The 57087-nt window shown below is 72.8% G+C and carries 49 protein-coding genes and 1 riboswitch (1 of these 50 only partly in view); of the genes, 18 read left to right on the top strand and 31 right to left on the bottom strand.

Going from position 1 to position 57087, the window contains the following annotated elements; all coding sequences use genetic code 11:
• The 3 genes from ABZ261_RS19780 to ABZ261_RS19770 form a co-directional block, all read right to left on the bottom strand.
• On the bottom strand, window positions 1–803 hold the 5' portion of the coding sequence (locus tag ABZ261_RS19780) for a methionine synthase (protein ID WP_356860826.1). 205 nt of this gene lie to the left of the window's left edge; the window shows 803 of its 1008 coding nt (coding positions 1–803); it begins with the start codon at window positions 801–803; its stop codon lies beyond the left edge, outside the window.
• Between the two features lie 74 nt (window positions 804–877).
• Window positions 878–1576, bottom strand: coding sequence for an SDR family oxidoreductase (locus ABZ261_RS19775; RefSeq protein WP_356860824.1), 699 nt, complete (start codon window positions 1574–1576; stop codon window positions 878–880).
• Window positions 1577–1583: 7 nt separating this feature from the next.
• Window positions 1584–2123 carry a TIGR00730 family Rossman fold protein gene (locus ABZ261_RS19770; protein WP_356860822.1) on the bottom strand — a complete coding sequence of 180 codons (540 nt, stop codon included), beginning with the start codon at window positions 2121–2123 and terminating at the stop codon, window positions 1584–1586.
• A 65-nt stretch (window positions 2124–2188) separates the two neighbouring features.
• Here ABZ261_RS19770 and ABZ261_RS19765 point away from each other — a divergent pair, with 65 nt between their 5' ends.
• Both ABZ261_RS19765 and ABZ261_RS19760 read left to right on the top strand, forming a co-directional pair.
• The gene (locus ABZ261_RS19765) at window positions 2189–2512 is read left to right on the top strand and encodes a DUF427 domain-containing protein (RefSeq protein ID WP_356860820.1); all 324 of its coding nucleotides are present in this window, start codon (window positions 2189–2191) and stop codon (window positions 2510–2512) included.
• 37 nt (window positions 2513–2549) lie between these two features.
• Window positions 2550–3332: an alpha/beta hydrolase gene (locus ABZ261_RS19760; protein ID WP_356860818.1), complete on the top strand. Its 783-nt coding sequence runs from the start codon at window positions 2550–2552 to the stop codon at window positions 3330–3332.
• 76 nt (window positions 3333–3408) lie between these two features.
• Here ABZ261_RS19760 and mnmA read toward each other — a convergent pair whose 3' ends face one another.
• Window positions 3409–4542: a tRNA 2-thiouridine(34) synthase MnmA gene (mnmA, locus tag ABZ261_RS19755; protein WP_356860816.1), complete on the bottom strand. Its 1134-nt coding sequence runs from the start codon at window positions 4540–4542 to the stop codon at window positions 3409–3411.
• A 101-nt stretch (window positions 4543–4643) separates the two neighbouring features.
• Between mnmA and ABZ261_RS19750 the strand changes: the two genes are divergently transcribed.
• Window positions 4644–5294: an N-acetylmuramoyl-L-alanine amidase gene (locus tag ABZ261_RS19750; protein WP_356860815.1), complete on the top strand. Its 651-nt coding sequence runs from the start codon at window positions 4644–4646 to the stop codon at window positions 5292–5294.
• A gap of 36 nt (window positions 5295–5330) precedes the next feature.
• Here the strand turns inward: ABZ261_RS19750 and ABZ261_RS19745 are convergent, their stop codons facing one another.
• The 3 genes from ABZ261_RS19745 to ABZ261_RS19735 form a co-directional block, all read right to left on the bottom strand.
• A complete protein-coding gene (locus ABZ261_RS19745) occupies window positions 5331–6500 on the bottom strand; it encodes a cysteine desulfurase family protein (RefSeq protein WP_356860813.1) in 1170 nt (389 codons plus the stop codon).
• Between the two features lie 118 nt (window positions 6501–6618).
• On the bottom strand, window positions 6619–6909 hold the full coding sequence (locus ABZ261_RS19740) for a DUF4190 domain-containing protein (protein WP_356860811.1): 291 nt from the start codon (window positions 6907–6909) through the stop codon (window positions 6619–6621).
• 124 nt (window positions 6910–7033) lie between these two features.
• Window positions 7034–7201, bottom strand: coding sequence for a hypothetical protein (locus ABZ261_RS19735; RefSeq protein ID WP_356860809.1), 168 nt, complete (start codon window positions 7199–7201; stop codon window positions 7034–7036).
• A 140-nt stretch (window positions 7202–7341) separates the two neighbouring features.
• Here ABZ261_RS19735 and ABZ261_RS19730 point away from each other — a divergent pair, with 140 nt between their 5' ends.
• Window positions 7342–7968 carry a TetR family transcriptional regulator gene (locus ABZ261_RS19730; RefSeq protein WP_356860807.1) on the top strand — a complete coding sequence of 209 codons (627 nt, stop codon included), beginning with the start codon at window positions 7342–7344 and terminating at the stop codon, window positions 7966–7968.
• 836 nt (window positions 7969–8804) lie between these two features.
• Here ABZ261_RS19730 and ABZ261_RS19725 read toward each other — a convergent pair.
• Window positions 8805–9701 carry a thioesterase family protein gene (locus tag ABZ261_RS19725; protein WP_356860805.1) on the bottom strand — a complete coding sequence of 299 codons (897 nt, stop codon included), beginning with the start codon at window positions 9699–9701 and terminating at the stop codon, window positions 8805–8807.
• A gap of 154 nt (window positions 9702–9855) precedes the next feature.
• Here ABZ261_RS19725 and ABZ261_RS19720 point away from each other — a divergent pair, with 154 nt between their 5' ends.
• Entirely contained in the window at window positions 9856–11103 is a 1248-nt protein-coding gene (locus tag ABZ261_RS19720) for an alpha/beta hydrolase-fold protein (RefSeq protein WP_356860803.1), read from the top strand.
• On the opposite strand, the gene ABZ261_RS19715 is transcribed toward ABZ261_RS19720, so the two are convergent.
• The 10 genes from ABZ261_RS19715 to ABZ261_RS19670 all read right to left on the bottom strand — a co-directional run bounded on the left by ABZ261_RS19715 (window position 11012) and on the right by ABZ261_RS19670 (window position 22657).
• Window positions 11012–11671, bottom strand: coding sequence for a trimeric intracellular cation channel family protein (locus ABZ261_RS19715; protein WP_356860801.1), 660 nt, complete (start codon window positions 11669–11671; stop codon window positions 11012–11014). The genes ABZ261_RS19720 and ABZ261_RS19715 overlap by 92 nt on opposite strands.
• Window positions 11672–11718: 47 nt before the next feature.
• A complete protein-coding gene (locus ABZ261_RS19710; protein ID WP_356860799.1) occupies window positions 11719–13110 on the bottom strand; it encodes a M1 family metallopeptidase in 1392 nt (463 codons plus the stop codon).
• Window positions 13111–13209: 99 nt separating this feature from the next.
• A complete protein-coding gene (locus ABZ261_RS19705) occupies window positions 13210–14856 on the bottom strand; it encodes a dipeptide ABC transporter ATP-binding protein (protein WP_356860797.1) in 1647 nt (548 codons plus the stop codon).
• A complete protein-coding gene (locus tag ABZ261_RS19700; protein ID WP_356860795.1) occupies window positions 14853–15947 on the bottom strand; it encodes an ABC transporter ATP-binding protein in 1095 nt (364 codons plus the stop codon). The genes ABZ261_RS19705 and ABZ261_RS19700 overlap by 4 nt, the downstream gene beginning before the upstream one ends.
• Window positions 15944–16951 (bottom strand): ABC transporter permease, encoded by a 1008-nt coding sequence (locus ABZ261_RS19695; protein ID WP_356860793.1) that lies wholly within the window; start codon window positions 16949–16951, stop codon window positions 15944–15946. Before ABZ261_RS19695 ends, ABZ261_RS19700 begins: the two co-directional genes overlap by 4 nt.
• A gap of 72 nt (window positions 16952–17023) precedes the next feature.
• The gene (locus tag ABZ261_RS19690) at window positions 17024–18796 is read right to left on the bottom strand and encodes an ABC transporter substrate-binding protein (RefSeq protein ID WP_356860791.1); all 1773 of its coding nucleotides are present in this window, start codon (window positions 18794–18796) and stop codon (window positions 17024–17026) included.
• 34 nt (window positions 18797–18830) lie between these two features.
• Entirely contained in the window at window positions 18831–19829 is a 999-nt protein-coding gene (locus ABZ261_RS19685) for an ABC transporter permease (RefSeq protein WP_356860789.1), read from the bottom strand.
• A gap of 351 nt (window positions 19830–20180) precedes the next feature.
• Window positions 20181–20981, bottom strand: coding sequence for an enhanced serine sensitivity protein SseB C-terminal domain-containing protein (locus ABZ261_RS19680; RefSeq protein WP_356860787.1), 801 nt, complete (start codon window positions 20979–20981; stop codon window positions 20181–20183).
• A gap of 136 nt (window positions 20982–21117) precedes the next feature.
• Entirely contained in the window at window positions 21118–21909 is a 792-nt protein-coding gene (locus ABZ261_RS19675; protein ID WP_356860785.1) for an enhanced serine sensitivity protein SseB, read from the bottom strand.
• A 67-nt stretch (window positions 21910–21976) separates the two neighbouring features.
• Window positions 21977–22657, bottom strand: a complete 681-nt coding sequence (locus ABZ261_RS19670) for an AAA family ATPase (protein WP_356860783.1) — start codon at window positions 22655–22657, stop codon at window positions 21977–21979.
• A gap of 179 nt (window positions 22658–22836) precedes the next feature.
• A riboswitch (glycine riboswitch) is annotated at window positions 22837–22940 on the top strand.
• A 156-nt stretch (window positions 22941–23096) separates the two neighbouring features.
• Between ABZ261_RS19670 and gcvT the strand changes: the two genes are divergently transcribed.
• The 4 genes from gcvT (at window position 23097) to ABZ261_RS19650 (ending at window position 27478) form a co-directional block, all read left to right on the top strand.
• On the top strand, window positions 23097–24224 hold the full coding sequence (gcvT, locus tag ABZ261_RS19665) for a glycine cleavage system aminomethyltransferase GcvT (protein ID WP_356860781.1): 1128 nt from the start codon (window positions 23097–23099) through the stop codon (window positions 24222–24224).
• Between the two features lie 116 nt (window positions 24225–24340).
• Window positions 24341–24718 (top strand): glycine cleavage system protein GcvH, encoded by a 378-nt coding sequence (gcvH, locus tag ABZ261_RS19660; RefSeq protein ID WP_356860779.1) that lies wholly within the window; start codon window positions 24341–24343, stop codon window positions 24716–24718.
• A gap of 14 nt (window positions 24719–24732) precedes the next feature.
• Window positions 24733–25998, top strand: coding sequence for a serine hydroxymethyltransferase (glyA, locus tag ABZ261_RS19655; RefSeq protein WP_356860777.1), 1266 nt, complete (start codon window positions 24733–24735; stop codon window positions 25996–25998).
• 112 nt (window positions 25999–26110) lie between these two features.
• Window positions 26111–27478, top strand: a complete 1368-nt coding sequence (locus ABZ261_RS19650; RefSeq protein ID WP_356860776.1) for an L-serine ammonia-lyase — start codon at window positions 26111–26113, stop codon at window positions 27476–27478.
• A 107-nt stretch (window positions 27479–27585) separates the two neighbouring features.
• On the opposite strand, the gene ABZ261_RS19645 is transcribed toward ABZ261_RS19650, so the two are convergent.
• The gene (locus ABZ261_RS19645; protein ID WP_356860774.1) at window positions 27586–29349 is read right to left on the bottom strand and encodes a M28 family peptidase; all 1764 of its coding nucleotides are present in this window, start codon (window positions 29347–29349) and stop codon (window positions 27586–27588) included.
• Window positions 29350–29732: 383 nt separating this feature from the next.
• Between ABZ261_RS19645 and ABZ261_RS19640 the strand changes: the two genes are divergently transcribed.
• The 3 genes from ABZ261_RS19640 to ABZ261_RS19630 all read left to right on the top strand — a co-directional run bounded on the left by ABZ261_RS19640 (window position 29733) and on the right by ABZ261_RS19630 (window position 32484).
• On the top strand, window positions 29733–30740 hold the full coding sequence (locus tag ABZ261_RS19640) for a LuxR C-terminal-related transcriptional regulator (protein ID WP_356860772.1): 1008 nt from the start codon (window positions 29733–29735) through the stop codon (window positions 30738–30740).
• A 119-nt stretch (window positions 30741–30859) separates the two neighbouring features.
• Complete coding sequence (locus tag ABZ261_RS19635) at window positions 30860–31891, top strand: phosphatidylinositol-specific phospholipase C domain-containing protein (RefSeq protein WP_356860770.1); 1032 nt, start codon at window positions 30860–30862, stop codon at window positions 31889–31891.
• Window positions 31892–31926: 35 nt separating this feature from the next.
• The gene (locus ABZ261_RS19630; protein ID WP_356860768.1) at window positions 31927–32484 is read left to right on the top strand and encodes a glycoside hydrolase family 25 protein; all 558 of its coding nucleotides are present in this window, start codon (window positions 31927–31929) and stop codon (window positions 32482–32484) included.
• A 7-nt stretch (window positions 32485–32491) separates the two neighbouring features.
• On the opposite strand, the gene ABZ261_RS19625 is transcribed toward ABZ261_RS19630, so the two are convergent.
• From ABZ261_RS19625 to ABZ261_RS19615, 3 genes are all read right to left on the bottom strand, one after another.
• The gene (locus tag ABZ261_RS19625; protein WP_356860766.1) at window positions 32492–33151 is read right to left on the bottom strand and encodes an NAD(P)-binding domain-containing protein; all 660 of its coding nucleotides are present in this window, start codon (window positions 33149–33151) and stop codon (window positions 32492–32494) included.
• Window positions 33152–33329: 178 nt separating this feature from the next.
• Complete coding sequence (locus tag ABZ261_RS19620; protein ID WP_356860764.1) at window positions 33330–33542, bottom strand: EF-hand domain-containing protein; 213 nt, start codon at window positions 33540–33542, stop codon at window positions 33330–33332.
• 59 nt (window positions 33543–33601) lie between these two features.
• Entirely contained in the window at window positions 33602–34513 is a 912-nt protein-coding gene (locus tag ABZ261_RS19615) for a MerR family transcriptional regulator (RefSeq protein ID WP_356860762.1), read from the bottom strand.
• Between the two features lie 48 nt (window positions 34514–34561).
• On the opposite strand from ABZ261_RS19615, the gene ABZ261_RS19610 reads away from it, so the two are divergent.
• Window positions 34562–35218: a GNAT family N-acetyltransferase gene (locus ABZ261_RS19610; RefSeq protein ID WP_356860760.1), complete on the top strand. Its 657-nt coding sequence runs from the start codon at window positions 34562–34564 to the stop codon at window positions 35216–35218.
• A 34-nt stretch (window positions 35219–35252) separates the two neighbouring features.
• Here ABZ261_RS19610 and ABZ261_RS19605 read toward each other — a convergent pair whose 3' ends face one another.
• The 6 genes from ABZ261_RS19605 to ABZ261_RS19580 form a co-directional block, all read right to left on the bottom strand.
• Entirely contained in the window at window positions 35253–36443 is a 1191-nt protein-coding gene (locus tag ABZ261_RS19605; protein ID WP_356860758.1) for a beta-propeller fold lactonase family protein, read from the bottom strand.
• The gene (locus ABZ261_RS19600) at window positions 36443–37240 is read right to left on the bottom strand and encodes a polysaccharide deacetylase family protein (protein WP_356860756.1); all 798 of its coding nucleotides are present in this window, start codon (window positions 37238–37240) and stop codon (window positions 36443–36445) included. The genes ABZ261_RS19605 and ABZ261_RS19600 overlap by 1 nt, the downstream gene beginning before the upstream one ends.
• Window positions 37241–37630: 390 nt before the next feature.
• A complete protein-coding gene (locus ABZ261_RS19595; RefSeq protein ID WP_356860754.1) occupies window positions 37631–38239 on the bottom strand; it encodes an ATP-binding protein in 609 nt (202 codons plus the stop codon).
• A 148-nt stretch (window positions 38240–38387) separates the two neighbouring features.
• On the bottom strand, window positions 38388–39155 hold the full coding sequence (locus tag ABZ261_RS19590; protein WP_356860752.1) for an enoyl-CoA hydratase-related protein: 768 nt from the start codon (window positions 39153–39155) through the stop codon (window positions 38388–38390).
• Window positions 39156–39235: 80 nt separating this feature from the next.
• Window positions 39236–40459: an Ig-like domain-containing protein gene (locus ABZ261_RS19585; protein ID WP_356860904.1), complete on the bottom strand. Its 1224-nt coding sequence runs from the start codon at window positions 40457–40459 to the stop codon at window positions 39236–39238.
• Window positions 40460–40623: 164 nt separating this feature from the next.
• Complete coding sequence (locus tag ABZ261_RS19580; protein WP_356860750.1) at window positions 40624–41847, bottom strand: Ig-like domain-containing protein; 1224 nt, start codon at window positions 41845–41847, stop codon at window positions 40624–40626.
• 206 nt (window positions 41848–42053) lie between these two features.
• Between ABZ261_RS19580 and glgX the strand changes: the two genes are divergently transcribed.
• Window positions 42054–44249, top strand: a complete 2196-nt coding sequence (glgX, locus tag ABZ261_RS19575; protein WP_356860748.1) for a glycogen debranching protein GlgX — start codon at window positions 42054–42056, stop codon at window positions 44247–44249.
• A gap of 60 nt (window positions 44250–44309) precedes the next feature.
• Here the strand turns inward: glgX and ABZ261_RS19570 are convergent, their stop codons facing one another.
• Both ABZ261_RS19570 and ABZ261_RS19565 read right to left on the bottom strand, forming a co-directional pair.
• The gene (locus ABZ261_RS19570) at window positions 44310–46163 is read right to left on the bottom strand and encodes an ABC transporter ATP-binding protein (protein ID WP_356860746.1); all 1854 of its coding nucleotides are present in this window, start codon (window positions 46161–46163) and stop codon (window positions 44310–44312) included.
• Window positions 46160–47947, bottom strand: coding sequence for an ABC transporter ATP-binding protein (locus tag ABZ261_RS19565; protein WP_356860744.1), 1788 nt, complete (start codon window positions 47945–47947; stop codon window positions 46160–46162). Before ABZ261_RS19565 ends, ABZ261_RS19570 begins: the two co-directional genes overlap by 4 nt.
• Window positions 47948–48382: 435 nt before the next feature.
• Here ABZ261_RS19565 and ABZ261_RS19560 point away from each other — a divergent pair, with 435 nt between their 5' ends.
• The 3 genes from ABZ261_RS19560 (at window position 48383) to ABZ261_RS19550 (ending at window position 52906) form a co-directional block, all read left to right on the top strand.
• The gene (locus ABZ261_RS19560; protein ID WP_356860742.1) at window positions 48383–50419 is read left to right on the top strand and encodes a M4 family metallopeptidase; all 2037 of its coding nucleotides are present in this window, start codon (window positions 48383–48385) and stop codon (window positions 50417–50419) included.
• 247 nt (window positions 50420–50666) lie between these two features.
• A complete protein-coding gene (locus ABZ261_RS19555; protein ID WP_356860740.1) occupies window positions 50667–52322 on the top strand; it encodes a M4 family metallopeptidase in 1656 nt (551 codons plus the stop codon).
• A 71-nt stretch (window positions 52323–52393) separates the two neighbouring features.
• Window positions 52394–52906, top strand: a complete 513-nt coding sequence (locus tag ABZ261_RS19550; protein ID WP_356860738.1) for a DUF1990 domain-containing protein — start codon at window positions 52394–52396, stop codon at window positions 52904–52906.
• A 93-nt stretch (window positions 52907–52999) separates the two neighbouring features.
• Here the strand turns inward: ABZ261_RS19550 and ABZ261_RS19545 are convergent, their stop codons facing one another.
• Window positions 53000–55618: a glycosyltransferase family 1 protein gene (locus ABZ261_RS19545; protein ID WP_356860737.1), complete on the bottom strand. Its 2619-nt coding sequence runs from the start codon at window positions 55616–55618 to the stop codon at window positions 53000–53002.
• A 333-nt stretch (window positions 55619–55951) separates the two neighbouring features.
• On the opposite strand from ABZ261_RS19545, the gene ABZ261_RS19540 reads away from it, so the two are divergent.
• Window positions 55952–57087, top strand: a 1136-nt coding sequence (locus ABZ261_RS19540) for a maltotransferase domain-containing protein (protein ID WP_356860735.1), incomplete at its 3' end; no start/stop codon positions are given.

The following is a 57087-nucleotide window of genomic DNA, read 5'->3' as shown; positions in this document are numbered from 1 at the left end:
GTGCCCGGCACGACACCGGCGAACAGCCGGGTGCCTCCCTCGACGGCCTCACCGATCGCCTCGTCGTCACGCTCGGTGAGCAGCGCGGCGTCGAAGGAGACCGCCGCCGCTCCGGCCCGCCGCAGCAGCGCGAACGGCACGTCCGGGGCGCAGGAGTGCACGACGACCGGTCCGCCGCCGTGCGCCCCGACGACCTCCCGGAGCGCGGCCTCCACGACCTGCCGGTCCACGGCCCGGTGGGTGCGGTAGCCGCTGGCGGTGCGGACCCGGCCGCGCAGCACGGCGGTGAGGGACGGCTCGTCCAGCTGCAGCACGATCCGGGCGCCGGGGACGCGGCGGGCGACCTCGGCGAGGTGCAGCCGCAGCCCCTCGGCGAGCGAGGCGGCGAGGTCCCGGCAGGCGCCGGGGTCCGACAGGGCGGCCTCGCCGTTCCTCAGCTCCAGGGCGGCGGCCAGCGTCCAGGGCCCGACGGCCTGCACCTTCAGGTCGCCCTCGTAGCCCTGGGTGAACTCCTCCAGCGCGTCCAGGTCCTCGACCAGCCAGGACCGCGCCCGCCTGGTGTCCCGGCCCGGCCGGTCGCCGATCCGCCATCCGCTGGGCTCCACGCGCGCGTACAGCTCGACCAGCATCCCGGCGGTACGGCCGATCATGTCGGCGCCCGGTCCGCGCGCGGGCAGCTCGGCCAGGAACGGGAAGTCCTCGAAACTGCCGGTGACGGTCTTGGCGGCCTCCCGCGCGTCGGCACCGGGCATCGATCCGACGCCGGTGGCTCCGGGGAAGCTGAACTGGCTGTTTTCGCTCACCCCGGCAGGGTACGTAACGCCGGCCGGCGCCCGAACCGGGGCCGCCCGCCGTGAGGGCCGCCCCGGCGCCCGCGTCACCGCCCGGGCCGTACCGTCAGGTCGTTGACCTCGGCGTCCCTCGGCAGGTCCAGGGCCATCAGGACGGTCGTGGCGACCGACTCGGGGTCGATCCACCGGGAGGCGTCGTACTCCTTGCCCTCCTGCTGGTGCACCTTGGCCTGCATGGGGCTCGCGGTGCGGCCGGGGTAGACCGAGGTGACCCGGACCCCGTTGGCGTGCTCCTCCTCGCGCAGGGCGTCGGCCAGGGCCTTCAGGCCGTGCTTGGAGGCGGCGTACGCCGACCAGCCCGCGTGGGCGTTCAGGCCGGCGCCGGAGTTGACGAACACGACGTGGCCGCGGGCCGCGCGCAGCTGCGGCAGGAAGTGCCGGGTCAGCTCGGCCGGGGCGACGAGGTTGACGTTGAGCTGGTGGCGCCAGGACTTCGGGGTCAGGTCGCCCACCTCGCCGAGGTCGACCACCCCGGCGATGTGCAGCAGGGAGTCCACGCGGTCCGGGAGGGCCTGGTGGGAGAACGCCCAGGACAGCTTGTCCGGGTCCGCGAGGTCGCCGACCAGGGTGCGGGCGCCGGGGAAACCGGCCGCGAGCTCCTTCGCGCGCCCGGCGTCGCGCGCGTGCAGCACGAGGTCGTCCCCGCGCGCGTGCAGCCGGCGGGCCACGGCCGCGCCGATGCCGGAGCCGGCTCCGGTGATCACATGAGTAGCCATGCCCGCCATGCTCGCATCAGCGGACGCCCGTCTGCTCCTCCAGGTGGGCGAGGGCCCCGACCGGCTCGTCGGCGAAGAAGACCAGCTCGGACAGCGGGCGGGGCAGGAACCCCTCGGCCTCCATGCGGCGGAACTGCTCGCGCAGGCCGTCGTAGAAGCCGGCCGTGTTCAGCAGCACGACCGGCTTCTCGGTGCGGCCGTGCTTCTTCAGCTCCAGGATCTCGGTGGCCTCGTCCAGGGTGCCGGTGCCGCCCACCATGATCACCACGGCGTCCGCCTTCTCCAGCAGCAGCTTCTTCCGCTCGGCGAGGTCGGCGGCGACGACCATCTCGTCGGCGCCGGGCCGCGCCTTGTTCGCGAGGAACTCGACGGAGACGCCCAGCAGCCGGCCGCCCGCCTCCTGCACGCCGTCGGCGACGACCTTCATCAGACCCACGTCGGAGCCGCCCCACACCAGGGTGTGGCCGGCCTTGCCGAGCAGTTCCGCGAACTCGCGCGCGGGGCGCGTGTACCGCTCGTCGAGGTCGGCGGCGGACAGGAAGACGCAGATGTTCATGGCCCCCACCGTACGGCCCCGCGCCGGGCGGGAAGAAGCACGGCCGTCCGGGCGCTGGAACCGGTATGACCCAAGGACACACGATCACGATCCACAAGAGCGAGCGGCACGTGCGCGTGGTGCACGGCGACCAGGTGCTCGCGGAGTCCGACCGGCCCCTGGAGCTGCGCGAGACGGGCTGCCCGGTCCGGTACTACATCCCCGCCGAGGACGTGCGGCTGGACCTGCTCACCCCCTCCGACACGCGCACCGTGTGCCCCTGCAAGGGCACCGCGTCCTACTGGTCGCTGCCGGACGCGCCCGATCTCGTCTGGGCGTACCCGGACCCGAAGCCCGGCGTGGCGGAGATCAGGGACCACTACTGTTTCTACGACGCCGACGTGTCGTGACCGATGAGTCCCGCGCCGTGCGGCAGTCTGCACGGCCATGGACAACAGGACGACTTCCCGCGACGGCACTTCTCTCGCGTACCAGGTCGGCGGCCACGGGCCCACGGTGATCCTGGTCAGCGGTGCGATGTCCACCGGCGGCACCCTGGCGCCCCTCGCCCACCGCCTCGCGGACCGCTGCACGACCGTGGTGTACGACCGCCGGGGCCGCGGCGAGAGCGGGGACACCGAGCCGTACGAGGTCGCCCGCGAGGTCGAGGACCTGGCGGCGCTGCTGGACGCGGTGGGCGGCGACGCGGCGCTGTTCGGGGTCTCCTCCGGCGGCGCGCTGGTCCTGCGGGCGGCGGCGAGCGGGCTGCCGGTGAGCCGGGCGGCGGTGTACGAGGTGCCGTTCGCCGACCACCTGGAGGGCGGCGCCGCGCGGGAGGCCGTCTACAAGCAGCAGCTCGCCGCGGCGCTCGCGCAGGGCCGGCGCGGTGACGCGGTGGAGCTGTTCCTGCGGCTGACCGGTCTGGGCGAGGAGATGATCCAGCGCGCCCGCCAGTCCCCCATGTGGGCCGGCCTGGAGGCGGTGGCGCCGAGCCTCGCCCACGACGACGCGGTCATGGGCGACGGCCTGCTGCCCCGCTCGCTGCTCGCCGGGATCGCGGTGCCGGTGCTGTCCGTCGCGGGCGGGGCGAGCCCGGAGTGGATGCGCGCGGCCTCCCGCGAGATCGCGGAGACGGTGCCGCAGGGCACGCACCGGGTCCTGGAGGGGCAGACCCACATGGTGGAACCGGATGTGCTGGGTCCGGTGCTGGCGGAGTTCTTCGCCGGGTAGCGCCCCCGCCCCGGCGCGTGAGGAGGGCCCCCGGCAGGGGCGCCCCCGGACGGTTCGGCACGGCCTCCCGGCGGTCTCAGTGCGCCGCAGCCGCCGTCGCGCGCGTGGTGGACGCGATCGTCGCCGAGCCGACCACGCGTGTGCCGTCGTACAGGACGATCGCCTGGCCGGGGGCGACCCCGCGGACCGGCTCGGCGAACGTCACCCGCAGCTCGCCGTCGACCAGCTCGGCGGTCACCGCGGTCTCGTCGCCGTGGGCGCGCAGCTGGGCGGTGTACGCGCCGGGGCCTGCGGGGGCCGCGCCGCACCAGCGGGGCCGGATCGCGGTGAGGGCGGTGACGTCCAGGGCGGCGGCCGGGCCGACGGTGACCGTGTTGGTGACCGGGGAGATGTCGAGGACGTAGCGCGGCTTGCCGTCGGGGGCGGGGGTGCCGATCCTGAGCCCCTTGCGCTGGCCGATGGTGAAGCCGTACGCGCCCTCGTGCGTGCCCAGCTTGGCGCCGGACTCGTCGACGATGTCGCCCTCGGCCCTGCCGAGCCGCCGGGCCAGGAAGCCCTGGGTGTCGCCGTCGGCGATGAAGCAGATGTCGTGCGAGTCGGGCTTCTTGGCGACGGCCAGGCCCCGCCGCTCGGCCTCCGCGCGGATCTCCTCCTTGGTGGTGACCGTGTCGCCGAGGGGGAACATCGCGTGGGCGAGCTGCCTCTCGTCCAGAACGCCGAGGACGTACGACTGGTCCTTCGCCATGTCGGAGGCGCGGTGCAGTTCGCGGGAGCCGTCCTCCTTCACGACCACCTTGGCGTAGTGGCCGGTGCAGACGGCGTCGAAGCCGAGGGCCAGCGCCTTGTCCAGCAGCGCCGCGAACTTGATCTTCTCGTTGCAGCGCAGGCACGGGTTGGGGGTGCGGCCGGCCTCGTACTCGGCGACGAAGTCCTCGACGACGTCCTCGCGGAAGCGGTCGGCGAGGTCCCAGACGTAGAAGGGGATGCCGATGACGTCGGCGGCGCGGCGGGCGTCGCGCGAGTCCTCGATGGTGCAGCAGCCCCGAGCGCCGGTGCGGAAGGACTGGGGGTTCGCGGAGAGCGCGAGATGGACGCCGGTGACGTCGTGGCCTGCTTCCGCGGCGCGCGCGGCGGCGACGGCGGAGTCGACTCCGCCGGACATGGCGGCGAGGACGCGGAGGGGGCGGGTGCGCTGCGGGGTGTCAGTCATAGCCCTTCCAGAGTACGGGGCGCGGGAACCGGGTCCGCCGGGCATCCGTTGGAGACCGCAGGGGGCGGCGTGATCGAACGAGGACGCGGACGGGGGCGGCGATGGGCGCGCAGAGAGACGACACGGACCGGCGGCTGGGGCGGCGGGCCCTGCTGGCCGGCGGGGCGGCGGCGGCCGTGGGCTCGGCCGTGCTGGCCCGTGAGGAGCTGTCGCGGCTGTGGTGGCGGCTGCCCGGGGTGGAGCGGCCCCGCGCGGCGGGCGCGGTGGACTTCCGCGGCGCGCGCTGGGTGGCGGCGTCGCCGGCCAACTACCGGCGGGCGGACCGGCCGGACGACTATCCGGTGGACCGGGTCGTCGTCCATGTCACCCAGGGCGGCTACGGGTCGGCGGTGGACGCCTTCCGGGACCCTGCGCACGGCGCGGCCGCGCACTACATCGTGCGCCGGGACGGCCGGGTCACCCAGCTGATCCGGGAGCTGGACGTCGCCTTCCACGCGGGCGACCGGCAGTACAACGAGCGCAGCGTCGGCATCGAGCACGAGGGGTTCGTGGAGCGGGCCGACTCCTTCACCGACGCCATGTACGCGTCCTCGGCGCGGCTTACGGCGGCGGTGTGCGCCCGGTACGGGATACCGGTGGACCGCGAGCACATCATCGGGCACGTGGAGGTGCCGGGCACGGACCACACGGACCCCGGGCCGCACTGGGACTGGGACCGCTATCTGCGCCTGGTCCGCCGGGCGCGCGCCTGAGCCCCGGGGCCGCCCGCCGGGGTGATCCGCAGGGGCTCAGGTCAGCCCGGCCGCGCGGGCCCGTTCGACCGCGGGGCCGATCGCCTCGGCCACCGCCTCGACGTCCGCCTCGGTGGAGGTGTGGCCGAGGGAGAAGCGCAGGGTGCCGCGGGCCAGGTCCGGGTCGGTGCCGGTGGCGAGCAGGACGTGGCTGGGCTGGGCGACGCCGGCGGTGCAGGCGGAGCCGGTGGAGCACTCGATGCCCTGGGCGTCCAGCAGGAGCAGCAGGGAGTCGCCCTCGCAGCCGGGGAAGGTGAAGTGCGCGTTGGCCGGCAGGCGGCCCCCGGGCGCCGGGTCGCCGCCGAGGATCGCGTCGGGCACGGCGGCGACGACGGCGTCGACCAGCTGGTCGCGCAGGGCGCCGATCTCGCGGGCGAACCACTCCCGCTGCTCGGCGGCGAGCCGTCCGGCCACGGCGAAGGAGGCGACGGCCGGGACGTCGAGCGTGCCGGAACGGACGTGGCGCTCCTGGCCGCCGCCGTGCAGGACCGGCACGGGGGTGTGCTCGCGGCCGAGGACCAGGGCGCCGATGCCGTACGGACCGCCGATCTTGTGGCCGGAGACGGTCATGGCGGCGAGGCCGGAGGCGCCGAAGTCGACCGGGACCTGGCCGAGGGCCTGGACCGCGTCGGCGTGCAGGGGGACGCCGAACTGGGCTGCCGTGTCGGCCAGTTCGCGGATCGGCATGATGGTGCCGATCTCGTTGTTGGCCCACATGACGGTGGCCAGGGCGACGTCGGCGGGGTTGCGGGCGATGGCCTCGCGCAGCGCTTCGGGGTGGACCCGGCCGTAGGAGTCGACGGGCAGGTACTCGACCGTCGCGCCCTCGTGCTCGCCGAGCCAGTGCACCGCGTCCAGCACCGCGTGGTGCTCCACCGGACTGGCCAGGACGCGGGTGCGGGCCGGGGCGGCTTCGCGGCGGGACCAGTACAGGCCCTTGACGGCCAGGTTGTCGGCCTCGGTGCCGCCCGAGGTGAAGACGACCTCGCTCGGTCGGGCGCCCAGCGCCTCGGCGAGGATCTCGCGGGACTCCTCGACCGTGCGGCGGGCCCGGCGGCCGGAGGCGTGCAGGGAGGACGCGTTGCCGGTGATGCTCAGGTGGGCGGTCAGCGCCTCCGCCGCCTCCGGGAGCATCGGGGTCGTGGCGGCGTGGTCGAGGTAAGCCATGGTGGGGCCGATTCTACGGGGCCCACGCGGCGGGCCCCGGCCGTGCGCCGGCCCGGGCTGCTCCGGACGGCCGTCGCGGCGGCCGGCGTGCCGCCGTCGTCAGGTGCTCGGGCGCCGGTCACAGGCTCCACGAGATGGTGCCGGACATCTCCATGACGGTCACCAGGACCACCAGGTCGGCGACGCCCAGGGCCATGCCCAGCCAGGCCCGGCCCCGGCGGGTGGTACCGCGCCGGAGGGCGACCGCGGCGAGGACGACGGCGACCGGGCCGAGGAAGAGGTTGAGGACGAGCAGGCCGAGCAGGCCGAGGATGAAGGACGCCACGGCCATGCCGTCGGCGTCGCGGACGCGCGGCCGGGCGGTGGCGCGGGCGGTGCCGCGGGCGGTGGCCGGTGCGGTGAGGTGCATGGGTCTCAGCTCCTGGGGGTCTGATGCTCCTGGGGTCGTGGTGCTCCTGGGGTCCTGATGGTCCGGTGCTCCTGGGGGTCGGGGGCTCCTGGGGGTCCCCGCGGTCCCCGCGGTGCTCGCGTCGTCAGTCGGCCGAGGTGCGCCGGCGGCGTCCGTGGCGCTCGCGGAGGGCGAAGACGCCGAGCCAGGCGGCGATGACGGCGGCCATGACGGCGGTGACCGTCGGCGGGACATGGGCCGCGGTGCCCAGTACGACACCGAACAGCATGAGTGCGGCGACGAGGAACAGCATGGGATCGGATCTCCCCTCCGGGTTGCCTCGTGTTCGGCCGGTGCACTTCGGTGAACACTTGTAGCTACAGTTGTTCACCGAAATCCAGTGTAGTACGCCCTCCGCTTTCCCCTTCGAGAGAACAGTTGTTGACTGCTGGCATGAGTCACACCCTCGGCATCCGGCAGGCCCAGAAGCAGAAGACCCGGCAGGCGCTCCTGGACGCGGCGCTCGCCCTGCTGGAGGAGCAGAGCCTGAGCAGCCTGGGCCTGCGCGAGGTCACGCGGGCCGTCGGCGTCGCCCCGACCGCCTTCTACCGGCACTTCCGCTCCACCGCCGACCTCGGCGTGGCCCTGGTGGACGAGGCGCTGGGCAGCCTGCACCCGATGGTGCGGACGACGGTGTCCGCCACGGGCGACAGCGAGGAACGCATCGCGCGCGCCGTCGAGTTGATCGCCCGTCACGTGGACGAGTACCCCGCGCACGTCCGCTTCATCGCCCGCGAACGGCATGGCGGGGTCCAGCCGGTCCGCGCGGCCATCCGGGCCCAGCTGCAGCGGTTCGCCGAGGAGGTGAGGACCGAACTGGCCCGGGACCCGGAGGCGGCCGGCTGGAGCGACGACGACCTGCTCATGCTGGCGCAGCTCTACGTCGACCAGATGCTCGTCACCGCCTCCCTGTTCCTCGAGGCGCTGGAGGCGCCGCAGGAGGAGCGGGAGCGGGTGAGGCGGCTCGCCACGCGCCAGTTGCGGCTCATCGGCATCGGCCGCAGCCACTGGCTGGACTGAGCCGACCGCTCCGGCGGCCGCCGCCGGAGCACCGGGCCGCGGGCCGCGGGGAGCCGGTCCGTCGGGCTCGGCCGCCGCCCGCCGGGGCGTCGGGTTCGGCGGCCGGCCGCCCGAGCGCGGTGCGCCTCGACGGCCCGGCGCCCGCCCGCGACCCGGCGTCTCCGCCCCGCCCGACGCGTCTGCGCCGCTCAGGATCACTTGGCGGCCCGGCACAGCGGTTCGCGCAGTTCCCCGCGCCCCCAGGCAGGCCACCCGGGCCTGCGACGACCAGCCCGGCCGGACCCGGGCGTCTCCGCCCTACCCGACGCGTCTGCGCCGCTCAGGATCACTTCGCGGCCCGGCACAGCGGTACACGCAGTTCCCCGCACCCCGGGCAGGCCCACCGGACCTGCGCCCACCAGCCCGGCCGGCCCCGGGCGTCCCCCCGCCCACGGCACGCCCCCTCCGCACCGCCCGGCACCCCTACACCCCCGGCACGCTCCGCCACGGGATCACTTCGCGGCCCGGCACAGCGGTACACGCAGTTCCCCGCGCCCCCAGGCAGGCCCACCGGACCTGCGCCCACCAGCCCGGCCGGGCCCAGGCGTCTCCGCCCCACCCGACGCGTCTGCGCCGCCCAGGGATCACTTCGCGGCCCGGCACAGCGATTCGCGCAGTTCCCCGCGCCCCCAGGCAGGCCCACCGGACCTGCGCCCACCAGCCCGGCCGGGCCCAAGCGTCCCCCCGCACGGCACGCCCCCACCGCACCGCCCGGCACCCCACACCCCCCGGCACGCTCCCCCACCCAGGGATCGCTTCGCGGCCCGGCGGTGCGGTTCGCGCAGTTCCCCGTGCCTTCAGTCGAGTCTGGCGCGGGCCAGCTGGCGGGACTGCGCGACCAGGCGGTCGGCGCTGTCCCAGACCTCGGCGTCCTCCTCCAGGAAGCCGCCGGCCAGGTTGCGGGTGGTGATCGACACCCGCAGCGGGCCGGGGGCCGGGCGGCAGCGGACGTGGACGGTCAGTTCCACGGTGGGGACCCAGCCCCTCAGTCCCATCTCGAAGGCGGTGGGCGGGAGGGCGTCCACGGTCAGGAGCAGCGAGAGCGGGTCGGCGTCGCGGCCGTCGGCGAGGCCGAACCAACCGCGCATCTCGCCCCTGCCGGAGGGGGCGCCCAGCGCCCAGCCGAGGGTGGCGGGGTCCAGCTTCAGCTTCAGGCGGTCGGTGATCGCCGAGCTGCCGGGGACGGGGGCGGGCGCGTCGTCGGGGCCGAAACACCGGTCCATGGGCGGGATCGCCGGCGGAACGGCCGTCGTGCGGACGTCGTCGGGGAGGGCGGCGAGGTCGCCGTAGGAGGCGAGGACACGGATGCGTTCGACCTCGTCGCCCTCGTCGTCGTACTGGAAGAGCGAGGCCTGGCCGGTGGACAGGGTGCGGCCGGTGCGCACGGTCTCGGTGCGGACGACCGCGGGGCCCGGCCGGGAGGCGGTCAGGTAGTGGGCGGTCACGGTGAAGGGGTCCGGGTGCGGGAGCGTGTCCGCGAGAGCCCGGCCGAGCACGGCCAGCAGATAGCCGCCGTTGACCGCTTCGGCGATGGTCCAGCCGGCCGAGAGGCCGGCGGCGTAGACGCCGGGCTCGCGCCGGGTCACCGCGGTGTCGCGGTCGAACTCGCTGTCGCCGATCACGGCCCGCGACGGGGGTCCCCCCGCCGGGGCGGCGCCGGGAGCGGAGGAGGGGGCGGAAGCTGCTTCTGGCATGGAGGAACGGTACAACAGCAAACTACTAAGCGGTAGCTTTTCGCATCGCTCCGCGGCAGCTCCGCGCGGGCCCCCCGGTGAGATCCCGGCGACATTCCGGTGTGTGCCCCGCCACGTCCACAACCCCGGGCCTCCGTTCTCCCTCTTACGGGACATGAGCCTCACCGGGACTGCCTTCCTCTACACGGCCGTCGTGCTGTCCGTGGTCGCCCTCGTGCTGCCGCTCGTCCTGTGGTCGCGGATGCGCGGGCCCAGGCCCCTGCGGGCCGCGGCCCGGGTCCTCATGCTGCTGTTCGCCCAGGGCACGGCCGTCATGCTGGTCTTCGTGCTGGTCAACAACCAGAACAACCTGTACGACAGCTGGGCCGACCTGCTGGGCACCGGCGACCACGTCCAGCAGGCCGCCGACCTGGGCCGGGACGGCACCGGCGGGATCGCCGTGACACGCCTGCCCAAGGTCAGGCAGACGTTCACGCCGGCCGGCGGTCCCGGCATGCGCGCGGCCGGCGGAGTGCGCGTCACCCAGCTCGAGGGCCGCGTCTCCGGGGTGGACGCCGAGGTCTACGTCTGGCTGCCGCCGCAGTACGACGACCCGGCCTACCGGCACAGGAGGTTCCCGGTGGTCGAGGTGCTGCCGGGCTACCCCGGTTCCGCGAAGGCCTGGTTCGGGGCGATGCGGGCCCACGAGCAGCTGCTGCCGCTGATGGAGCGCGGCCGGGTGGCGCCGTTCATCCTGGTCGCCCCGCGCACCAGCCTGCTGGCCGGCGTGGACACCGGCTGCGCCAACATCCCGGGCCGGGTCAACGCCGACACCTGGCTCAGCGTCGACGTGCCGAAGATGGTCAGGGACAACTTCCGCGCCCTGCCCGCCCCGCAGGGCTGGGCGGTGGCCGGCTACTCGGCCGGCGCCCACTGCGCGGTCAAGCTGGCCGTGGCCCACCCCGACCGGTACCGGGCCGCGGTGAGCCTGTCCGGTTACAACGACCCGATCGGCGTCCGCGACTCGCTCGCCGCCCGAAGCCCGGCCCTGCGCGCCGCGAACAACCCGTACGTGCTGCTGAAGAAGGCGGCCGTGCCGCCGCGGGTCGCGCTGTACCTCTCCGGCGAGGCGGGGGACGGCTACCAGGCGGGCCTGGCCCTCCAGGCCGTCGCCAAGGCGCCCACCACCGTGCGCGTGGTGTTCCTGCCGCGCAGCGCGGGCGGTCACACGATGGCGCTGTGGCGGCCCCAGGTCACCACCGTCTTCCGCTGGCTGACCGTGCAGATGGGCCAGAGCCCCGCCAGGGGCGGGGAGGGGTCCCCGGCCGGCTCTACTCCTCGGTCACCGTCGACCGGCGGTTCCACGCACGCGGCGCTCGCCAGTGGAACCGCATCGCGAGCAGGCGCAGCACGAAAGCCGTGACGACCGCGACGGCGCTGGTGAACGGGGTGAGGGTGGAGTAGCGGATGCACAGCACGACCATCGTGGCGCCGACCATCGCCGGGACCGCGTACAGATCGCGGTCCCAGCGCAGCAGCGAGGGCACCTCGTTGGCCAGCACGTCCCGCAGCACGCCGCCGCCGACGGCGGTGGCGAGGCCCAGCGTCGCCGACGCGGTCAGCCCGAGGCCGTAGCTGTACGCCTTCGTGGTGCCGCTGACGCAGAACAGGCCCAGGCCGGCCGCGTCGAAGACGAGCACCGCGGTCTGGATGCGCTCCACGTGCGGGTGCAGGAAGAACACGACGAGCGCGGCGAGCAGCGGGGTGACGAAGTACCCGAGGTCCGTGAAGGCGGCCGGGGGCACCGCTCCGATGATCAGGTCGCGGATGAGGCCGCCGCCCAGCGCGGTCACCTCGGCGAGGACGGCGATGCCGAACACGTCGAAGTTCTTCCGGACCGCCAGCAGCGCGCCGGAGATCGCGAACACGAAGATGCCGATCAGCTCGAGCGTGTGCTGGACGGAGGGACTGAAGAGTTGCTGCAGCTGCACCCTTCCATTCTTACCTGCCGGACGGCCTGCGCCTTACAAAGGCAGGCTCACAGGGCGGGCTTCCCTGGGGTGAACAGCCAGCGGGTGAAGAGGTCGTCCAGATCGCGGCCGCTGACGCGCTCGGCCAGGCGCAGGAAGTCGGCCGTGTCCGCGTTGCCGTACCGGTGGCGTTCGGTCCAGGCGGGCAGCAGCCGGAAGAAGGCCCGGTCGCCGATCCGCTCCCGCAGCATCTGGAGCGTCATCGCGCCGCGCTGGTAGACGGCGGAGGAGAACATCGTGTCCCGCTGCGGATCGGCCACCACGATCCGCCAGAACGGGTCGTCGGCGGCACGGGCGCCGTAGGCGGCGAGGAAGGAGTCGTGGGCGGTGCGGGTGCCCCGGTGCTCGGCCCACAGCCACTGGGCGTAGGTGGCGAAGCCCTCGTTCAGCCAGATGTCCTTCCAGCGCGCCACGCTCACCGAGTCGCCGAACCACTGGTGCGCCAGCTCGTGCACGATGGTCGACTCGTCGCGCACGGCCGAGTAGGCGGGCTTGCTCTGCACCTCCAGCGAAAACCCGGCCTGGGGCATGTCGTCCACGATCGCCCCGGTCTCCTCGAAGGGGTAGGGCCCGAAGACCTTCGACCAGTAGTCGGTGGCGGCGGCCGTGACGGCGTACACGTCGGGCCCGCCGGCGTCCTTCAGCACGGGGTCGACGGCGACGTAGACGGGGATGCCGCCGGGGGTGCGCCCGGTGCGCACGTCGAACCGGCCGACGGTGGCGGTGGCGAGGTAGGTGGCCATCGGCCGTGACTCCTGCCAGTGGGTGTACGTCGAGCCGCCCTTGTCGTACGTGGAGACCAGCCGGCCGTTGGAGACGGCGGTCAGGCCACGCGGCGCCTTGATCCGGATGTCGTAGGTGGCCTTGTCGGAGGGGTGGTCGCTGGACGGGAACCAGGTCGAGGCGGCGTTGGGCTCGCAGGCGACGAAGACGCCGTCGGCCGTCTTCATCCAGCCGTACTCGGAGCCGAAGACGATGGGCCCGCCGAGGGGCCGTGGTGTGCCGCCGTAGGTGACGGTCACCGTGAACCGGCGCCCGGCGCGCAGTTCACGGCGCGGGGTGACGGTGACCTCGTCGCCGTCCCGTGTGAACGCGGCACGCCTGCCGTCCACCTCGACCCGTGTGATCCGGAGCCGCTGGAGGTCGAGGTCGAAGGAGGAGAGGGTGCGGGTCGCGCGGGCGGTGAGGGTCGTACGGCCGTCGAGGCGGCCGGTGCCCGGGTCGTAGGCGACGCTCAGGTCGTAGTGGCGGGCGTCGAAGCCGCCGTTGCCGAGCCGGGGGAAGTAGGGGTCGCCGATGCCGGGTGCGCCGGGGGTCGGGGCGCCGGAGGCGGCGACGGCGAGGAAGGAGGCCGCCGCGGTGGCGACGGCCCCCAGACGTGCCGAACGGGAGAGTGCCATGGTCGTCCCTTTCGCGCGTGTGCCGGTCGGTGGACGGACACGGACGACTCTGCACTCTCCCGTTCAGGCATGTACATGACTTTGCCCAGTCGTCATGTGCTACGTGTCGGTCGGCTCCGGGGACTCGGTCCCGGCCCGGCGTGCCGTCTCCTCGGCGAGCGCCTCCGGCTCCCCGGACGGGGTCTCGGCGGCGGCGCCGGTGGAGGCGGTGGGCTCCTCGGCGGGGGCGTCGGCCGCGGGCGCGGCCTTCCCGGCCGAGGTCTTCGCGCCGGGCCCGGTCTTCTCGCCGGAGGCCTCCGCCGCCGCGGCAGCCGCCGACTCCCCGGCAGCCACCGCCTCCTCGGCGGCCGGCTTCCCGTCGGCGGCCGGTTCCTTCACGTCGGCGGCCGGCTTCCCGTCGGCGGCCGGCTTCTCGGCCACCGGCTTCTCGGCAGCAGGCTTCTCGGCAGCAGGCTTCTCAGCCACGGGCTTCTCAGCCGTCGGCTCGACGGCCGCCGGCTTCTCGGCAGCCGCCTTCTCGACCACGGGCGCCTTCTCGGCCGCCGGCTTGTCCGTGGTCGGCGGCTTCTCGGCCGTGGTGTCGGAGGCGAGCGCCGCCGACGTCCGGGCCGACTCCGCGAGCACGGTCTCCGGGACCAGCTCGGACGCCTCCTTCGCCGCCGAGAGCAGGACCGTGTCCTGCGGGGCCTGGTCGGCGAAGTCCTCCGGGTGGTGGCAGGCCACGCGCTGCCCCGGCCTCAGCTCCAGGAGCTGCGGCTCGGTCGTCTTGCAGATCTGCGTCGCCTTCCAGCAGCGGGTGTGGAAGCGGCAGCCGGACGGCGGGGCGATGGGCGAGGGCACGTCGCCGCGCAGCAGGATGCGCTCGCTCTTCACGCCGCGCCGCTTGGTGTCCGGCACCGGCACCGCCGACATCAGCGCCTTGGTGTACGGGTGCATCGGCGTCTCGTACAGCGAGGTGCGGTCGGCGAGTTCGACGATCTTGCCGAGGTACATCACCGCGATCCGGTCCGAGACGTGCCGGACGACCGAGAGGTCGTGCGCGATGATCACGTAGGTGAGGCCGAGCTCCTGCTGGAGGTCGTCCATCAGGTTCACGACCTGCGCCTGGATCGACACGTCCAGCGCGGACACCGGCTCGTCCGCGACGACCAGCTTCGGCTTCAGGGCGAGCGCGCGGGCGATGCCGATGCGCTGGCGCTGACCGCCGGAGAACTCGTGCGGGTAGCGGTTGTAGTGCTCGGGGCTGAGGCCGACCAGCTCCAGGAGCCGCTGGACCTCCTTCTTCACCCCGCCCTCCGGCTCCACGCCCTGGAGCCGGAAGGGCGCCGAGACGATGGAGCCGATGGTGTGCCGCGGGTTCAGGGAGCCGTACGGGTCCTGGAAGATCATCTGGATGTCGCGGCGCAGCGGGCGCATCTGCCCGGTGCTGAGCCGCGTGATGTCCCGGCCCTCGAACGTGATCTTCCCGCCGGTCGGGTCCTGGAGCCGGGTGATGACCCGGCCCATGGTGGACTTGCCGCAGCCCGACTCGCCGACCACGCCCAGGGTCTCGCCCTTGCGCACCTCGAAGTCGATGCCGTCGACGGCCTTCACGGCGCCGACCTGCCGCTGCAGGATGCCCTTCTTGATCGGGAAGTGCTTGGTCAGGCCCTCGACCCTGAGCAGCACCTCACGCTCTTCGGAAGCCGACGCCTGCTTCGGGACCGCGGCCTCGGCGACGGTGTCCGTCTTCTTGGTCTCACTCACAGCTTCGGCGCAATCTCTTCGGTCCAGATCCGCTGGCGGTCCTCGGCCGACAGGTGGCAGGCGGACCAGTGGCCGGTGCTCACCTGTGCCAGCTCGGGGCGCACCGTGCGGGTGACGTTGCCCTTGGGGACGTCCGCGTACGGGCAGCGCGGGTGGAAGGCGCAGCCCGAGGGGATGTTGATGAGGCTCGGCGGCTGGCCCTTGACCGGGATGAGCCGTTCGGAGGTCTCGCGGTCGATGCGGGGCATCGAGCCGAGCAGGCCCCAGGTGTAGGGGTGCTGCGGCTGCTCGAAGACCTCGCCGGCCGGGCCGCGCTCCACGCACCGGCCGCCGTACATCACCAGGACGTCGTCGGCGATCTCGGCGACCACGCCGAGGTCGTGGGTGATCATTATGACCGCGGAGCCGAACTCCTTCTGCAGGTCCCGGATCAGGTCGAGGATCTGCGCCTGGACGGTCACGTCGAGGGCGGTGGTCGGCTCGTCGGCGATGAGCAGCTCGGGGTTGTTCACCAGCGCCATGGCGATCATGGCGCGCTGGCGCATACCGCCGGAGAACTCGTGCGGGTAGCCGTCGACGCGCTTGGCGGGCTCGGGGATGCCGACGCGGTCGAGCATCTCGATGGCCCGGGTGCGGGCCGCCTTCTTGCTGACGTCGTGGTGGACCCGGTAGGCCTCGACGATCTGGTCGCCGACCTTGTAGTACGGGTGCATCGCGGACAGCGGGTCCTGGAAGATCATCGCCATCTCCCGGCCGCGGAGCTTGCGCACCTCGTCGGGGGCGGCGGAGACCAGTTCCTTGCCGTCGAGCCAGATCTCGCCCGACATCTGCACGTTCTTGCCGCGCGCGCCGAGCCGGTGCAGGCCCATGATGGCCAGCGAGGTGACCGACTTGCCGGAGCCGGACTCGCCCACGATGGCGAGGGTTCTGCCCTTCTCCAGCGAGAAGCTCAGCCCGTCGACGGACTTGACCAGTCCGTCGTCGGTCGGGAAGTGCACCTTGAGGTCGCGGACCTCGAGGAATGCCTCGGGCGCCTTGCCGGAGGAGGCGGGCTCGCCCACTGCGGCGCCCGTCTTGGAGAGTTCGGTCACGAGAGCCTCACCCGCGGGTCGGCGGCGGCGTAGAGCACGTCCACCAGGAGATTTGCGATCACGACGAAGAAGGCGGCGAGCAGGGTCACGCCGAGGATGGGGGGCAGGTCGTTGTCACTGATGGCCTTCACCGCGTACTCGCCGACGCCGTGCAGGGAGAACACGTACTCGGTGATCAGGGCGCCGCCCAGCAGCAGACCGAGGTCCATGCCGAACACGGTGATGATGGGGGTGAGCGCCGCGCGCAGCCCGTGCCGGACCACCACGTTGCGCTCGCGCAGGCCCTTGGCACGGGCCGTGCGGATGAAGTCCTCGTTCATCGTCTCCAGCATCCCCGAGCGGGTGAGCCGCGCGTAGATGGCGGAGTACAGCAGTGCCAGCGAACACCAGGCGGGGAAGAGGGTGTTGGCCCACTGCGCCGGGTTCTCGGTGATCGGGACGTACGTGGTGCCGAAGATCGGCCACTGGTAGGTGAACAGCAGGAGCGCCAGGTTGCCCGTGAAGAACATGGGCAGCGAGACACCGGCGAGCGCGACGCCCATGAAGGTGCGGTCGAAGACGGAACGGGGCTTGAGCGCGGAGACGACACCGATCGCCACGCCCGACACCACCCAGAGCACGGCGGCGCCCGCGGCGAGCGAGGCCGTCACCGGCATCCGGCCCGTGAGCTGGGGCCAGACCGCCTCGTGGGTCTTGAAGGAGTAGCCGAAGCAGGGCGCGTCGCAGTGCACCGTGCTGGGGCCGATGTTGTAGTCGGCGCCGGCCACGATCCCCTTGATGAAGTGCCAGTACTGGACGTAGACCGGCTGGTCCAGACCGAGGTTGTGCTTGACCGCCACGATGTCCGCCTTGGACGGACTCTTGCCGATGTACTGCTGCGCCAACTGGTCCGCTGTCTGGCCGGCGAGCCGTGGCAGCAGGAAGAAGATGGCAAAGGTGACCGCGGAGACGACGAGCAGCAGGATCACTGCTGCGAACGTCCGGCGGAGGATGTACGAGATCACGGGGACCGGCGCTGGTGCCCGCGGGCCTTGCGGCCCGCGGGCACCAATGCCTTCACCTGCCTTCCGGGGCTGCTACTTCGACGCGACGCCGATGTTGAGGTAGTCGTACTGACCGCTGAAGGCCGCCGTGGAAACCAGGTTGGTGTAGTTCTGCGGGCGGCCCAGCAGGACCTTGAAGTAGGTCAGCGGGACGAGCACGGCGTCGTCCATGGTCTTCTTGTCGATCTGGGTGTAGAGGCTGTTGCGCTCGGTGGTGTCCTGAGTGCCGATCGCCTTGCCCAGCAGACCGTTGACGTCCTTGTTGTCGTACTGCGACAGGTTGGTGTTGCCGGACTGGCTGATCGCCTTGCCGTTCAGGATCTGCTGCAGGAAGCCGTAGCCGGAGGGCCAGTCGGCGCCCCACTGCATCATGATCAGACCGAGGTTCTGCTTCTCGGTGAACTTCGGCACACCCGCGTAGTCGGTGAAGTACTTGCCGGACGGGTACTGCTTGAGGGTGGCGTTGATGCCGACCTTCTTCAGCGAGTTGATGATCGCCGTGGCGGCGTCGATCTCCTGCGGACGGTCCGAACGGGCCGTGATGTTCGTGGAGATGGACGACTTGCCGCAGGCCTTCAGCTGCGCCTTGGCCTTCGCGACGTCACCCTTGCCGCCCTTGGTGGCGTAGACGTCCGACTTCTCGTAGCCGGGGATGTCCGGCGGCAGGACGGTGGAGGCGACGTCACCGCGGATCGGGCCGCCCTCGGCGGTCTGCACCGAGACCTTGTCGATCGCGTACTGCACGGCCTTGCGGCACTCGACCTTGTCGAACGGCTTGACCTTGGTGTTGATCGCCAGGTAGACGAGACGGCCGCCGTAGGTGTTGTCCGTGTTGGCCTTCTTGGCCGCGTCGGTGAGCACCTTCGCCTGGGTGGAGGCCTGGACGCCCGTGCCGGCCAGGTCGATCGCGTCGCCCGCGAGCACGTCCTGGTCGATCTTCTCCGGGTTGACCTTCAGGTTGACGACGATCTTGTCCGGCAGCTGCTTGCGCAGCGGGTCCGTCTTCGGGTCCCAGTTCTCGTTGCGCACCAGCACGGCCTGCTTGCCGTCCTCGTAGCTCTGGAACTTGTACGAGCCCGAGGAGACGATGTGCTTGACGTAGTCGACGCCCTTGTCCTTCGCCCGGGGCACCGGCGCGGTCTGCGGGGCGGCGACCAGGTAGTCGAACTCCTGGAAGGCCTGCTTCAGGTGGAAGACGATCGTGGTGTCGTCCGGCGTCTGGATGGAGGACAGGCCCTTGGTGCTCTTGTCCTTGTACGGGCCCTTGTACTTGTCGCCGTCGGCCAGGAACTGCTGGAAGTAGTTCGGGCCGAGGGAGAGCACGTCACGCGCGAAGTTGGAACGCTCGACGGCGTACTTGACGTCCTTCGAGGTGATCGGCGTGCCGTCCTCGTACTTCAGGCCGGAACGCAGCTTGTACGTCCAGGTCTTGCCGCCGTCGCTCGGGACGCCCTTGCTCGCCGCGAGGTCGGGGACGAGGGTGTTGCCCTCGTCGCCGGGGCCCGGCTTGAACGTCATGAGCGGGCGGGCCCACAGCCGGCTGAGGTTGTACATGTACGCGTAGTACGTGTTGCCCGGGTCGAACGAGTCCGGGACGTCGGACATCTCGTAGGTGACCGTGCCGCCCTTCTTGTCCGACACGTTCACGACGCCCTTGGTCGCGGCGTTGGCCCCGGCCGACTTGGTGCCGTTCTTGTCCTTGTTGTCATCGGCCTTGCTGCAGCCTGAAAGAACCAGGCTGACGGAGCCGATGGCCGCGATCGCGGCCAGCGCTGACCTTCGCATGATGGGCGCTTTCCCCTCCATTGTTGGAAACTTTTCGTGCTCTCGGCGGCAGGCGTCAGCGGCTGCGCGGGTCGAGAGCATCGCGGAGACCGTCACCGAGCAGGTTGAACGCCAGGACGGTCACGAAGATGGCCAGACCCGGGACGATCATGTACTGGGGGTCGACCTGGTAGTAGGTGACCGCCTCGCGCAGCATGCCGCCCCAGGACGCCTGCGGGGGCTGGATGCCGACGCCGAGGAAGCTCAGGGACGCCTCGAACAGGATGTTGGTCGGGATGAGCAGCGTCGAGTAGACGATGATCGGGCCGACCAGGTTGGGCATGAGCTCCCGGAACAGGATGTACGGGGCCTTGGCGCCCATGCCGCGGGAGGCGTCCACGAACTCGCGCTCGCGCAGGGCGAGGGTCTGGCCTCGCACGATCCGCCCCAGGTACGGCCAGTTGAAGAAGCCGATGACGAAGATGAGCACGCACAGGTGGAGCGGCAGCCCGTTGAGGCCGAAGGCGCCGCCCTGCAGGGTGGCGGAGATGGCGATCGCGAAGAGCAGGAGGGGGAAGGCGAGGAAGGTGTCCATCAGCCGGCTGATGACCGAGTCGACCCGCCCGCCGTAGTAGCCGGCCACGACGCCCATGACCGCGCCGATCACGTTGGACAGGATGGTGGCGCCGAAGGCCACCACCAGCGACACCCAGGAGCCCTCCAGGACGCGGGTGGCGATGTCACGGCCGAACTTCGGGTCCACGCCGAGCGGGTGGTCGGCGCTCATGCCGCCCCAACTGCCCTTCGGGAGCGAGGTGTCGGGGGTGATGAGGTCCTGGTGGAAGGCGTTGGGGTCGAGCCCGAGGACGGCCTGGATGGGACGCGAGAGGATCGCGACGAGGATCAGCAGGATCACGATGACGCCGCCCGCGACGGCGACCCTGTCCTTCTTGAAACGGGTCCAGGCGATCTGACCCAGAGAACGACCCTCGATCTGCCCCTTCCCGGCACCCTCCAGCACAGCTTCCGGCTGTGCCTCGGCTGCCGCCCCGGTGGTCTCGATCGGTGCGGTCACGGTGAGCGACCCCTCTCGCCGGTGGTGACCGGCCTGCGCCTGCCGCGGTTTGCGGCTTTGTCGACTTGCCATCGATCAGGAGGTCTCGACCTCCTGTCTGAGTCGCGAGTCTTCAGCGTCGTCGCGATCACCCGCCAGAGCTGACGGCGAAAGTATGCGCAACCGTGATGCAGTCCAGGGGATTCCGTTATCCGAACAGTGGGTAACGCCCCCCGGACGTGGTCTAGTTGGGACAGAACGGTGATTCCGCGCGGTTCGGGACGTAGGGCAGATGTCTACGCGCGCAGAAGTGCGCCGACTGTGCGCATGCTGCGCGGATTCCTCGAAGGGTCTGGCGCCCGGGCCGGCCGGTCAGTAAGAGCCGTGCACCGGCGGGTAGCCGTAGCCGACGGACGGCGGGACCGGCTGCGGCGGCGCGGCGGGGGCGTGCGCCTCGCGGTCGTAGAAGGGACGCGCGTTGGCCCGCATCCACATCACCACCGGGTCGTGTTCGTCGCTCATCGCGACCGTGGACACCGGCAGCCCCTCCGGGACCGCGCCGACGGACTGCTGCATCATCGCGCGCACCGAGTCGACCGCGGCGGGCGAGGCGTCGTACACGTCCAGGCCGATGGCGAGGTAGGGCGCCCCGAGCGCGGGCTGCACCCAGGCGCGGCGCAGCGAGCGCAGGGCCGGGGTGCGGTGGGCGTTCTGCGTGAGCAGGGCGTAGAAGTGCGGGATCTCGATGGCGGGCTCCGACAGGCGCAGCGGGCCGGCGGGCTGGCGGTCCAGGCCGGTGGCGATGCGGCGCAGGTCCAGCCAGGGGATGCCGACGCCGCCGCCGGGCGCGTGCGGGTTGAGCCAGAGGCCGTAGTGGTCCGGGTACAGGGTGCGGGCCACGTCCAGGGCGTCGGCCACTTCGTACGAGCGGTTCCAGCCGCTGGCCGACAGCTCCTGGGCGGAGGTGACGCAGGGGGCGTAGTGGAAGCCGCCGACCTCCATGTTCCCGTACTGGGCGTCCGGGGCGCCGGCCTGGCCGTGCCACAGGAGCATCCAGACCTGGCCGGAGGACGGGGTGGCGAGGGCGCGCAGCAGGGCCTCGTAGGCGTCGTAGCGTCCGGGCGTGACCTGGCGCAGCATGTGCTCGACGCTGCCGCTTGGGCTCGCGCTCACCTGTCTTACCGCCCCTTCGCTTCGTGCCCCGCGTTCGGACACAGCTTATGCGCCCGGGAGCGCGGGGCCTCGTGTCCGTGCCCGGGTGCGGGTTCGTGGTGGGTTTCCGCGCGGTTCCCCGCGCCCCCGGGCCCGTTCAGAGGCCGTACTGGTAGAAGGGGCGCACGTTCGTCTTCATCCAGCCGACCACCGGGTCCTCCACCACGTCCAGCAGGACCAGGTTGACCGGCCACCGCACCGGGACCTTGCCGAGGGCGCGGCCCAGGGCGTCCAGGGGGCGGGCGCGCAGGTCGCCCTCCCACTGGGAGAGTTCGACGCCGACGAAGAGCACCGGGTCGGCGGTCTCGACGGCGGCCAGGCAGCGGCGGGCGGTGAGGACCACGCCGGTGCCTTCGAACTCGGCCGAGGCGGCGGACAGGAAGTCGACCGGATCGTCCTGCCAGTCGGGCTCGAAGAGGCGGACCCGGCCGCCGGAGCCGGGCCCGTCGAGCGGGGTGCGGCCCGCCCGGCACAGCTCGGCCACGGCCTCGGGCGGCAGCGGGACGCCGACCACGCCGCCCGGGTTCACGGCCAGGCCCGCCTGCGGCGGCAGGCCGCGGGCGAACTCCGCGGCCGGGGCGACGGTGCAGGCCATGTGGGAGCCGGCCACCTGGCGGAACTGCTCCTCGGAGCTGAACACCGGGACGTACGCCTGTCCCTCGATGTCCATCGTCGGCAGGTCCAGCGCCGTGCTGTCCGGACCGCCGCCGTTGGGCAGCGGGACCCACAGCAGGCTGCGGCCGAGGACCTCGAGGATCCGGCCGCCCGCCGAGGGGACGCCGAGCGAGGCCGACAGCACCTCCTCCAGCTCGTTGCCGGGCCAACCGCCGTGCGGGTGGGGGTGCGCCTGTGCGGGGAAGTCCGCGGGAAAGTCCGCCGGGAAGTCCATGTGCCTACCGCCTGCTGGAAACCACTGGTGTGAGCATGAAGGCTAGCGGGTGGCCGCGCCACGGCGGCTACCCGTCGAAATCCAGGCGGCGCAGGGTGTCCGCGGCGGCCCGGTCGAGCAGGACCGCCGAGCCGCAGCCCGCGGGCAGCTCGCCCCGCTCCACCGCGCCGAGCAGCCGGGCGGTCGCGCGGCGGTGGCGGCGGAAGGCGTAGCGGGAGACGCCCCGGCCGCGCTCGCGCTGGCCCTCGCGCGCGGTCTCGGGGTCGACGTCGAGCAGCAGCAGGTGCAGCCCGCCGCCGCGGCGGCGGGCCTCGCGGGCGAGCCAGGCGCGCACCCAGGGCTGGGTGCCGCAGTCGTGGACGACGACGCCCTCGCCGGTGCGCAGGGCGCGGCGCAGGCCGGTGTAGTGCGCGAGCCGGACCGCGGGGCGGTACAGCGCGTAGGGCAGGAAGCGGGGCAGGCGGGCGGCGAAGCGGTCGCGGGTGTCCTGGGAGTCGACGCGGCGGCCGGGGACGGCGCGCTGCATCAGGGTGGACTTGCCGCTGCCGGGCAGGCCGGTGACGACGACCACGTCCCGCGGCGCGAAGACCAGGGCGCGCGGGCTGCGTCCGGCGCGGTGGCGCAGGTCGCGCACGACCGGGACCGTGCGCGCGGCGCCGCGCGCACGGGCGGGGGCGGAGGGGCGCCCCGGCACCGCGGGGCCGGCGGCGGTGGCGGTGGCGGTGACGTACGCCGAGGTCCTGTTCACCGTGATGGTCCTCCCCTGTGGGCTCGGTGTTCCGCATGCCCGTTGCAGTTAAAGGGAAGGTAATGGCCGCGGGTCGGCGGATCGTGCGCGTACTGCCACAGCCCGGTCACAGAAGCGGGCTCTGGAGGCTCCGGGAGGCGGCGTGCAATGATGTGCCCGCCAACTGCATACCGGCCGCTTGAATCCGCGCGGGAGAGTCCCCAGGTCCCCCAGGGCCGCCTGGGGCGCCGAAGGAGCAAGTCCCTCCCTTGAATCTCTCAGGCCCCGTTACCGCGCGGGCGAGGCACATCTGAAAAGCGGGCCGCTGCGACAGTGGCTCCACCCAAGGTGCAAGCCGTGATCGTCCCTGTGGCGGTCGTGGCGAACCTCTCAGGTTCCGATGACAGATGGGGAGGAACGTTCCTCGCCCGTCCTGTCTGCCTGGGGAGACGACCGACCGATGAGCAGTACCGAACCCACCGAGCTGCGCCGCACCGCGCTCGACGCCGTGCACCGTGCGCTGGGCGCGACGATGACCGACTTCGCCGGCTGGGACATGCCCCTGCGCTACGGCTCCGAGCGCGACGAGCACCTCGCGGTGCGGAACCGGGCCGGCCTGTTCGACCTCTCCCACATGGGGGAGATCACCGTGACCGGCGCGGACGCCGCCGCCTTCCTGAATCACGCCCTGGTCGGCGACATCGCCTCCGTCGGCGTGGGCCGCGCCCGCTACACCATGATCTGCCAGGCCGACGGCGGCATCCTGGACGACCTGATCGTCTACCGGCTGGCCGACACCGAGTACCTGGTGGTGGCCAACGCCTCCAACGCCCAGGTGGTGCTGGACGCGCTGACCGAGCGCGCCGCCGGCTTCGACGCCGAGGTCCGCGACGACCGGGACGCGTACGCGCTGATCGCCGTGCAGGGTCCGCAGTCCCCCGGGATCCTGAAGTCCCTCACCGACGCCGACCTGGACGGTCTGAAGTACTACGCCGGGCTGCCCGGCACGGTCGCCGGGGTCCCGGCGCTGATCGCCCGCACCGGCTACACCGGCGAGGACGGCTTCGAGCTGTTCGTCAGGCCGGAGCACGCCGCCGCGCTGTGGCAGGCGCTGACCGAGGCCGGCGAGGGCGCCGGTCTGGTCCCGTGCGGCCTGTCCTGCCGCGACACGCTGCGCCTGGAGGCGGGCATGCCGCTGTACGGGCACGAGCTGACCACGTCCCTCACCCCCTTCGACGCAGGTCTGGGGCGCGTGGTGAAGTTCGGCAAGGAGGGTGACTTCGTCGGGCGCGAGGCGCTCGCCGAGGCCGCCGCCCGGGCCGAGCAGAACCCGCCGCGCGTCCTCGTCGGCCTGGTCGCCGAGGGCCGCCGGGTGCCGCGCGCCGGGTACTCCGTGGTCGCGGGCGGCGAGGTGATCGGCGAGGTCACCTCCGGCGCACCCTCCCCCACCCTGGGCAAGCCGATCGCCATGGCCTACGTCGACGCGGCGTACGCCGCGCCGGGCACCGAGGGCGTCGGCGTGGACATCCGCGGTACCCACGAGCCGTACCAGGTCGTGGCGCTGCCGTTCTACCGGCGCCAGAAATAGACACGGGGCGCGGACCGTCCGCGTGACGTGACCCCGCGCACCCTCGCCCTGCCCGTCGGCAGGGCCGGCAGTCCCCCCTTCACCAGCACTCCCGCGCGTACAGGAGAATTCAGGCCATGAGCAACCCCCAGCAGCTGCGCTACAGCAAGGAGCACGAGTGGCTGTCGGCCGCCGAGGACGGCGTCGCGACGGTCGGCATCACCGAGTTCGCGGCCAACGCGCTCGGTGACGTCGTCTACGCCCAGCTCCCCGAGGTCGGCTCCACCGTCGAGGCGGGCGAGACCTGCGGTGAGCTGGAGTCCACGAAGTCGGTCTCCGACCTGTACTCGCCGGTCTCCGGTGAGGTCACCGAGATCAACGAGGACGTCGTCAACGACCCGTCGCTGGTGAACAGCGCTCCCTTCGAGGGCGGCTGGCTGTTCAAGGTGCGCGTCACCGAGGAGCCGGCCGACCTGCTCTCCGCCGACGAGTACGCCGCCCACACCGCCGGCTGAGGAGTCGTAGCCGTATGACTGTCCTGAACACGCCCCTGCACGAGCTGGACCCGGAGATCGCCGCCGCGGTCGACGCCGAGCTGGACCGCCAGCAGTCGACCCTGGAGATGATCGCGTCCGAGAACTTCGCGCCGCTCGCGGTGATGGAGGCGCAGGGCTCGGTCCTCACCAACAAGTACGCCGAGGGCTACCCGGGCCGCCGCTACTACGGCGGCTGCGAGCACGTCGACGTCGCCGAGCAGATCGCCATCGACCGGGTCAAGGAGCTGTTCGGCGCCGAGTACGCCAATGTGCAGCCCCACTCCGGCGCCTCCGCGAACCAGGCGGCCCTGTTCGCGCTGGCCCAGCCCGGGGACACCGTCCTGGGCCTGGACCTGGCGCACGGCGGCCACCTGACCCACGGGATGCGGCTGAACTTCTCCGGCAAGCAGTTCGACGTGGTCGCCTACCACGTGGACGCCGCCACCGGTCTGGTCGACATGGCCGAGGTCGAGCGGCTCGCCGAGGAGCACCGCCCGAAGGTGATCATCGCGGGCTGGTCGGCGTACCCGCGGCAGCTCGACTTCGCCGAGTTCCGCCGGATCGCCGACAAGGCCGGCGCCTACCTGTGGGTCGACATGGCGCACTTCGCGGGCCTGGTCGCGGCCGGTCTGCACCCGAACCCGGTCGCGTACGCGGACGTGGTCACCTCCACCACCCACAAGACCCTCGGCGGTCCGCGCGGCGGCATCATCCTCGCGAAGAAGGAATTCGCGAAGAAGCTGAACTCGTCCGTCTTCCCGGGCTTCCAGGGCGGCCCCCTGGAGCACGTGATCGCGGCGAAGGCGGTCTCCTTCAAGGTCGCCGCCTCCGAGGAGTTCAAGGAGCGCCAGCGCCGTACGGTGGAGGGCGCCCGCATCCTCGCCGAGCGGCTGACCGCTGCCGACGCCCGCGAGGCCGGGATCAACGTGCTCTCCGGCGGCACGGACGTGCACCTGGTCCTGGTGGACCTGCGCGCCTCCGAGCTGGACGGGCAGCAGGCCGAGGACCGTCTCCACGAGGTCGGCATCACCGTCAACCGCAACGCGGTCCCGGACGACCCGCGCCCGCCGATGGTCACCTCCGGCCTGCGGATCGGCACGCCCGCCCTGGCGACCCGCGGTTTCACGGCCGAGGACTTCACCGAGGTCGCCGACGTGATCGCCGAGGCGCTCAAGCCGTCGTACGACGCCGAGGCGCTGAAGGCCCGGGTGAAGGCCCTGGCCGGGAAGCACCCGCTGTACCCGTCCCTGAGCAGGTAAGTCACCTTTCGCCGGGCACCGCGCACACTGGAAGAGCGACGTGCGCGGTGCCCGCCCCCCTGTACCGCCCCTTTCGCACCACCCGAGCACCACCCGCATTGAGGAGTCATCCGTGGCCATCTCGGTCTTCGACCTGTTCTCGATCGGCATCGGCCCGTCCAGCTCCCACACGGTCGGCCCGATGCGCGCGGCGCGCATGTTCGCCCGCAGGCTGCGCAACGAGGGTCTGCTGGAGAAGACCGCGACCGTGCGCTGCGAGCTGTACGGCTCGCTCGGCGCGACCGGGCACGGCCACGGCACCCCGAAGGCGGTGCTGCTCGGCCTGGAGGGCGCCTCCCCGCGCACGGTGGACGTGGAGACGGCCGACGAGCGGGTGGAGAAGATCAAGCAGGCCGGCCGCATCACGCTGCTCGGCGAGCACGAGATCCCGTTCTCCTTCGACGACGACCTGGTCCTGCACCGCCGCAAGGCACTGCCGTACCACGCCAACGGCATGACGGTGTGGGCGTACGACGCGGCCGGCGCGGAGCTGCTGTCCAAGACGTACTACTCGGTCGGCGGCGGCTTCGTGGTGGACGAGGACGCGGTGGGCGCTGACCGGATCAAGCTGGACGACACGGTCCTGAAGTACCCCTTCCGCACGGGCGACGAGCTGCTGCGCCTGACCAGGGAGACCGGCCTGTCGATCTCCTCCCTGATGCTGGAGAACGAGCGGGCCTGGCGCACCGAGGAGGAGATCCGCGCCGGTCTGCTGGAGATCTGGCGGGTGATGCGCGAGTGCGTGCAGCGCGGACTGTCCCGCGAGGGCATCCTGCCGGGCGGGCTGAAGGTGCGCCGCCGCGCGGCCGTCTCGGCCCGCCAGCTGCGCGCCGAGGGCGACCCGCTGGCGCACGCCATGGAGTGGCTCACGCTCTACGCGATGGCGGTGAACGAGGAGAACGCGGCGGGCGGCCGGGTCGTCACCGCCCCGACGAACGGCGCGGCCGGCATCATCCCGGCGGTCCTGCACTACTACATCGACTTCGTCCCGGGCGCCGACGAGGACGGCGTGGTCCGCTTCCTCCTGGCCGCCGGCGCGATCGGCATGCTCTTCAAGGAGAACGCCTCCATCTCCGGCGCCGAGGTCGGCTGCCAGGGCGAGGTCGGCTCCGCCTGCTCGATGGCGGCGGGCGCCCTCGCCGAGGTGCTCGGCGGCTCCCCGGAGCAGGTGGAGAACGCGGCCGAGATCGGCATGGAGCACAACCTGGGCCTGACCTGCGACCCGGTCGGCGGCCTGGTGCAGATCCCGTGCATCGAGCGCAACGGCATGGCCGCGGTGAAGGCGGTCACGGCCGCGAAGATGGCGATGCGCGGAGACGGCTCCCACAAGGTGTCCCTGGACAAGGTCATCAAGACGATGAAGGACACCGGCGCGGACATGAGCGTCAAGTACAAGGAGACGGCCCGCGGCGGGCTGGCGGTCAACATCATCGAGTGCTAGACCGGGCCGGCCCGCGTCGGCGACCGTGGAACGGGGAGGCGGATCCGGCGGATGCGCCTCCCCGTCGCCGTGCGGCCGTGCGCGGTCAGCCGGCGGTCAGCCGGTGGTCAGCCGGTGGTCAGGGTGGCGTCGTCCACGACGAAGCCGGTCTGCAGGCTGGAGTCCTCGGTGGCGGTGAAGCTCAGCGTGATCTGCCGGCCGAGGTACTGGCTCAGGTCCAGGGTGCGTTCGGTGTAGCCGGCGCCCGCGTGGACGTTGGAGTACGTCTGCTTCACCGTGCCGTCCACCTTGACCTGGAAGGTGTCGTACGCGGTCGAGCCCGACTCGGCGGTGTCGACGTGCAGCCAGTACCTGAGGGTGGCCTTCGTGCAGCCGGACGGGACGGTCACGGTCTGGGCGAGGGTGTCGGTGGCCGCGTAGCCGTAGCCCGCCAGCCACGCGTACCGGGTGCCGGAGTGCGCGGCCTGGCCGCTGAACGAGCCGATCGCCCCGGTGTCGCCCGTCCACGGCGAGGTGCCGCTCTCGAAGCCGCCGTTGGAGATCACCTGGGTGGCGGTGCAGCCGCCCGCGCCCTCGACGGTCAGGGTGTACGGCGCGGTGTGCGTGGTGGAGCCCGTGCCGGTGATCGTCAGGGTGTAGGCGCCGGGCGGGGCGGAGGCCCCGACGGTGATCGTCGCCGTGGACGAGGCGCCGGAGGTCACCGAGGCCGGGCTGAAGGAGACCGTGACGCCGGAGGGGGCGCCGGAGGCCGACAGGTTCACCGTCTGCGCCGAGCCGCTGGTGGTGGCCGTGGAGACGGTGGTGGTCAGCGAGGCGCCCGGGGCGGCTCTGCCCGTGGTCGGGCTCGCCGAGAGCGAGAAGTCGTCGGCCGGGGCGCCGTCGGAGACCGCCTGCCTCCACAGCGTGTAGGCGACGCCGTCCGCGCTGCGGTTCAGTCCGGTGGCGTTGATGTTGGCGGTGGTGTCGCAGGAGGAGTGGTAGCAGCCGTCGTAGGCGGCGTTCGCCGTGCCGCCCCACTTGGCCGCCTGCGCCGAGGTCTTGCGGGCGCTCGCGCCCATGGCGTACCCGGAGGTCGGGATGCCGTAGCTCTCGAAGGAGTAGTCGTCGGAGCGGCCGGCGCCCTCGGTGTTCTCCTCGGGCTGGAGGCCGAGCGAGTCCCAGTACGCCTTCATCGGCACGGCGGCGGCGGAGTTGATGTGGTTGATGAAGTAGCCGCCGTTGGGCGAGGCGACCATGTCGAAGTTGTAGTACGCCTTGATCGCCGAGCGCTGCGCCGAGGTCAGCGAACGGACGTAGAAGTCGGAGCCGTTGAGGCCCTGCTCCTCGTCGGTCCACCAGCCGAAGCGGACGCGCGCCGCCATCGACGGGTCGGCCGCGGCGAGTCGCAGCGCGACCTCCAGCAGGGTGGCGCTGCCGGAGCCGTTGTCATTGATGCCCGGTCCGGCGGAGACGCTGTCCAGGTGCGAGCCGAACATGTACACCTTCGACGCGTCGCCGCGGGGCCACTCGGCGATCAGGTTGGGTCCGGCGCCGCTGGTGCAGCCGGAGGTGCAGGGCTGCTCGGTGACCGTGTAACCGGCCGCCTGGAGCTTGCCCTTCACATAGGCGACCGAGTCGCGGTAGCCCTGGCCGGTCGATCTGCGGGTGCCGCCGTTGCGGCCGGCTATGGCGTTCAGTTCGGTGAGGTGCGCCTGGACTTTGGTGACGTCGATGTCGGGGGCGGCCGCGGTGCGTGCGGGGGCGGGGGCGGGGACCGAGGCCGTCGCCGTGCGGGGGACCGCGGGGCCGGAACGGGCGCTCGCGGGCGCCGCGGCGAGGCACGCGGCGGCCGTGGCCAGCGAGAGGCCTGCCAGGGCGAATCTTCGTAGCACCGTGTCTCCTTGTGGGGTGTGTGGGGTGCGGGGTGCGGGGTGTGGGGGAACGGGAGCGGGCGGCGCGATGCGGGTGGTCGCGCCGGACCGCCCATCAGGAGCATGCGCATGCCAATCCCAGGTCAAGCGTGGCGCTGTGGGACCGGCCGGATCAGGAGCGTGCGCCCGGCTCCTCCGACGCGACTGCCCCAGCGCGGACGCGCCGGGGCAGTCGCGCCGGAGGAGCCGGGGAGCGGGACGGGCGGCGAAGAGGCTAACCGGCGGGGCGGCCCGTCCGCCCCTGTCCGAAACCGGCACGTCCGCTCCCGGCCAGGCCGGCCGCAGCGCACCGGCCGGGGCGACGCGTCTGGCCCCGCGCGCCGGGCGGCCCGTATCGTGCGCGCATGCATGCGGCGCAGGAGCCTGAGCGCGGCCGGCGGCCGGCCGGGGCCGAGGCGAGGGAGGCCTATCTGGCCCTGGTGGAGCGGATCGCCTCGTCCGAGGCGAGGGACGGCGCCGCCGCGCGGGAGGAACTCGGTGCGCTGCCCGCCGAGTTGCTCCGCTGGCTGACGGACCGGCGGCTGCTGGACGCCGGCGGGGAGCGGCTGCGCCCGCCGGAACGGGCACTGCGGCACATCGTGATGGAGCACCGGCGGCGGCTGCACGAGACGGTCGCGGAACTCGGCCGTGACGCGCAGGCGATGGAGGACGTCCTGTCCCTGCTGACGGCCCCTCGGCTCGACGCCCGGGAGGCCGTGGAGACGGAGTACTTCACCGACCGGGAGCGCACCCGGGAGCGGCTGCAGGAACTGGACGCGCTCAGCCGGGAGGAGTTCCTGGCGATGCGCAACTCCTTCCCCGACGCGCGGGTGCTGGAGGCCAGTCTCGCCGGGGACCTCCGGATGGCGGCCGACGGGATACGGATGCGCGTACTGACCTCCCAGCAGGCCCTGCGCGCACAGGCGGCGGCCCGGTATCTCGACGCGCTGGCCGACGCCGGGGCCGAGGTGCGCGTCGCGGCGACGGTGCCGCTCCACATGAACATCGTCGACCGCGCGGTCGTCGTCGTCGGGTCGGGCCCGGGACCGCAGGGCGAGGGCGGTGACGTCATCCTGCACAGCACACCCGTCGCACAGTGCTTCGTCAGGGTCTTCACCCACGCCTGGGACCTCGCACGGCCGCACGCCGAGCGGCGGGCCGGGCGCGGGAGCGCCGGGTGCGGACTGTCCGCCCAGGAGCGCGAGGTGCTGACGCTGATGGCCACCGGCGCCAAGGACGAGACCATCGCCCGCCGGCTGGCCTGCTCGGACCGGACCCTGCGCCGTCTGATGAACCAGATCATGGAGAAGCTCGGCGCCTCCAGCCGGTTCGAGGCCGGCGTGACCGCCGCCCGCCTGGGGCTGGTGAACTGAGGCCGCGTCCGCCGGACACGCGTTCCTCACGGGGACGATGTTCCTCCCGGGGCTACCGCATGGTAACCACGCGGCTCTACGCTGCCGCCAACTCGGCCATCGATTGAGGGAGTTGGCGTATGCGCGGGATGAGACGGCTGGCGGCGTCCGCGGCGGCCGCGGCTGTGCTGGCGATGGCGCCGGGCAACGCCCATGCGGCGTCGCCGAAGTTCTCCGCCACGACGGCCATCGGCACGCACAACGCCTACGAGAAGGCGAAGTACCCCTACTTCGCCAGGGCGTTGGACTCGGGCGCCGCTCTGCTGGAGCTGGACGTGTACGCGGACGGCCTCAGCCGCCGCTGGCGGGTCAGCCACAGCAACCCGCTGGGCAACGACAACAACTGCGAGGCGGCGAAGACCCCGGACGAACTGTACGGCAAGAGCCGCGACCAGGACCTCGGCGGCTGCCTGGACGACATGGCCGCCTGGAACCGGCTCCACCCCGACCACCCGCCCATCGTGGTCAAGGTCGAGCTGAAGGCCGGCTTCAACGACACCAGGGGCCTCGGACCGGACGAGTTCGACACGCTCGTGCGGCAGAAGCTCGGCGGCAGCGTCTACACGCCGGCGGACCTGCTGGGCGGCACGTACCCCACCCTGGACGCGGCGGCGAGGGCCGACGCCTGGGCGACCCGCGACGCGCTGAAGGGCAAGTTCGTCTTCGAGCTGATCCCCGGCACGGTGGAGCAGTCCAACCCGTTCGACGGCTACTGGACCGACGAGGAGTACGGCGACCACCTGCGCGACCTGCAGGCGGCCGGGAACGTCGCCACCGCCCAGGCCTTCCCCGCCGTCCTCGGCGCCGCGGGCGGCGATCCGCGCACCAGCCGCTACGACGCCTCCATCCGGCCCTGGTTCGTGTTCTTCGACGGAGACGCCGCCGCCTACACCGGCGGCGGCTACGACACCTCGTTCTACTCCGCGAACCACTACATCCTGATCATGACGGCCGCGCACAGCGTGTCCCCGGCCATCTCCGCCACCGATCCGACGGACGCGGAGGTCGCCTCCCGGCTCGCCCTGCTGGCCGGGAACCACGCCAGCCTCATCACCTCCGACTGGTCGGCCGAGCCCCCGTCCGTGCTCGGTGCGGTGACGAACCGGAGTTGAGGTTCCGGCCCCCTCGCAGGGGGCACAACACCTGCATGCTGCATGGCATCGACGTGAGCGCCTACCAGTCCGCCACCTACGCGACGGACGGCCTCTCCTTCGTCTTCGTCAAGGCGACGGAGGGCCGTTCGTACGTCAACCCCCGGCTCGCCGCCCAGACGAAACACGGGCGCGACGCCGGACTGGTCGTCGGGTTCTACCACTTCCTGTGGCCCGGCGACATCACCGAACAGGCGGAGTACTTCCTCCGCCACGCCCCCGACCGTCCCGGCGACCTGCTCGCCGTCGACTGGGAGACCACCGGCGACGGCACGCACGCGAGCAACGCCGAGAAGGACCGCTTCATCCGGAAAGTGAAGGAGCTGCGGCCCGACAACCGGGTGATCCTCTACGCCAACAGGAACTACTGGCTGAACGTCGACACGACCTCCTACGCCGGCGACGGCCTGTGGATCGCCGACTACGTCACGGCCGGCGAACCGCGCATCAAGGCCGCGTGGCGCTTCCACCAGTACACCAGCCAGCCCCACGACAAGGACGTGGCGAACTTCGCGAGCAGAGCCGCCCTGAAGAAGTGGGCCGGCGGCGCCTGAGCGCGACTCAGGCCCGGAAGTCCGCCGGCCGCTCCGGGGAGGCCTCCGCCAAGGCCCTGCGCACCGCCTCCACGCCCGCGCGCAGGCCGTACACCGGCGTGCCGGGCTGCTGGCGCCAGGAGTCGTCGATGCCGCCCGCGTCGACCGTGTCGAAGCCCAGCTCGTCGATCAGGTCGCGGACGACCCGCTTGGCCGCCTCGTCGTCGCCGGCCACCGGCAGGGCGATCCGCTCCGGGTCGCCCGCGGGGCGGTGGCGGTCCAGGAGGTCCTGGGCGTAGGTGCCGTTGAAGGCCTTGACGACGGGGTGGCCGAGGTGCCGTTCGGTCCAGCGGCTCTCGGTGACGCCCTCGTCCTCGACGGCCGCGATCCTGCCGTCCCGCTGCGGGTAGTAGTTGCCGGTGTCGATCACCGCGACGTTCTCGGCCGCGCCGTCCAGCAGGCCGGAGGGAAGGTGCGGGACGGCCTTGAGCGGGACGGTGACGACCACGACCTCGGCGCCCTTGGCCGCGTCCTCGGCCCGGACCGCGGTCGCTCCGGTCTCGTCGGCCAGTTCCTTGAGCGTCTGCGGACCCCGCGAGTTGGCGACGGAGACGTCGTGGCCGAGGGCGGTGAGCCGCCGGGTGAGGTTGCCGCCGATGTTGCCCGCGCCGATGATGCCGATCTTCATGACTGGCCCTTCCGGTGTTCGGATGCATGTGCATGCGTCCTCGTGCCGGTCACAACCCCGGAGGGCGGGGACCTATTCCGCCGGCGGGCGATCGGGTGACGGCCGCGGGGCGCGCCCCCGCCGGGCCCGGACACCGGGGCGCCCGGACCGGGCCGGGCGGGCGCCCCGCCGCCACCGGTCACTTGTCCAGGTAGGCCCAGAACTCGTCGAACGACAGCAGCTTGTCGCCGTCGAGGTCGCGGCTGTTGATGATGGCCTCCGCCACCGACTCGGTCACGTTCCAGTCGCCCTGCCGGGCGAGGGCGGACTTGAACTCCGCCGGGGTGATGTAACCGTCACCGTCCGCGTCGATCCGCTGGAACTGCTTGCGTGCTTCCTCGATGTCCGCCACCGATCCGCCCCTTTTGCTCGTGTTTCTCATGCCGTGCTGGCGTACTGACGCTGGTCAGATTAACGGCCCGTGTGCGCACGCAGTGCGGCGACCACCCAGGCGAAGTCCTCGGCGTGCGGAGGCATGGGCTGCCGGTTCACCAGGGCGAGCAGCTCCCGGTAGCGGGCGACGCGCTCGTCGAAGCCGGCCGTCATGCGCTCCAGCACGTCGACCCGGTCGGCGTCGCCGAACAGCTCGCTGAGCACCTCCTCGGCCGCGGGTCCGGCGGGGTCGACGCCGCGCTCGCGGACCGGGGCCACCAGCTCCACGAGCCGCTTGACGAACCACAGCGACCGCCCGCTCGGCTCGCCGGGCCGCCGGCCGGCCGCGTTGTACTCGACGGCCCGGCGCATCTGCGCCCGGAACTCCGGGTCCTGCAGCATCTCGGCCAGCTCCACCCAGGCGTCCACCTCCTCGGGCGTGGGATCCTCCGCCAGACGGACGGCGGTACGCTGCATCCGTTCACGGACCTCCGGGTCCACGGCGTCGAGCCCGTGCAGCGTCTCCGCCACGAACTCCTCCATGATCCGCTGCCGTTCCGCGGCCGACAGCCGCGCCAGCTTGTTCATCAAGGTCGTCTCCTCTGCGGTCGAACCGCGTCGCGCCACGGTGGACAGCACCGCGCGGGTCACCCTCAGCGACCGGATCCGCGCGTCGATCGCGGTCACATGCGTGGCCGCGATCTGGGCCACGGTCCGTTCCCCGGCCAGCACCCCGCGCACGTCCGCGAGGCCCAGGCCCAGTTCGCGCAGGGTGCGGATCAGCTCCAGGCGGGCCACCCCGCCGGCGTCGTAGAGCCGGTAGCCGCCGGACGACCGGGCCACGGGGGTGAGCACCCCCTGGTCGGACCAGTAGCGGATGGTGCGCACGGTCAGTCCGGTGGCGCGGGCCAGCTCGCCGATGGTGAGGAGTCCGGTGCCGTCTTCGATCATGTCTGCGAGTCTGGGCCTTCCAGTGGGTGGAGACTCAAGGAGCGGGCCTTGGAGACGTTGCGGGACATTCTCGACGCTGCGGCGGCCGGCGTCTTCCCGCCGGCGGACGGCGGCACGACGGTCGTGGCGCAGCCCTCGCCGCGGGACGCCGGGGTGCTGTCCTTCACGGCGCACTCGGTGGTCTTCACCGACGAGGACCCGAAGTGGGTGCACGAGACGCTGCGCGGCCTGGACTGCGATCCCCTGGCGGCCGCGATGAACCCGCGCTTCCTGACCGCCCTGCTGGACCGGACCGGGCGCCGGACCGAGACCGTCGACGCGGTACTGGTGGGCGACCCGCTGCCGGGGGAACCGCCGCTCGCGCTGACGGAGATCGCGGACGCCGGCCACCCCCGGATCCGGTACGCCCGCGGACGCCGGGACGAGGTGCGGGCCTGGGCGGCCGGCGGCGGGGTGCTGGTCATGGGGCGCGGGGTCGCCGGACGGCTGGAGGTGTCGGTGGAGGTGGCCGAGGACGCCCGGCACCGGGGGCTCGGGCGGCTGCTGGCGGCCGCCGCCCGGCGGCTGGCCGCCGAGCCGCTGTGGGCGCAGGTCGCACCGGGGAACGCCCGCAGTCTGCGGGCGTTCCTGGCGGCCGGTTACCGTCCGGTGGGCGCGGAGGCGCTGCTGCTGCGGCCCGCCGGCTGGCCGGCATCCGCGTGCTGACGGCTGGCGGCCGACGAGGGGCGGCTGAGGGCTGTCAGCGGAAGATGCCGGTGTGGCCGAGGGAGTAGCGGCCGGGCTGCGGGTAGACGGCGAGGCCGTGCGGTCCGCTGCCGACCTTGATGCGGGCCAGTTCGGCCCCGGTGCGGGTGTCGATGGCGTACACCTCGGAGTGGTAGCGGCCGGACAGCCACAGGACCTTGCCGTCGGCCGAGACGCCGCCCATGTCGGGGCTGCCGCCGCCGGGCAGATGCCACTTCTTGACGAGCCGGTTGCGGGTGAAGTCGAAGACGGAGACGGAGCCCTCGCCCCGGTTGGAGATGTACATCTGGCGGGAGTCGCGGCTGATGTAGAGGCCGTGGCAGCCCTTGCCGGTGGCGAGGAACCGGGGGCGGTCGAAGGTGTCGCCGTCCAGGATCCACAGGCCGTGGGCCATCATGTCCGCGATGTAGAACAGCTTGCCGTCCGGGGAGATCTTCACGTCCTGCGGCATGGCCCCGTGGAGCGGCAGCTTCTGCTGGGCGACCACCTTCATCTTCGCCGTGTCGACCTTGAGCAGTTCGCCGCTGAACTCGCAGGAGACGATGAAGTAGCGGCCGTCGACGGAGAAGTCGGCGTGGTTGACGCCGTAGCAGTCGACGGGGACGGACTTGACGGTCTTCATGCTGTGCGCGTCGCGGAAGACGAGCCGGCGGTCCATGGAGGCCATGACGACCGCGTACTTGCCGTCGGGCGTGAAGTACAGGTTGTACGGGTCGTGCACGTCGACCGGCTCGCCCGCCTCGCCGGTCCGCGGATCGATGGGGGTGAGGGTGTTGCCGAGGTCGTTGTTGACCCAGAGCGTCTTCAGGTCCCAGGACGGCACGACGTGCTGGGGCTGCCGGCCGACCCGGACGGTCCTGACGACCCGGTAGGTCGCGGGGTCGATGACGCTGACGGTGTCGGAGTTGGTGTTGGGGACGTAGATCCGGGAGGGGAAGTCCTTGACCACGGGCGAGAGCCGGTTCGGCCGGTCGGCGGCGTACAGGTCGGCCGGGTCCTCGACCGGCGGCATGCCGGGCAGCACGTTCACCCGCGGCTGCTTCCTCGCCTGCGGACGGACCGACGCCTCGCTGCCGAGGGGCGTCTTCCCGGGGTGCGGGGTCCCGCCGCCGCACGCGGACAGCAGGGTCAGGGCGGTGACGGCGGCACCGGCGGCCAGCAGGCGGGCGGCTTTCGTGGTTCGCATCAGCTCAGCAGCTCCGTGGTGGTGACCGCGCGCAGTCCGCGGCGGCCGAGTTCGGTCAGGACGTCGGGGAGGGCGGCGACCGTGTCCGGGAAGCCGAAGTGCAGGCTCACCACCGACCCGTTCCGCACACCGGCGAGGACCGTGCGGGTGACGGCGGCGGCCCCGGGGCGGGTGTGGTCGAGCGAGTCGACGTCGTACGACAGCACGTGCGGGTAGCCCGCGGCGCGGGCCAGCCGGGTGACCAGCGGGGAGGCGGCGGGGGCGCGGGAGGGGCGGAACCAGGCGCCGATGGAGCCGGTGAGCCGCTTCAGCCGGTCGGCGCAGTCGGTGATCTCCCTGCGCGCCGCGGACTCGGACAACGCGTTGACGGCGATGTGCCGCTGGGTGTGGTTGCCGAGGTCGTGGCCGCCGTCCAGGATGCGGCGGGCGAGGTCCGGGTGCTCCTCCAGCCAGTCGCCGACGGCCAGCACGGTGAGCCGGGCGCCCTGCCTCTCGGCCGCGGTGAGCAGGGCGCGGGCGAGCGCGGGGTCGCCCTGGCCGTGAAAGGTGAGGGCCACCTGGGGGCGGGTGCGCGGGCCGTGGGTGATCTGGGCGGGCAGGCCGGGGTAGGCGCGCGGGGCGGGGGCCGCGGGGGCGCGGACCGCGGGGGGCCGGGCGGAGCCGGGGGACGCGGAGGCGGTGGCGCCGGGCGGAGCGGCCGGGCCGGCGCCGCATCCGGAGGCGAGCGCGGCGCCGGCGGCGAGTCCCGCGCCGGTGCGCAGCGCCCCGCGGCGATTGGTGGAGGTCACCTGCACCATTTAAGGGGTGATGGGCGGGAAAAGGGGAGATTGGGCGATTCCGGAGTCGCGCTCGGGTCGCCCCGCACGGCACGGGCCGCGCTCCGGCCGCCGCCCGCACACGCCCGGCCGGCGCCGCCGGACGGGTGACCACCACGGCGGCCCCACCGACGCCGCACCCACGCCGGGGCCTGCGCCGGGTTCTCCGCCGCCTTCTCCGCCCGGGCCGGAGCGAAGCCCGCACCCGAGCCGGCGCCGCGGCCGACGCCACCCGCGCGCCGCGGACCCGCCCGTGGAACCGGCCGCGGGGCCGCCGGGGGCAACCGCCCGGCACCCGTCGAAGGCTCCGGACGTCAGGGACGCGCGTTCCACCGAGCGGCGTCCGCCGAGATGTGGCCGTGGCCGATGCAGCTAGCGCTCCGCGACCCGGAGTTCGAACCAGGTCGTCTTGCCGCGTGGCAGCAGGTCGGCGCCCCACCGGTCGGACAGTTCGTCCACGAGGAACAGCCCGCGCCCGCTGATGTCGAGTTCCTGGACCGGCATCAGGCAGGGCAGTCCGCGCGAGGGGTCGCGGACCTCCACCCGGATCCAGCCGGTGCGGCGCCGCATCCGCAGGCCGAAGACGCGGGCGCCGGTGTGCCGCACCGCGTTGCCGACGAGTTCGGACACGAGCAGGACGACGTCCTCGGCCAGCTTGGGGGTGAGCCGCCAGGTGCGCAGGACGACGACCTGGGCGAGGCGGCGGGCGGTGGCCGCGGACTCCGGGCGGGACGGAAGCGGTACTTCCGCCTCCGCGGGGTTGCCGAACAGTTCGAGCGCCTTGAGCGCCTGTTCGTCCTCGACCGCGGGCGACCAGCGTGCCGCGGCTGCACGGCTGCCTCCCCGCGGCTGCTCGATGCCCTCCAGCCCCGCCATACCCCCATGATGGCCGCCCGAGGCCGTCCTGGTGGCCGTTCCGGCGGAATACGCCCCCCGTACGCCCCCGCGCCGCATCACCCGCCTGGCATATGCGGTCGGCATGACAACGACGGTCGCACATCGCTGACCTGCGCGGACGGCCGTTCGCGGGGAAGGGCCGGAATCCCCCGGCAGGGCGGCTCACGGGTGCGGCGAGGCTCCGGTGAACCGCCCCAACGGGGGACCCGGCAAGGACGGCAGGGCGCCGGCGTCAGAGGAATCTGGCCTTGCCCGGCCCCTCCTCCACGAAGCTGCGCATGCCCCGCTCGCGGTCCTCGGTGGCGAACAGACCCGCGAACCAGTTCCGTTCGACGGCGAGCCCGGTGTCGATGTCGGTCTCCAGACCGGTGTCGACGGCCTCCTTGGCCGCGCGCAGCGCGATCGACGGGCCCTGGGCGAGCTTCGCGGCCCAGGCGTGCGCCTGCTCGTACACCTCGGCGGCCGGGACGACCCGGTCCACCAGGCCGATCGCGAGGGCCTCGTCGGCCTTGACCTGACGGCCGGTGAAGATGAGGTCCTTGGCCCTGGAGGGCCCGATCAGCCGGGGCAGCCGCTGGGTGCCGCCGGCGCCGGGGATCAGGCCGAGCAGGATCTCGGGCTGGCCGAGCTTGGCGTTGTCCGCCGCGATGCGGTAGTCGGCGCACAGGGCCAGCTCGCAGCCGCCGCCGAGCGCGTAGCCGGTGACGGCGGCGACGACGGGCTTGGGGATGCGGGCCACGGCGGTGAAGGAGTCCTGCAGGGCACGGGCGCGCAGCACCATGGCCGCGTGGTCCATGTTCTGCATCTCCTTGATGTCCGCGCCCGCCGCGAACACCCGCTCACCGCCGTAGATGACCACGGCGCGCACGTCGTCGCGGCGCGTGGCCTCCTCGGCGAGTTCCTTGAGCCGGTCCTGGGTGGCGATGTCCAGCGCGTTCATCGGCGGCCGGTCCAGACGCAGGGTGCCGACGCCTTCGGCGACTTCCAGAGTGACGGTCATGTGCGTCAGGTTAACCAGCATTAACGGCGACGGGCCCGGTGCCGTAGGTCACAGCACCGGGCCCTGGGGTCGGCGGGGGCTCACTTCTTCCAGTCGGCCCAGGACATGTTCCAGCCGTTGAGGCCGTTGTCGGGAGCGACCGTGCGGTCGTGGGAGTGCTTGACGACGACCACGTCGCCGACCATCGAGTGGTTGAAGAACCAGGCCGCCGGGACGGAGCCGTCGTAGCCGCCGCGGACGTCGCGCAGGCCCACGCACCCGTGGCTGGCGTTGTAGTTGCCGAAGGCGCCGCCGCCCCAGTAGTTGCCGTGGATGAAGGTGCCGGAGGTGGTGAGGCGGATGGCGTGCGGGACGTCCTTGATGTCGTACTCGCCGCCGTACCCGACCGTCTCGCCGTTCATGCGCGTCACGGTGAGCTTCTCGCTCATGACCATCTGGCCGTTCCAGGTGTCGTAGCCGGGCTTGCCGGTGGTGACCGGGATGGTCCTGACGACCTTGCCGTCGCGGGTGACCTTCATCGTGTGCTTGCGGGCGTCCACGACGGACACCTGGTTGCGGCCGATGGTGAACTTCACGGTCCTGCGCTGCGTGCCGTAGACGCCGTCGCGGCCCTCGACGCCGTTCAGGTCGAGGTCCACGGTGACCTTGGTGCCGGCCTTCCAGTACTTCTCGGGGCGGAAGTCCAGGCGGTCGTTGCCGAACCAGTGGCCCTCGACCTCGACGGGCGGCTCCGTCCGGACGCGGATGGCCTTCTCGACGTCCCCGGGGTGGGTGATGCCCCGGCTGAAGCGGACCGAGAACGGCATGCCCACGCCGACGGTGGAGCCGTCCTCGGGGGTGAAGGAGCCGACGAAGGTGTTCTTCGGCTTCAGGGTGGTGAACGTGGCGTCCTCGGCCGTCTCGCGGCCCTCGGAGTCCTCGGCGACCGCGTGCACGGTGTACTTCGTGGCCGCGGCCAGATGCCTCGACGGCCTCCAGGACGCGCCGCCCGCGGTGATGGCCCCGTCGACCACGGCGCCCTTGCCGTCCTTGACGGTCACCTCGGTGAGCTTTCCCTTGGCGGCGCTGACCTTGAGCGCGCCGCTGGTGTCGACGCCGGAGGCGCCCGACTCCGGTGCGATGCTGACGGCGGCGGCGGACCGCCCGCCCTTCCGGCCGCCCTGGCCCTGCCCGGATCCGGGACCGGTTCCGGAGTCCTCGCCCCCGCCGCACGCGGCGAGCGACAGCACCAGGGCGCCGGCTATGAGCGCCGCTCCTCCACGGCCTCGCCGTCCCCGAGCCGACGCCCCCGCCACAGGCCGCATGTTCACGCGCATCTCCCCTCCACCGGGCCTGACCAGGCCCGGTCCCCACCACATCGGTGCGCGCATATTAACTGCCAGGTTTTCCGCTGGGTGTCAGGCGAATGTCACCGTTGCGTCGCAACTTCCGCCCGGCACCCGCACCGCGGACCCCACCCCTCACCTGGTCACTTCACCGCACTGCCCGCTTTCCACTCCTTCCAGCCCATGTTCCACCCTCCGAGCCCGTTGTCCGGTGCGACCGTCCTGTCCTTGCTGTGCACCACCTCGACGACGTCTCCGACGAGGGTGCGGTCGAAGAACCAGCCCGCGGGGGTGTCCGAGCCGCCGCCCTTGACGTCGGTGAGGCCCACGCAGCCGTGGCTGACGTTGGTCTGCCCGGGAGCGTCGGGGGCCCAGTAGTTGCCGTGCAGGAAGGTGCCGGAGTCGGTGAGCTTCATGGCGTGCGGGACGTCAGGGATGTCGTACTCGCCGCCGAAGCCGACCGTGCGGCTGTTCATGCGGGTGACCTCCAGCATGTCCATCACCACCATCTTCCCGTTGTACGTCGGGTGCTTGGGGGCGCCCGCGGTGATGGGCACGGTGGCGAGGAGCCGTCCGTCGCGCCGCACCTGCATGGTGTGGGCCGCCGCGTCGACCAGGGAGACCTGGCTGCGGCCGACGGTGAAGGCGAAGGTCTTGTCCTGCAGCCCGTAGACGCCGCGGGCGCCCTCGACGTCGCGCAGGCCGAGGTGCACGGTGACCTCGGTGCCGGGCTTCCAGTAGCGCTCGGGGCGGAAGTCGAGGCGGTCCTTGCCGAACCAGTGCGGGCGGATCTCGACCGGGGGCCGGGCGGTGACGCGGACGGCGCGCTCGACCGCGGCGCGGTGGGCGATCTCCCGGCTGAAGGAGATCGAGACGATCATGCCGGTGCCGACGGTGGCGCGGTTCTCGGGGGTGACGTAGCCGATGAACCGCTGGTCGGGGACCCAGGTGGTGAAGGTGGTGTGCCGGGCCGCGCGGCGGCCGCGGGAGTCCACCGCGACCGCGTCCACGGTGTACTTCGCGGCGAGCGCCAGCCGGTCCTCGTCGGGCCGCCAGGTCAGCCCGTCCTCGCTGATGCGCCCGGGGACCGTCGTGGTCTGCGCGTCCTGCGACCGGTGCACGGTCACCTTCTCCAGGCGTCCGCCGGGCGCCCGCACCCGCAGCCGCTCACCGGGGCGGACCGCCGTGCCGCCGTCGCCGGGAGTGACCCGGATGACGTCCTCGGCCGCCGGGGGTCTGCCCGGCGGACCGCCCCCGCCCAGCGGGTCGCGGCCGTCCGAGGAGCAGCCCGCGAGCAGCCCCGTCCATGTCAGTGCGGCGGCCAGTGCGGCCCCCGCGCGCCGTGCGCGTCCTTGTACGTGCCTCACGCGGGGCTCAACGACCGGGCCCGCTCCCGGGAAACGTGAGTGCGAGCCGCACGCTGGGCAGAACAGAGGGGAGGACGACACGTCGGGGGCCGCCCGTCAGGGGGCGCCCCCAGCCCGCGCCGGAGCCTCGGGCGAGCCGCTGAGAAGAGGGGCCGACAGTGACGAGCGCAGCCGAGCAGCGGGCACCGGCCGGGGAGCCGGCCGCCGTGAGCGGGCGACCGGCGGCGGGGAACGGCCCCCGGCGGGCCGTACCGCCCGTCCCGGCCGTGTGGCCGGGTGCGCCGACCCCGCTGGGCGCCCGGTTCCGGGTCGGCCCGGACGGGGTCGCCGGCACCAACTTCGCCCTGTGGGCGGCCGGGGCGGAGGGGGTGCGGGTGTGCCTGTTCGACGAGGCGGGCCGGGAGACGCAGATCCCGCTGACCGAGCTGACGCACGAGATCTGGCACGGCTTCGTGCCCGGCGTGCTGCCCGGGCAGCGGTACGGCTACCGCGTCGACGGCCGCTGGGACCCGTGGACCGGCGCCCGCTGGAACCCGGCCAAACTGCTGCTCGACCCGTACGCACGCGCGGTGGACGGCGAGTTCGGCCTTCCGCCGGAGGTGTACGGGCACGTCCGGGACTGGCCGGAGCAGCAGGTCGCGGACACCGTGCGCGACGAGCGGGACTCCGCCCCGCACGTCCCGAAGGGCGTCGTCGTGCACGACGACGACGACTGGTCCGACGACCGGCGCCCCAAGACGCCGTGGGCGGACTCGGTGATCTACGAGCTGCACGTGCGCGGCTTCACCCGACGGCACCCCGGCGTGCCGAGGGAACTGCGCGGCACCTACGCCGGGCTGGCGCACCCGGCCGCGATCGAGCACCTGGTGAAGCTGGGCGTCACGGCCGTCGAACTGCTCCCCGTCCACCAGTTCGCGCACGAGGACCACCTGCTGCGCCGGGGCATGAGGAACTACTGGGGCTACAACTCCATCGGCTACTTCGCCCCGCACGCCGCCTACGCGGCCTCCGGCACCACGGGACAGCAGGTCGGCGAGTTCAAGCGGATGGTGCGCGCGCTGCACGCGGCCGGCATCGAGGTCATCCTCGACGTGGTCTACAACCACACCGCGGAGGCCGGCGAGCTGGGGCCCACCCTGTCCCTGAAGGGCATCGACAACCGCGGCTACTACCGGCTCCAGGACGACGCCCGCCGGTACGCCGACTACACCGGCTGCGGCAACACCCTGCACGTCGTCCGGCCCCAGGTGCTGCGCCTGATCACCGACTCGCTGCGCTACTGGGTGACCGAGATGGGCGTGGACGGCTTCCGCTTCGACCTCGCGGCGGCGCTGGCCCGCTCGATGCACGACGTCGACATGCTCTCCCCGTTCCTCGCGGTCATCGCCCAGGACCCGGTGCTGCGCCGGGTGAAGCTGATAGCGGAGCCGTGGGACATCGGCTCCGGCGGTTACCAGGTGGGCGCGTTCCCGCCCCTGTGGACCGAGTGGAACGACCGCTACCGCAACGCCGTCCGGGACTTCTGGCGGCACGCCCTGCCCGACGTGCGCGAGATGGGCTACCGCCTGTCCGGCTCCAGCGACCTGTACGCCTGGGGCGGCCGGCGCCCGTACGCCTCGGTGAACTTCGTCACCGCGCACGACGGCTTCACGCTGCGCGACCTGGTGTCGTACGGGACCAAGCACAACGAGGCCAACGGCGAGAACAACCGCGACGGCACGGACGACAACCGGTCCTGGAACTGCGGCGCGGAGGGCGAGACCGACGACGCGCGGATACGGGCCCTGCGGCGCCGGCAGCTGCGGAACCTGCTGACCACGCTGCTGCTGTCCACCGGCGTGCCCATGCTGGTGGCGGGCGACGAGCTGGGGCGCACCCAGCGCGGCAACAACAACGCCTACTGCCAGGACAACGAGATCAGCTGGCTGGACTGGTCGCTGCTGGAGGACCCCGGCTGGCGGGCGCTGTACGAGCTGACCGCGCGGCTGATCGCGCTGCGCCACCGGCATCCGGTGCTGCGCCGGCGGGCCTTCTTCTCCGGCCGGGCGCAGACCGCGGACGGGCTGCGGGACCTGGCCTGGTTCACGCCGCGGGGCGCGGAGATGACCGAGGGCGACTGGTACGCGCCCGCGGCCACGCTCGGCATGTACCTCTCCGGGCGGGACATCCCGGGCCGGGACGAACGGGGCGCGCCGGTGGTGGACGACAGCTTCCTCGCGGTGCTGCACGCCGGCGACCGGCCGACGGCGTTCGACCTGCCCGGACCGCCGTGGGCCGAGCGGTACGAGGTGGTCGTGGACACCTCGCTTGAGGAGCAGGCCGAGGCGCCGGCCACGGTCCACCGGGCGGGCACGCGGATCACGGTGCCGGAACGCGCGGTGCTCCTGCTGAAGGTCGCCTGAGCCCGCCTTGGCCGGGTGCGGGGACCCGGCCGGGCCGCGGGGTCCCCGTCGCATGGGCGGTCAGGCCAGGCTGTCCCGCCATGCCCGGTGCAGATCGGCGAACCGGCCGCTGCCGGTGACGAGTTCGTCCGGGCGGCCGTCCTCGACGATCCGGCCGTGCTCCATCACCAGCACCCGGTCCGCGATCTCCACGGTGGACAGCCGGTGCGCGATCACCACGGCGGTGCGGCCCCGCAGCACCGTCGACATCGCCCGCTGCACCGCCCGCTCCCCCGGGACGTCCAGCGAACTGGTCGCCTCGTCCAGGATCAGCACCGCCGGGTCGGCGAGCAGTGCCCGCGCGAAGGCGACCAGTTGGCGCTGGCCGGCGGAGATGCGCCCGCCGCGCTTGCGGACGTCGGTGTCGTAGCCGTCGGGCAGCGCGCTGATGAACTCGTGCGCGCCGATGGCCTTCGCGACCCGCTCGATCTCCTGGCGGCCGGCGTCGGGCCGGCCGATGGCGATGTTGTCGGCGACCGTGCCGGAGAACAGGAACGCCTCCTGCGTCACCATGACCACCCCGCGCCGCAGGTCGGGCGCCGACAGCTCGCGCAGGTCCACCCCGTCCAGCAGCACCCGCCCCTCGGTGGGGTCGTAGAAGCGGGCGAGGAGCTTGGCGAGGGTCGACTTGCCCGCGCCGGTGGAGCCGACGACCGCGACCGTCTGCCCGGCCGGCAGGGTCAGGTCGAGGCGGGGCAGCACCTCGCCGCCGGTGCGGTAGCCGAACCGGACCCCGTCGAAGACGACCTCCCGGCCCGGCAGGTCCCCCTTCGCCGGCGGGAGCGGGCGGGGCTGCGCCGGCTCCGGCACGGACGGCGTCTGCGCCAGCAGCCCGGCGATCTTCTCCAGGGAGGCGGCGGCCGACTGGTAGGAGTTCAGGAACATGCCGAGCCGGTCGATCGGGTCGTACAGCCGGCGCAGGTACAGCACCGCCGCCGCCAGCACGCCCAGTTCCAGCGAGCCGGACGCCACCCGGTGGGCGCCCCAGAGCACGATCGCCGCGACCGCGGTGTTGGCCACCAGCCGGGAGCCGACCACGTAGCGGGCCATCTCCAGCAGCGCGTCCCCGTTCACGCGCTCGTGCCGCCGGTTCAGCACGGCGAACTCGGCGTCGTTGGCGGCCTCGCGGCGAAAGGCGCGCACCGGGCGGATGCCGTTCATCGTCTCCACGAACTTCACGATCACCGCCGCGATGGCCGTGGACCGCGCCCGGTACACCCGCCCCGCGCGCCGCCGGTAGAGCCGGACGAGCAGGTACAGCGGTACGAAGGAGGCCACCGCGAGCGCGCCGAGGCCGGGGTCCAGCCAGAGCAGCAGCGCCGAGATGCAGACGAAGGACAGCAGGACGGTCACCAGCTCCTGCAGTCCGTCGTCGAGGAGTTCGCGCAGGGACTCGACGTCCGTGGTGGACCGGGAGATCAGCCGGCCGGAGGTGTAGCGCTCGTGGAAGTCGACGCTCAGCGCCTGCGCGTGGCGGAAGATCCGTGCCCGGAGATCCAGCAGCACGTCCTGGCTGACCCGCGCGCAGTTCCGGACGAACGCGAACTGCAGCACGCCGGAGAGCAGCGCGCACAGCAGGTAGCCGGCGGCGACCGCGGCCAGCGGGCCGTGCCGGTGGCCGCGGAACGCCGGCACGGCCTCGTCGATGGTGTACGCCACCAGCAGCGGGCCCGTCTGCACGGCCGCCTGCTGGAGCAGCAGCAGGACCGCGGTGAGCACGGTCCGCGCCTTCCGCGGCGCGAGCAGCGAGCGCAGCAGGGCGGCCGTGGCGCCGGGCGGGGAGGGCAGGACGTCCCGGTCGAAGGCGTCGCCGGAGTCCGGGGAGCCGTGGTCGCCGCTGCCCGTGGCGGGGGCCGAGGCGGTCGTGGTCGTCACCGGTGGTCCTCCTGTTCCCCGGACATCAGGCGGGCGTACTCGGCGTTGCCGCGCAGCAGTTCGTGATGGGTGCCGACGGCGGCGATGCGGCCGCCCGAGAGGAGGGCGACCCGGTCGGCCAGCAGCACCGTGGACGGGCGGTGGGCCACGATCAGCGCGGTGGTGCCGGCGAGGACCTGCCGCAGCGCTGCCTCCACGGCGGCCTCCGTGTGCACGTCCAGGGCGGACAGCGGGTCGTCCAGCACCAGGAACTCCGGCCGCCCGACCACCGCGCGGGCCAGGGCCAGGCGCTGCCGCTGGCCGCCGGACAGGCTCAGCCCCTGCTCGCCGACGCGGGTGTCGGTGCCCTGCGGGAGGGCGTGCGCGAAGTCGGCCTGGGCGATGGCGAGCGCCCGGTCGAGCTCCGCCTTCCCGGCGCCGTCGGGGGCGCCCATGAGCACGTTCTCGCCGACGCCGGCGGAGAACAGCGTCGGCTCCTCGAAGGCGACGGCCACCTTGGTGCGCAGCTCCTCGCGGGACATCGCGGTGATGTCGACGCCGTCCAGGGTGATGCGGCCCGAGGTGACCTCGTGCAGACGGGGGACGAGGGCGGTGAGGGTGGTCTTGCCGCTCCCGGTGGCCCCGACGAGGGCCATCGACTCGCCGGCGCGGACGTGCAGGTCGACGCCGTCGAGGAGCGGCGGGGAGCCGGGGGGCGCGTCGGGGTAGCGGAAGGAGACGTTCTCGAACCGCAGCCCGGATGCGGGCCGGGGCGCGGCGGGGGCGGCGCGGGCGGGCGCCGGGGTGTCGTCCTCCGGCTCCTCGTCCATCACCTCGAAGTACCGCTCCGTGGCCGTGGCGGCCTCCTGGCTCATGGCGAGCAGGAAGCCGATCGAGTCGACCGGCCACCGCAGGGCGAGCGCGGTGCTCAGGAACGCGACCAGGGTCCCGGCGCTCAGCTCGCCGGAGGCGACCCGCACCGCGCCCAGCACCAGCGCCGCCCCGATCGCCGCCTCCGGCAGCGTCACGATGACGCCGAGGATGACCGCCAGCAGCCGCGCCTTGCGCAGCTCGGTGCCGCGCAGGGCGGCGGACAGCCGGCGGAAGGTCCGCGCCTGGCTGCGGTGCCGGCCGAAGCCCTTGATGACGCGGATGCCGAGCACGCTCTCCTCGACCACCGTGGTCAGGTCCCCGACCTGGTCCTGGGCGCGGCGGGCCACGTCCGCGTACCGCCGCTCGAAGACCAGGCAGGTCCACATCACCGGGAGGGCGGGGCCGAGGACGACCAGGCCCAGGATCCAGTCCTGCATGAGCATGATCACCAGGCCGACGAGGATCGTCACCGCGTTGACGAGCAGGAACGTCAGCGGGAAGGCGAGGAACATGCGCACCAGCATCAGGTCGGTCGTGCCGCGGGAGAGCAGCTGGCCGGAGGCCCAGCGGTCGTGGAAGGACACGGGCAGGCGCTGCAGGCGACGGTAGAGGTCCGCGCGCATCCGCGCCTCGACGTGCGACAGCGGGCGGGCGACCAGCCAGCGGCGCAGCCCGAACAGGGCCGCCTCGGCGAGGCCGAGCAGCAGCAGGTACAGCGCGCCGAGCCGGACGCCCGCCGGGTCCCGGTCGGCGACGGGCCCGTCGACCAGCCACTTCAGCACGAGCGGGATCACCAGTCCGGTGCAGGAGGCGACGATCGCCACGGCGGCTGCGGTGAACAGCCGCAGGCGCACGGGACGGACGTACGGCCACAGGCGCAGCAGCGTGCGGACGGCGGAACGGTCCCGGGCGGTGGCAGGAGTCGTGGGCATCACACGGGAGCCTACGGACCGGCGCGGGGCTCGCCCACCGGGTTTCGGTCCGATCGGGTGAGGCCGCCGGTCCCGCGCCCGGGGCGGACGGGGGCGGCGGACGGGCGGACGGGCGGGCGCCGCCCGGCGGGGGTCCGCGTCCGGCCGGGACGCGGCCGAGGCCCGCCCGGCCGGGCTGTTCGTATACCGAACAGGAACATCCGGTCAACGGGGCATTTCTGGCCAAATTCGTGACGCGGTCCTGACAGGTTGGGAGATCTCCTGCCACTCTTCCCAGGCCGACTCACAGCAACCCCACAGTTTCTGCACTCCTGTGTGGGCCGGCTCCACACCCGCACGTGGTTCTGGCGCAACGCCTGTTCTCCCCGGACGTCCCAACCCACCGTCCGGTCTCCCCTGGCCGCGCAACCCGCGGTCATGCAGAAGGAGTCAGTGTTGAGACGCATTTCCTCCCGCGGACGCACCTCCCACCTCTCGCACCGCCGCACCGCCACCGTCGCCCTCACCGGCGCGGCCGCCCTGATAGCCGCCGCCGTCCAGGCGGGCGCGGCCGGCGCCGCGCCGGCCCCGCCGCGGCCCGGCAAGGTGAACCCCGCCCACGCGGCGGTCGGGCTCACGCCCTCGCAGCGCGCCGAGCTGATCCGCGACGCCGACGCCGCCAGGGCCGCCACCGCCCGGGAGATCGGGCTGGGCGGCAAGGAGCAGCTCATCGTCAAGGACGTCGTCAAGGACGCCGACGGCACGCTCCACACCCGCTACGAGCGCACCTATGGGGGCCTGCCGGTGCTCGGCGGCGACCTGGTGGTGACGACCGCCGGGTCCGGCAGGACCCTGGACGTCGTCCGGGCCACCGGCGCCACGCTGAAGGTCGCCGGACTCACCCCGGCCGTGCCGAGGGAAGCCGCGGAGAAGCAGGCCGTGCAGCGGGCGAAGGCGCTCGGCGCGACCAGGCCGGCCGCGGACAGCGTGCGCAGGGTGATCTGGGCGGCGACCGGCAAGCCCGTGCTGGCGTACGAGACGGTCGTGGGCGGTCTGCAGGACGACGGCACCCCGAACCAGCTGCACGTGATCACCGACGCCGCCACCGGCAAGAAGCTGTACGAGTACCAGGGCGTCCGCAACGGCATCGGCAACACCCAGTACAGCGGGCAGGTCACGCTGACCACCACCCAGTCGGGCTCGACGTACACGCTCACCGACGGGGCGCGCGGCAACCACAGGACGTACAACCTGAACCACGGCTCCTCCGGCACCGGAACGCTGTTCTCGCAGTCCTCCGACACCTGGGGCAACGGGAGCAACTCCAACGCGGCCACCGCGGGTGCGGACGCCCACTACGGCGCCGCGCTCACCTGGGACTTCTACAAGAACACCTTCGGCCGCAACGGCATCAAGAACAACGGCGCCGGCGCCTACTCGCGCGTCCACTACGGCAACTCGTACGTGAACGCCTTCTGGGACGACAGCTGCTTCTGCATGACCTACGGCGACGGCTCCGGCAACGCCAAGCCGCTGACCTCCATCGACGTCGCCGGCCACGAGATGAGCCACGGCGTCACCTCCGCCACCGCCAACCTCAACTACAGCGGCGAGTCGGGCGGCCTGAACGAGGCGACCAGCGACATCATGGCCGCCGGCGTGGAGTTCAGTGCGAACAACTCCACCGACGCCGGGGACTACTTCGTCGGCGAGAAGATCGACATCAACGGCGACGGCACCCCGCTGCGCTACATGGACAAGCCCAGCAGGGACGGCGCGTCCAAGGACAACTGGTACTCGGGCATCGGCGGGGTCGACGTCCACTACTCGTCCGGACCGGCGAACCACTTCTTCTACCTGCTGAGCGAGGGCAGCGGCGCCAAGGTCGTGGGCGGCGTCAGCTACGACTCGCCGACCGCGGACGGCCTCCCGGTCACCGGCATCGGCCGGGACAAGGCGCTGCAGATCTGGTACCGGGCGCTGACCACCAAGTGGACGTCCACCACCAACTACGCGGGCGCCCGGACCGGCACCCTCGCCGCGGCCGGCGAGCTGTACGGCGCCTCCAGCGCCGAGTACAAGGCGGTGCAGGACGCCTGGGCGGGCGTCGGGGTCGGCTCGCGCTCCGGCGGGGGCGGCGGCGGCACGTCGTACGAGAGCACCACACCGGTCGCCGTCCCGGACAACGGGCCGGCCGTCACCTCGGCCATCACCGTCTCCGGGCGGACCGGGAACGCGCCGGGCAACCTCCAGGTGAGCGTGGACATCTCGCACACCTGGCGGGGCGACCTGGTGATCGACCTCGTCGGTCCGTCCGGCACCGCCTACCGGCTGAAGAACTTCAGCTCCTCCGACTCGGCGGACGACGTGATCGCCACGTACACGGTCAACGCCTCGGCGGAAACGGCCAACGGCACATGGACATTGCGGGTACAGGATCAAGCCACGTACGACACGGGAACGATCAACAGCTGGAAGCTGACCTTCCCGTAAACAGCACGCCACAGGCCCGGAGTTGAGGCGCTGTCCGAGGATGACACACCCTCGGACAGCGCCCGTTCACGTTGCCGAAACGTTCACCCAGCGGTCGGGTTTCAGCCAACATCAGGCCAGGGTCCTGACATGTACGCGCCCCTGATGTCACTCTCTCTCCACCCGCCGCAGCACAGCAGTCCCGCACCGCCCCACCTCCGGCCAGTGACCCCACGCTGACCGGACTCCCCCACGAGAAGGAGCTTTCGTGAGCCCCCTCTACGCGCGTCGGCGCACCACGCTGGCCATCGCCACCGCTGTCGCCGCCGGAGCCCTCGTCTCCACCGGCCTGACCACCAGTGCCAGCGCCCAGCCGACGGCATCGGCCGCGGCGAAGCCCCCGGCCGCCGCCCCGACCACCCTGTCCGCCGCGGCGCGCACCTCCCTGATCGAGAAGGCCCAGGCCGGCGCGGCCGGCACCGCGCAGCGCATAGGCCTCGGCGCCAAGGAGAAGCTGATCGTCAAGGACGTCGTCAAGGACGTCGACGGCACCCTCCACACCCGCTACGAGCGCACCTACGCCGGCCTGCCGGTGCTCGGCGGCGACCTGATCGTCCACACGGCCCGGTCCGGCAGGACCGAAGGCGTCACCAGAGCCACCTCGGCGACCGTCGAGGTGGCCTCGCTCAAGCCGCGGATCAGCGCCGACAAGGCCGAGAAGCAGGCGGTCTCCGCCGCCCGGACCCTCGGCTCCGCCAAGACGGCCGCGGACGGCGCCCGCAAGGTGATCTGGGCCGGCTCCGGCAAGCCCGTCCTCGCCTACGAGACGGTCGTCGGCGGCTTCCAGGACGACGGCACCCCGAACCGGCTGCACGTCATCACCGACGCCGCAACCGGCAAGAAGCTCTACGAGTACCAGGGCATCGAGAACGCCACCGGCACCGGCAAGAGCCTGTACTCCGGCACCGTCAGCCTCACCACCACCCTGTCGGGTTCGACGTACCAGCTGTACGACACCACCCGCGGCGGTCACAAGACCTACAACCTGGCGCACAAGACGTCCGGCACCGGCACGCTGTTCACGGACGCCGACAACGTCTGGGGCACCGGCGCGGCGTCGAGCTCCGGCACCGACCAGACCGCGGCCGTCGACGCCGCCTACGGCGCCCAGGAGACCTGGGACTTCTACAAGAGCACCTTCAACCGCAGCGGCATCAAGAACAACGGCGTCGGCGCCTACTCCCGCGTCCACTACGGCAACTCGTACGTGAACGCCTTCTGGGACGACAGCTGCTTCTGCATGACCTACGGCGACGGCTCCGGCAACGTCAACCCGCTCACCTCGCTGGACGTCGCCGGCCACGAGATGAGCCACGGCGTCACCTCCAACACCGCCGGCCTGAACTACTCGGGCGAGTCGGGCGGCCTGAACGAGGCCACCTCCGACATCTTCGGCACGGGTGTCGAGTTCTTCGCGAACAACTCCAACGACGTCGGTGACTACCTCATCGGCGAGGAGATCGACATCAACGGCGACGGCAGCCCGCTGCGCTACATGGACAAGCCCAGCAAGGACGGCGGCTCGGCGGACTACTGGTCCTCCTCCGTCGGCGGCAAGGACGTGCACTACTCGTCCGGCGTGGCCAACCACTTCTTCTACCTGCTGGCCGAGGGCAGCGGCTCGAAGACGATCAACGGCGTGACCTACAACTCGCCGACGTACAACGGCTCCGCGGTCACCGGCATCGGCCGCGCCAAGGCGCTGCAGATCTGGTACAAGGCGCTGACGACCTACATGACGTCGACGACCAACTACAAGGCCGCCCGCACGGCGACCCTGAACGCGGCGTCCGCGCTGTACGGCTCCACCAGCGCCGAGTACAAGGCGGTGGCGGCGGCCTGGTCGGCGGTCAACGTCAACTAGTCGCCTGCGAGTTCCACCAGGGCGGCACCCGGGACGAGAGCGTTCCGGGTGCCGCCCTACCCTTGTGACCCATGTCCTCGGCGCCCTTCACCTACGCGCCGGTCGGCGCGACCCGCGACGACCTGGCCCACTGCCCGCCCGGCTTCCGTCCCCTGCTGGTCCGCACCCGCCTCGGAGAGGGCCAGGAGGTGTTCCAGCGGGCCGCCGAAGCGGTCCTGACCTGGGAGATGCACCGCGCACTCGGCGTCGGCGTCGACGCCACGGCCGACCGCGCGGCCCCCGGGGTCGACGTCACGGTCACCCTGGCCGGCCTCGTCAAAGCCCCCTGCCGCATCGTCTGGACGGTCGAGGAACCCCGCCGCGCCGGCTGGGCCTACGGCACCCTGCCGGGCCACCCGGAGTGCGGCGAGGAGGCCTTCGTGGTGGACCGCACCGGCGACGGCACGGTCTGGCTGACGGTCGCCGCGTTCAGCAGGGCCGCCGCGTGGTACGCCCGCGCGGGCGGCCCGGCGACCCGGGGACTGCAGCACGCGTACGCCCGGCGCTGCGGGGCCGTGCTGAAGCGGCTGAGCGGATCCGCCTAGGGATCCGGGGGTCCGGGGGCCCGCCGCCCCCGGACCCCGGCGCCGGCCCGGCCGGCCTCGCCCTCGGCGGCGGCCGGCTCCGGTGGCGCCGGCCTACCGCAGCACCATGCCGGCCCCCTCCACGACGTCCTCGGAGGGCACCGCCACGAGGCCCAGTTCCGCGCCCGAGGCCAGGAGGCGGTGGGCGGGCAGGATGCGGACCGTGTAGCCGTAGGGGCCGGTGCGGTCCAGGGACAGCGGGCCCTCGTACAGGAGGCGGCCCTCCAGGTCCGGGGCGCCGGTCGGCTTCAGCGGGACGATCGTGGCGTCGGCGATGCGGTCCTCCGCGTCCACCCGGCCGGACACCGCCTGCACCTCCACGTCGTCCGGACCCAAATCGCCCAGCCGCACCCGGACCCGGAGCCCGACGGTCGAGCCGAGCTCCGCCGTGGCCGTCGTCGCGGTCGTCTCGACGTGGTCCACCGTCACCGCCGGCCACGCGGCCCGCACCCGGGCCTTCCACTCGGCGAGGTCCCGGGCGGTGTCCGGGGTCAGCGCGCGGTGCGCCTGGGCGGCGGGGGTGTAGAGCCGGTCGACGTACTCCCGGACCATGCGGCCGGCCAGCACCTTCGGACCGAGCAGGGAGAGGGTCTGGCGGACCATCTCGATCCAGCGGTCCGGCAGCCCGCCGCGGCCGCGCTCGTAGAAACGCGGCGCGACCCGCTGTTCGAGCAGGTCGTACAGGGCCGCGGCCTCGATGTCGTCACGGCGCTCGGGGTCGGTGCCGGCGCCGTCGGCGGTGGGGATCGCCCAGCCGAAGTCCGGCTGGAACCACTCGTCCCACCAGCCGTCCAGGACGGACAGGTTGAGGCAGCCGTTGAGCGCCGCCTTCATGCCGGAGGTGCCGCAGGCCTCCAGCGGGCGCAGGGGGTTGTTCAGCCAGACGTCGCAGCCGGGGTACAGCTTCTGCGCCATCGCCATGCCGTAGTCGGGGAGGAAGACGATGCGGTGGCGGACCCGCGGATCGTCCGCGAACCGCACCAGCTCCTGCACCAGGCGCTTGCCGCCGTCGTCCGCCGGGTGCGCCTTGCCCGCGACCACGATCTGGACGGGGCGGTCGGGGTGCAGCAGCAGCTCGGTCAGCCGGTCGGGGTCGCGCAGCATCAGCGTCAGGCGCTTGTACGACGGCACCCGGCGGGCGAACCCGATCGTCAGGACGTCCGGGTCGAGAGCCCCGTCGATCCACCCCAGCTCCGCGTCCCCGGCGCCCCGTTGCCGCCAGGACGCCCGCAGCCGCTCCCGCACCTCCAGCACCAGCCGCTCGCGCAGGGTCCGGCGCAGCTCCCAGACCTCCTGGTCCCCGATGTCCGCGACCGATTCCCAGCGCTCGAAGCCGCCGACGGACAGCGCGTCCTCGGCCCGCTGGGCGCCGAGCCGCCGGGCGCCGAGCCGCAGCACCTCCGGGGCCACCCACGTCGGCGCGTGCACCCCGTTGGTCACGGAGGTGATCGGCACCTCCTCGGCGTCGAACCCCGGCCACAGTCCCGCGAACATGCCCCGGCTGACCTGGCCGTGCAGCACCGACACCCCGTTGGCCCACTGGGCCAGCCTGAGCCCCATCACGGCCATGTTGAACAGGTTCGGCTCGCCGCCCGGGTAGGTCTCCCTGCCCAGCGCCAGGATCCGCTGCACGTCGATGCCGGGGAGTTCGGCGCCCGGACCGAAGTGGCGGGCGACCAGCTCCCGGTCGAAACGGTCGATGCCGGCCGGGACCGGGGTGTGGGTGGTGAACACCGTCCCGCCCCGCACGGCCTCCAGCGCCGGGTCGAAGTCCAGTCCGCCCGCGCACAGTTCGGCGATCCGCTCCAGGCCGAGGAAGCCCGCGTGCCCCTCGTTGGTGTGGAACACCTCCGGCGCCGGGTGCCCGGTGAGCCGGCAGTACGTCCGCACCGCCCGCACACCTCCTATCCCCAGGAGCATCTCCTGCAGGAGCCGGTGCTCGCTGCCGCCGCCGTAGAGCCGGTCGGTGACCCCGCGTTCACCGAGGTCGTTCTCCTCCACGTCGGAGTCGAGCAGCAGCAGCGGCACCCGGCCGACCTGCGCCAGCCAGATCCGGGCGCGCAGCGCCCTGCCGCCGGGCAGGGCGAGGGACACCTGCGCGGGGGTGCCGTCGGGCTCCTTCAGCTGGGTGAGCGGCAGCTCGTTGGGGTCCAGGACCGGGTAGTGCTCCTGCTGCCAGCCGTCGCGGGAGAGGGTCTGCCGGAAGTACCCGTGCCGGTACAGCAGTCCCACCCCGATCAGCGGCACCCCGAGGTCGCTGGCCGCCTTCAGATGGTCGCCGGCGAGGATGCCGAGGCCGCCGGAGTACTGCGGGAGCGCGGCCGTGATGCCGAACTCCGGGGAGAAGTAGGCGACGGCCGCGGGCAGTCCGTCGGGCTGGGCCTGGTACCAGCGCTCGCCGGACAGGTAGTCGTCGAGGTCGTCGGCGGCCGCGGTGAGGCGGCGCAGGAACCGCCGGTCCCCGGCCAGCTCCGCCAGCCGGGCCGGGCGGACGCTGCCCAGCAGCCGCACCGGGTCGCCGCCGGCGGCGGCCCAGGCCTCGGGGTCGACGGACTGGAACAGGTCGCGCGTCTCCGCATGCCAGGACCAGCGCAGATTCCGCGCCAGGTCGCTCAGCGGCCGGAGGGGGTCGGGGAGTACGGGACGGACGGTGAACCGGCGGATCGCCTTCACATGCCACCTCGGACGCGTCACAGGGTGAGACGCACGGCGCTGTACGTCTCGTCGTCGTATCCGACGGTAGTGGTTACCGCACGGTCGGTGGGGACGTATCCGACGGGGGTGTCGGGGCGTCAAGAGCCGCACGCCGGGCACCCGGACACAGGGGAGCGGTCTCGTACAGGGGGGAATCGGGGTGAGGAGTCGACGAAGTGCCGGATTGCCCACCCGATCCGGGTGGGAAGGCTCCTGCGGTACACACCCCACACGCGTCACCCGGTACCTCCGCAGGACCCACCTCCCCACACTCATCCGCCCACACCCTCGTTGACGCGGACAGGAGCGGTCATGCCCGCCACGCACCACTCGTCAGCACCCCCGACAAGCAGCACGCCCACGGCAGGAGGAAAGAAGAAGACGGGCAGGAAAGGTGCGGCGCCGGCCGGCGTTCCCGGCCCGCCCGCCGCCGGGGAACGGTCCTCCCCGGCCGCGGCCACCACGCTGGGCCGCATCCCCGTCCTCGACGTGCGCCCCGTCGTCCAGCGCGGTCGCAGGCCCGCCAAGGCCGTGACCGGGGAGTCGTTCGAGGTGTCGGCCACCGTGTTCCGCGAGGGCCACGACGCCGTCGCGGCGAACGTCGTGCTGCGGGACCCGGCCGGCCGGCCCGGACCCTGGACGCCGATGCGGGAGCTGGCGCCGGGCACCGACCGCTGGGGCGCCACCGTCACCGCGGGCGCACCGGGCCGGTGGACCTTCACGGTGGAGGCCTGGTCGGACCCGGTCACCACCTGGCGCCACCACGCGCGCATCAAGATCCCGGCCGGCATCGACACCGAACTGGTGCTGACCGAGGGCGCGCTGCTGCACGAGCGCGCGGCCGCCGGGGTCCCGGAGGAGGAGCGGCGAGCCGTGCTGGACGCGGCGGCCGCCCTGCGGGACGCGAGCCGACCGGCCGCCTGGCGGCTCGCCGCGGCCCTGGCGCCTGAGGTGGAGGCGGTGCTGGCGCGTCATCCGCTGCGGGAGCTGGTCACCTCCTCCGATCCGATGCCCCTGCTGGTGGAGCGCGAGCGCGCGCTGTACGGCTCGTGGTACGAGTTCTTCCCGCGTTCCGAGGGGACCGCCGAGCGGCCGCACGGCACGTTCCGCACGGCCGCGCGCCGGCTGAAGCCGATCGCCGACATGGGCTTCGACGTCGTCTACCTGCCCCCGGTCCACCCGATCGGGACCACGTTCCGCAAGGGCCGCAACAACACCCTGACCGCCGGCCCCGACGACGTCGGCGTGCCCTGGGCGATCGGTTCCCCGGAGGGCGGGCACGACGCCGTCCACCCGGACCTGGGCACCATCGAGGACTTCGACTTCTTCGTCGCCGAGGCGGGAAGGCTCGGCCTGGAGATCGCGCTGGACTTCGCTTTGCAGTGCTCCCCCGACCACCCCTGGGTGCACAAGCACCCCGAGTGGTTCCACCACCGCCCCGACGGCAC

It is taken from the genome of Streptomyces sp. NPDC006193, assembly GCF_040613915.1.
Classification (GTDB): Bacteria; Actinomycetota; Actinomycetes; order Streptomycetales; family Streptomycetaceae; genus Streptomyces.
This window is presented reverse-complemented; position numbering and strand designations above follow the sequence as displayed.

What these genes read in the sequence shown, in the direction of transcription:
- ABZ261_RS19775 (WP_356860824.1), bottom strand. Translation starts at nt 1,576, where the DNA reads ATGGCGGGCATGGCTACTCATGTGATCACCGGAGCCGGCTCCGGCATC.
- ABZ261_RS19770 (WP_356860822.1), bottom strand. Translation starts at nt 2,123, where the DNA reads ATGAACATCTGCGTCTTCCTGTCCGCCGCCGACCTCGACGAGCGGTAC.
- ABZ261_RS19765 (WP_356860820.1), top strand. Translation starts at nt 2,189, where the DNA reads ATGACCCAAGGACACACGATCACGATCCACAAGAGCGAGCGGCACGTG.
- ABZ261_RS19760 (WP_356860818.1), top strand. Translation starts at nt 2,550, where the DNA reads ATGGACAACAGGACGACTTCCCGCGACGGCACTTCTCTCGCGTACCAG.
- mnmA (WP_356860816.1), bottom strand. Translation starts at nt 4,542, where the DNA reads ATGACTGACACCCCGCAGCGCACCCGCCCCCTCCGCGTCCTCGCCGCC.
- ABZ261_RS19750 (WP_356860815.1), top strand. Translation starts at nt 4,644, where the DNA reads ATGGGCGCGCAGAGAGACGACACGGACCGGCGGCTGGGGCGGCGGGCC.
- ABZ261_RS19745 (WP_356860813.1), bottom strand. Translation starts at nt 6,500, where the DNA reads ATGGCTTACCTCGACCACGCCGCCACGACCCCGATGCTCCCGGAGGCG.
- ABZ261_RS19740 (WP_356860811.1), bottom strand. Translation starts at nt 6,909, where the DNA reads ATGCACCTCACCGCACCGGCCACCGCCCGCGGCACCGCCCGCGCCACC.
- ABZ261_RS19735 (WP_356860809.1), bottom strand. Translation starts at nt 7,201, where the DNA reads ATGCTGTTCCTCGTCGCCGCACTCATGCTGTTCGGTGTCGTACTGGGC.
- ABZ261_RS19730 (WP_356860807.1), top strand. Translation starts at nt 7,342, where the DNA reads ATGAGTCACACCCTCGGCATCCGGCAGGCCCAGAAGCAGAAGACCCGG.
- ABZ261_RS19725 (WP_356860805.1), bottom strand. Translation starts at nt 9,701, where the DNA reads ATGCCAGAAGCAGCTTCCGCCCCCTCCTCCGCTCCCGGCGCCGCCCCG.
- ABZ261_RS19720 (WP_356860803.1), top strand. Translation starts at nt 9,856, where the DNA reads ATGAGCCTCACCGGGACTGCCTTCCTCTACACGGCCGTCGTGCTGTCC.
- ABZ261_RS19710 (WP_356860799.1), bottom strand. Translation starts at nt 13,110, where the DNA reads ATGGCACTCTCCCGTTCGGCACGTCTGGGGGCCGTCGCCACCGCGGCG.
- ABZ261_RS19690 (WP_356860791.1), bottom strand. Translation starts at nt 18,796, where the DNA reads ATGGAGGGGAAAGCGCCCATCATGCGAAGGTCAGCGCTGGCCGCGATC.
- ABZ261_RS19675 (WP_356860785.1), bottom strand. Translation starts at nt 21,909, where the DNA reads ATGGACTTCCCGGCGGACTTTCCCGCGGACTTCCCCGCACAGGCGCAC.
- gcvT (WP_356860781.1), top strand. Translation starts at nt 23,097, where the DNA reads ATGAGCAGTACCGAACCCACCGAGCTGCGCCGCACCGCGCTCGACGCC.
- gcvH (WP_356860779.1), top strand. Translation starts at nt 24,341, where the DNA reads ATGAGCAACCCCCAGCAGCTGCGCTACAGCAAGGAGCACGAGTGGCTG.
- glyA (WP_356860777.1), top strand. Translation starts at nt 24,733, where the DNA reads ATGACTGTCCTGAACACGCCCCTGCACGAGCTGGACCCGGAGATCGCC.
- ABZ261_RS19640 (WP_356860772.1), top strand. Translation starts at nt 29,733, where the DNA reads ATGCATGCGGCGCAGGAGCCTGAGCGCGGCCGGCGGCCGGCCGGGGCC.
- ABZ261_RS19635 (WP_356860770.1), top strand. Translation starts at nt 30,860, where the DNA reads ATGCGCGGGATGAGACGGCTGGCGGCGTCCGCGGCGGCCGCGGCTGTG.
- ABZ261_RS19630 (WP_356860768.1), top strand. Translation starts at nt 31,927, where the DNA reads ATGCTGCATGGCATCGACGTGAGCGCCTACCAGTCCGCCACCTACGCG.
- ABZ261_RS19625 (WP_356860766.1), bottom strand. Translation starts at nt 33,151, where the DNA reads ATGAAGATCGGCATCATCGGCGCGGGCAACATCGGCGGCAACCTCACC.
- ABZ261_RS19615 (WP_356860762.1), bottom strand. Translation starts at nt 34,513, where the DNA reads ATGATCGAAGACGGCACCGGACTCCTCACCATCGGCGAGCTGGCCCGC.
- ABZ261_RS19605 (WP_356860758.1), bottom strand. Translation starts at nt 36,443, where the DNA reads ATGCGAACCACGAAAGCCGCCCGCCTGCTGGCCGCCGGTGCCGCCGTC.
- ABZ261_RS19600 (WP_356860756.1), bottom strand. Translation starts at nt 37,240, where the DNA reads ATGGTGCAGGTGACCTCCACCAATCGCCGCGGGGCGCTGCGCACCGGC.
- ABZ261_RS19595 (WP_356860754.1), bottom strand. Translation starts at nt 38,239, where the DNA reads ATGCCGACCGCATATGCCAGGCGGGTGATGCGGCGCGGGGGCGTACGG.
- ABZ261_RS19590 (WP_356860752.1), bottom strand. Translation starts at nt 39,155, where the DNA reads ATGACCGTCACTCTGGAAGTCGCCGAAGGCGTCGGCACCCTGCGTCTG.
- ABZ261_RS19585 (WP_356860904.1), bottom strand. Translation starts at nt 40,459, where the DNA reads ATGCGGCCTGTGGCGGGGGCGTCGGCTCGGGGACGGCGAGGCCGTGGA.
- ABZ261_RS19565 (WP_356860744.1), bottom strand. Translation starts at nt 47,947, where the DNA reads ATGCCCACGACTCCTGCCACCGCCCGGGACCGTTCCGCCGTCCGCACG.
- ABZ261_RS19550 (WP_356860738.1), top strand. Translation starts at nt 52,394, where the DNA reads ATGTCCTCGGCGCCCTTCACCTACGCGCCGGTCGGCGCGACCCGCGAC.